The sequence below is a fragment of the Sporomusa rhizae genome (genome assembly GCF_041428845.1).
In the GTDB taxonomy this organism is placed as follows: Bacteria; Bacillota; Negativicutes; order Sporomusales; family Sporomusaceae; genus Sporomusa; species Sporomusa rhizae.
The window spans coordinates 3,197,672-3,255,342 of record NZ_CP156925.1 but is presented as its reverse complement, the minus strand read 5'-3'; the positions used below and the strand labels follow the sequence as shown (position 1 = coordinate 3,255,342).

Genomic DNA, 57,671 nt, shown 5'->3' with positions numbered 1-57,671 from the left:
GCTTGTACCGGACCGTATAACATACCGTACGTTTGCTGTGATTCTTTGTCCGTATATACCAATCGCCCGTATTCTACTGCATTCCGGGGATTTGGCCACGGCGAATTGACTTTCGCTGTCGAGAGAGCTGTTGAGAAATTGGCAGTGACTCTTGGTATAGATCCACTTGAGCTGCGAGCAAGAAATGCAATTGCGCCGGGAGATAGTTCACCGACGCAAGAGGCGCTTAACGCTAGCAATCTCGGAAACGTAACTGAGTGCATTCAGAAGATGAAGGCGCTAATTAAATGGGACGATGGAAAAATCCTTAAAACGGGAACTAGTTTGGTAAAGGCTAAAGGATTAGCATGCTTTTGGAAAACCTCCAGCAGCCCGGTAAATGCGATATCCGGTGCAATATTAACTATGAACCAAGATGGATCTATTAATCTAAACTGCGGTGTGGTTGAATTGGGGCAAGGAACCAAGACGGTACTTGCTCAGATTGCAGCCGAAGCTTTAAAAATGGAAGTAGATAAAATTCATGTCGCCATGGAAGTAAATACTGAGCTTTGTCCGGAACATTGGAAGACTGTTGCCAGTAAAACGACCTATATGGCAGGTAGTGCAGTTTTGGAGGCAGCTAATGAGTTAGAACGGGAGATAAAGAGTATCGGCGCGATAGTTTTGCGTTGCCCACCCGAGGATTTAGAAGTTGGGGGCAGTAGAGTGTATTTGCGTTACGATCCAAACTATTATGTCGAATTTAGAGACCTAGCCCATGGCTACCGATACCAAAATGGAAACTCAGTTGGCGGTCAGATTATGGGACGCGGCAGCTATATTATGACACGATTAAGTACTTTGGACCAAAATACCGGTTATGGCAAGGCTGGTCCCGGCTGGGTTGTCGGGTGCCAGGCCGTTGAGATAGAACTAGACAGCAGGGACTACACTTATAAAATTATTCGCGCGGCTACCGTTATGGATATTGGCAAAGCGCTTAATCCCAAGAATGTGCGATGTGTGTTGAGAAGTGGAATGAGTATGGGCCTCAGTTTAGCAAGCAGGGAGGCCTTTGTATTTGATAATGAGGGAGTCATGCAAAATCCGCAGTTTCGTACTTACAAAATGATGCGGTTTGGCGAGCAGCCCGAATACTTAGTTGAATTGGTAGAAACACCTCAGATCGATGCCCCCTACGGCCAGCGCGGAGTGGGTGAGCATGGTCTAATCGGCATGCCTGCCGCATTAGCTAATGCATTGTCAGCGGCAACCGGGGTGGAACTAAATCAGTTACCTCTCACTCCGGAAAACATTTGGAGAGCTGCGACAGGAGGCAGCATATGATTATTTTTGATTTTGAATATCATAAGCCAGATACGGTGCAAGAAGCCATCGATCTTTTTCAGCAGCTTACATTGCAAAACAAACAGCCGGTTTACTATTCGGGAGGGACTGAGATAATCACCCTTGGACGGCTAGGAAAACTATACGCAGGAGCTGTTATTGACATTAAAGGGATTCCCGAATGTAATGCACTGGAAATTAATCATGATAAATTAATTATGGGAGCAGGAGTATTTCTGACCAAGCTTGCCGAAACAAATCATTTCCCATTATTAACAGAGTCTGCCGGTAGGGTTGCTGACCATACTTCACGGGGAAAAATTACGCTAGGAGGTAATATTTGCGGTAATTTTATTTACCGTGAGGCGGTATTAGCATTGTTGGCTAGTGACAGTAAAGTTACTATCGCGGGCATAAACGGGCTTAGAACCGTTCCCCTTCTGGAAGCATTTCGTGAGCGATTGCAACTGGCAACAGGAGAATTTTTAGTCCAGGTTGCTACTGATGCAGCTTATCTCAGCCTGCCTCACCGCGGCGTTAAAAAGACCAGGATGGATAGGATCGGTTATCCACTGGTTTCGATGGCTATCTTGAAGAAGAATAACCGTTTACAAGTGGCTGTTTCTGGTGTATGTGCGTTTCCATTCCGTTCATTGGAAATGGAAAATGAATTGAATAATAATAGTCCTTACGAAACTAGAATTACCAATGCCCTCCAATATCTGCCGGCTCCGATTTTGGACGATGTGGAGGGGACGGCCGATTATCGTTCCTTTGTTTTGAAAAACACGCTGCAGGATACCTTAACCCACTTTGAGGGGGATTATAATGTTTCAGATGGTAAGTAAGGGAATGATAGATTTAACAGTAAACGGTGAGAAGCGAAGCGCTTTGGCTAAGCCATCAGATACTTTGCTGACAGTACTGCGCACACAGCTTGGTCTTACAGGTGCTAAGCCCGGGTGTGAAAACGGCGATTGCGGCGCTTGTACGGTACTTATTGACGGATGGCCAATAAAATCATGTTTAACCTTGGCTGTTGAGGCAGTCGGCCATGAGGTTACTACCGTGGAAGGCTTAAAAGATGCGCCTATTCAGGCGGCCTTCATCGAGCAGTGGGGATTTCAGTGTGGTTATTGTACTTCCGGATTTCTTATGGTTTGTCATGCGCTAGCAAACATTCATCCTAACGCCACCAACGAGGTACTGGCAGATTGGCTGCAATCCAATTTATGTCGCTGCACAAGCTATGAGGAGATTGAACGGGCAATAAGAATGATTGTTACTACGCCATCATAGAAAAGGATTACTATCGATTTTCCCACTTGTCAGAGGATACTTCTTCCAGTATTCTGTGCAAATCTGTAAGAATTGCTCCTATTTCGCGGGATAGTATAAGCGAATTAAATTGGAGAAGTGCACTGAGACAATCGCTTTGTGCGGTCATCGCCTGGCTGATTCTAGTTTTTAGACGCAACGAAATATCCTTCGAAGGATCAATCAAGTTTATTCCAAAGTCTTCAACACAGTCAGCTGCTGAGTCTATAGCAACTTTGAGTTTATTCAGCTCAAGGCTTTCCGGGAAGTCTTCCGCTAAAGCAAGAAGCCCCCTGCGAATCCCGCGAATTTGAATACTAATATTCGCGAGATGCCGCATTCCTTCCGTAATTTCTGTTAAGCGCCGGCATTTTTTTGTCATTAGCGGATTAAATACTAGACTTTCATGAGCAAGCTGAATGGAGTGAATGCTTTTAACGGTGTTTTTCTCTAAATCCTCAACATCAACCAATGGAGAGTGTACGTTTATATTCTTTTTTTGTAGAGCCCAGCCCAATTTTTTTAATGCAAAAGACGCTTTCTTGCTCAAGATTAAGATATCTTGTTCAGCTTTTGCGACGGAATTAGGTGGAAAAATAAAGGTATTAGCTAGAATGCCAATTACTGAACCAATAATTGTTTCAGTGACACGGTTAAGGGCATAGCCCTGGCTTTGACTGAACGCCAAAACCATGAGTGAACTTACCGCAGCCTGAGAATTGATATAAGCCGGCAGGTGTAGTAACGAACCAATAGTCATCCCTGCTACTATTACTATGAATATCGATAATGCCCCCACACTCATCCACTGACTGATTAGTGCACTGATAACTACTCCGCCTATCGTCCCAAGTAGGCGCTGCCAGGCTTTCTTTACAGATTCCGAAATCGTAGCCTGCACGGTTAAAATCGCTGCAAGCGGCGCAAAGTAGGGATATGGCCAGTTAAGTACGGATGTTACAACCATCCAGGATAGGGCCGCTGCCAGGGAAGTTTTTAATACTTGAAGGTAGATGTCCAATGCAAATTCCCGCCTTATACTAGTTATCAGTTTGTATTCTGGAAAATTCTTTTAAATTTATACGGATATGTATCGGTTTACACAAAGAATAGTGGCATGTGTGGCAAGAATAATAAAAAGATAAAATTTATTGGGGGTAAAAATGGAGTATTCGGTTATCAACGTCATACTACGAACTTTTTTATCTTTAGGGGTTCTAATTGTACTTGCAAGAATTATGGGACGAAGGTCTGTAGCACAATTAACTTTATATGATTATGTACTCGGATTAGTTTTAGGGGACATTGGAGCGTCCTTTGCGGTGGATCGATCGATATCCGTAATTGACGGGATCGCAAGTCTTATAGCTTGCACTGCTTGGATTATTATTGTCAATTTTGTGATGTTAAGAAGTGTACCGGCACGGAAGTTTGTTGATCCTGAACCTCTTATGGTTATTTATAATGGGTGCATTCTGGAAGAAAACTTGCGTAAGAGTTTTTACACAATAAACAGCATATTAGAGTTGCTGAGGGAACGTGAGATCTTCGATCCGGGTAGCATTGCCTTAGCAGTTATAGAATCCAATGGGCAACTCAGTATTATAAAAAAGCAGGATGAGGACAGCGTACAAGAATCAAATAAGAGTAAAAAAGGATATATCGATAAGTTTGCCTTACATATGATGGGACGCGCCTTAGTGATTGACGGTAAGATTACGGACCGGGTCTCTGAACATAGCGGAATAAGTGAAGCGTGGTTGATAGGTATCATTAAAAAGCGGAATCTTGAAATGGAGGACATAATGGTCGCCCTGATAACCCCGGAAGGTCGGCTTTACATTGATAAAAAAGACGATAATATTTCATTTCATGATATTAGACCGCCTATTCACGAGCAATAGAATTATGTCAGGCAAAATTAGAAACCGATAGGCTGCTCAACAGTAGGCTATCGGTTTTTGTTTAGGCTAATATTAGTTTGGCAATAAAGCTGAATGATGTAGATATAGCCAGTCTCTACACATTGTTATCACGCTATTTATGAGAAAACATAAGATATTACATAAACAATTACTAGTGCAAAAGTGGAGGGATAGTTTTGAAAAAAAATTGGGATGTTCCCCAAATAGAAGATTGGCCTGTTGAATATAATTCAAGACAAATTTGTGCACCAAATTGCATGCCGAAATGCCTGCCGAGTTGTTCACCTTTATGCTACCCATCATGCAGACCGAAAAAACCACCAGCATGCCCACCTGCTTTTAATTATTATTGTTACCCATCTTAACAATCTTCCTAAGGGGAATTTTCTGGGGTCTACCATGTCTCATAGTTACATGGTAGACCCTTTCGTTGTCATTCGCGCACTGTCGTTGTGAGCATTAATTCATATCAGAATGTGGCTGCACCTAATCGATTCTGAATCCAATTTAGTATATACTATACTCAGGATTGTACTGAGAGTGATTTCAAGGGAATAGGAGAAGTGTTATGAAGAAATTCGTAGATTTGAAAACTCGTTTTTCCGGAATCCATGACCTGATGAAATTTAGGGTTACTGAGATACTATTAATATCCACAGAGTACGACGCGTATGTCCTGGAAGAAGATGGGCGGTTAACCGAACAGATTTATCATCAGTTCAACGACTTAAGCATTCCTTACATACCTAGGATTCATTGGGTGGACAATGGGGAAGAAGCTTTAGAAGAATTGAAATCGAGAACAATCCATTTAATTATTACTATGTCCCGCGTAAGTGACATGAGTTCATTTGAGTTTGAAACAACAATCCATAATGCCTACCCCGACATCCCAATTGTTATGCTTTCCTATGACCGGTTGACACCGGAAATGATTGTCCGGATTCGAGAATTTTCTTGTATCAACAGGGTGTTCCATTGGTCGGGAGATAGTAAGATATTACTGGCTATTATAAAATATATTGAAGACCAGAAAAATGTAGAGGCAGACAGCAGGCTGGGAGTTCAGGCCATTCTTTTGGTTGACGATTCTCCAGTATATTACTCGCAAATTTTGCCTAACATCTATACAGAAATATTGACCCAGACCCGGTGTCTGGTATTGCATGCCATGAATGTCAGTCACGGTTTGCTCAGAGTCCGTCTGAGACCTAAGATTCTTCTCGCGGAAACCTATGAAGAGGCAATGGAAATTGTTGGTACTTATCGCTACAATTTATTGGGAGTAATTTCAGACGTTAGATTTCCTAAGGATGGAGTGTCATCTCCCGCGGCCGGTTTTGAATTAGCCGAAGGAGTTAAGGAGATGATCCCCGATCTACCGTTTTTGCTGCAGTCGGAGGAGATGGAAAATTATGAGAAATCGATTGCGCGACAGCTACCCTTTCTGAATAAAAATTCGCCTAATCTGCTGCATAATTTGCGGACCTACATTCTGGAAAACTATGGCTTCGGTTCTTTTGTGTTTAAGTACCCGGATGGCACAGTCATTGATGAAGCGAATGACATCACAAGTCTGGAAAGAATAATACGAGACCTGCCGGATGAGAGCTTATATTATCATGCGACCCGAAATCACTTTTCGCGCTGGTTTCGCGCTCGTGCAGAAGTTGAGGTAGCTGATAAACTGAGATTTATGGTAATGGGAGATTTTTACAGTATTTCTGATATTCGAACTTATATTCTGAAAGTATTGAATGATTACTTCCAGAAATACCAATCAGGTTTGATCCTGGATTTTGAAGGGCTTTCCAAAAAAGATATGGAGAATGCTTTCATTAAATTGGGGACAGGTTCTTTGGGAGGGAAAGCCAGAGGGGTGGCATTTATGAATGCCATGATTGCCAAAGCTCACCTGTCGGATAAATACGAGGATATGAAAGTCAAGGTGCCTCGTTCGTTTGTAATTGGCAGTGATGTTTTTGAAAAGTTTATTGAGGAAAATGATCTTTATTCTTTCCTTGCCGGCTCACCAAAAGAAGAGGAGATTGCACAAAAATTTACGGAGAGTGATTTGCCGGCTAACACTCAAGAGAACTTGCGTGTCTTAACACAACATATAAGATGTCCGCTCGCAGTCCGTTCCTCCAGCATACTGGAGGATTCGCGGATATTGCCTTTTGCCGGTATCTACAATACATATATAGTTCCCAACAGTCATATAGACACTGAAATTAGATTCAAACAGCTGTCGGACGCGGTTAAACTTGTTTATGCTTCCGTGTTTTATGCGTCTCCTGTACAATACGCAAAGAATGCGGATATCCGGATTGAAGAGGAGAAAATGGCGGTACTCATTCAGGAACTGGTGGGAGAGTGCTATGGTGATCTTTATTACCCGGTCATTTCCGGCGTGGCGCAATCCTATAATTTTTACCCCTATTATCCGATGAAACCCGAAGAGGGAACGGTAAGTCTGGCGATGGGACTAGGAAAAACAATTGTTGAAGGCGAGCGGGTATACCGGTTTTCCCCGGCTTATCCCAAGCTTAATCCTCTCGTTTCAAGTCCTCAGGATTATATGAAAAAATCACAAAACACATTTTATGCTATAAATCTTAAGGCTTCTGCCGACATAATGCTGCGTGCCGATGAAGACTATGTCTACGAAAAGCTGCTGATTTCCCAAGCCAGTAAAGACGAGTCGCTGGAGTATATAGGCAGTACCTATTCTATTGAAAATGACTGCATATCAGATAACGTGTATCAAGCTGGACCAAAACTAGTGACATTTGCACCCATCCTGAAGTATAACAGGCTGCCATTGACGCAAATTATAAAAGACTTGCTACGGTTAGGAAAGCAATCCTTCGGCACAGATGTTGAAATCGAGTTTGCGATTAATATCCCTAAGGATAAAAATAAGCCGAAGGAGTTCAATTTTCTGCAGATCCGGCCGATGGTGGTGGGAAGAGAAGCGCTCCAGGTGAGTCTGGACGAACCGATAGAATCATGGTGTTTTAGTCAGCGCACAATTGGTAACGGTTTTTACGAAAATATCCACGATATTATTTTTGTTGATCCCGAAAAGTTTCAATTACAAGACAGTATTCAAATTGCAAATGAAATAAGTGAGTTGAACAAAATTCTGTTCAAGGAAGGCCGACGTTGTATTCTCGTTGGATTCGGTCGAATGGGAACATCGGACCGGTGGTTGGGAATTCCTTTGACATGGGAACAAATGTCGCAAGCGCTTATCATCGTGGAGGTTGATCTAAAAGACCTTCACCCGGAGCCTTCTCTGGGCAGCCATTTCTTTCATAATTTAACAGCTTCTAATATGGGTTACTTCCACATTCAATATGATAATGATGATGCGGGAATGTTTGATTGGAATTGGCTGCTCAGTCAGCCTGTCCTCCAACAAACAAAATATGTAAAGCTTGTTAGAAGAGAGGAGGCCTTCAAGGCCAAAATTGATGGGAGAAGTTTTAAAGGGGTTATCTACAAATGATTTGATTTCCTGCGATAAGCTTACAAGTTGGTTAGAGAGAATGGTTATTTATGAGAAAAATTGGTAGTAAAAATGACAAATTTATCTTTTTTAATAAAAAAATTAAAAAAAATAAATTTTTTTGTGTTTAATGTAAAAAGACAATAATACTTTTGGGCAAAACTAAATAGAGGTATCGAATGAATTATTTAAGATAAAAAAAGAATATAGTTGTTGTATCTCCTTTTTTTGGATTGCTTTTGTTTTTCTGAAAAAAACTATCGTGCATTGATAGTGGAACCAAAAGCCGGGATATGAGTGAAAATTCGGTTAAATTTGAGTATACAAGATACAAGACAGGTTGTATAATGTAATTAAAGCGGATGCAATATATTGGAAAATACAAAATGAGGGGGATTTTGACATGACTACAAATGCTAAGAAGTACTGTGACGAACTCTATCGCCGCGTTGTCGAACGGAATGCCAACGAGCCGGAATTCCACCAAACTGTGCAGGAAGTAATTGGTTCTTTGGTGCCTGTTCTTGAGAAAAATCCCGAATATATTGACCTAGGAATTCTTGAACGGATTGTTGAGCCCGAGCGGCAATTTATCTTCCGGGTACCGTGGATGGATGACACCGGCAAGGTAAGAGTAAACCGTGGCTTCCGGGTTCAGTTCAATAGCGCGATTGGACCATACAAAGGCGGCTTGCGTTTCCATCCGTCGGTTAACGTTGGTATCATCAAATTCCTCGGTTTTGAACAAACCTTTAAGAATTCACTTACCAGTTTACCGATGGGCGGTGGCAAAGGCGGTTCCGATTTTGATCCAAAAGGCAAATCCGATGCGGAAGTTATGAGATTCTGCCAAAGTTTCATGACAGAACTGTATAGATACATAAGTCCTGATACAGATGTTCCTGCCGGTGACCTCGGCGTTGGCGGCAGAGAGATTGGCTATATGTTTGGACAATACAAGCGAATCAAAGGCAGTTATGAAAATGGTGTTTTAACCGGTAAAGGTCTTACCTATGGCGGCAGCTTAGCTCGCCCGGAAGCTACAGGCTTCGGTATTGTTTATTTCTGCCAAGAAATGTTAAAAGCTAAAGGAACTTCCTTCGAAGGCAAAACGGTTGCCGTGTCCGGTTTCGGCAATGTTACCTGGGGTACAGTTAAAAAGGCTACTGAATTAGGCGCCAAAGTTGTTACCCTTTCAGGTCCTGATGGATACGTTTATGATCCCGATGGCGTTAGCGGCGAAAAAATTGATTTCTTACTCGAAATGAGAGCGTCCTGCCGTGACAGGGTTGAAGACTACGCTGATAAATATGGTGTTAAATTCTTCCCTGGCGAAAAGCCTTGGGGTGTTAAAGTTGACGTTGTTATTCCTTGTGCTACTCAGAATGAAATACTTATCGAAGATGCTAAGAAAATCGTTGCAAACGGAATTAAATTTGTTTGCGAAGGTGCAAATATGCCTACTACAAACGAGGCAATTGAGTACTTTTTGGAAAATGGCGTATATCTTGGACCATCAAAAGCTGCCAACGCCGGCGGCGTGGCCGTTTCCGGTCTTGAGATGTCCCAGAACAGCATGCGCCTAGCTTGGTCTTTCGAAGAAGTTGATGCTAAATTGAAAACAATCATGCTCAATATTTATAAAAATGCCAGCAAGGCGTCAGAAGAATATGGCTATAAGGACAACTTGGTTGTCGGCGCCAACATTGCTGGCTTTATTAAAGTCGCTGAAGCAATGAAAGCGCAAGGTTTGGTATAAAAAAGTAAGTTAATCGGTAATCAACGGGGTATTCGAAGCCTAATCCGGCTCGAATACCCCATTATTTTTTTTACTTGCGCAGATTTATGGTTGAAACGCCTTATGTATCAGGTCAATTAGGTGTAAAATGAAAAAAATGGCACAAGTAACGAAAGGAAGAGGATATAAATGCCGACATTAGCCGAACAATTAGTAAAATCCCTTCAGGCCTTAGGAGTTAAATATGTTTTCGGTATACCTGGTGGCCCATCTATTCCCTATTTGGAGGCTATGAGAAATACCGGATTAAAATTTGTTTTAGTAGCAAACGAACAGAGTGCAGGTATTATGGCCGATGTTTGTGGCCGTCTTACCGGTGTGCCTGGTGTTTGTCATAGTACATTCGGTCCGGGTGCCGCAAACTTATCGACTGGTGTGGGCGGAGCATTGTTAGATAGGTCTCCATTGATTGCTTTTACAACAGAAGTTAAAGACGCCGACAGAGGACGTAACATTCAGATGAATATTGACCATCAGGCATTCTATAAGCCAATAACGAAATGGACTACAAGGCTGTCAGCGGATAATTTTAAAGAAACGATGGTAAAGGCATTTTCTATTGCTGCTTCCGAAGTGCCGGGTCCTGTTCATATTGGTTTGCCTGCCAATATAGATAACGAGTTATTGGATTCCGATAGTATAATAGACCGCTTTGAAAAAGCGGTGGTTCCGCTTCCTGAACCGCGGTTGCTCCAAGAAGCGGCTGTACTGATCCAAAAGGCCAAGAAACCAATTTTAGCGGTAGGCCTTTCGATAGCTAGGCTGGGTTTGCATCACTTGCTGCGTCAGTTCGTGAATCAAAATAATATCCCGGTTGTATTAACTCCCATGGCTAAAGGAGTCATCTCTGATACTCACTCCTGCTATGCAGGGGTCCTTTTCCACGCTCAGAGTGATTTGGTGGCAACGGTATTTCGTGAAGCGGATCTAGTTATTGGTGTGGGATATGACTCTGTTGAATTTAACTATGAATCCTGGATGCCGAATGTTCCTTTGATTCATATCGACACCCGGCCTGTCGACATCACTACCGAGTACAACGTACCTTGCGAAGTCATCGGGGATTTAGCACAATCCATAACTTATCTTACTTCTTTAAAATTTCTCTCATTCCAGTGGGATATGGGTCAAATAGAAGCAAACAAGCATAATTTATTTCAGGCTCTGAAGCCACGTTGCGACTCTTTTACTGCTGCCGATGCTATTCATGTTCTGCAGGAGGTAATACCTAAAGATGGGATTATAACCGCAGACGTAGGTGCTCACCTTCATCTTCTTGGCCAATTGTGGAAAGTAGATGAACCGCAGCGAATCATAATGACTAATGGGTGGTCGACTATGGGGTTTGGTATACCATCCGCTATTGGTGCTAAATTGTGCAGGCCTTCCCAGACGGTTGTATGTATAACCGGAGATGGCGGTTTCCTAATGAATTGCGGCGAGCTAGTAACTGCACGTAGACTGGGTCTCAACATTGTAATAATTGTTTTGTGCGACAGGAGTCTAAGTCTAATTGAAATGAAGCAGAACTGGAAGGAAGTTCCTTTGTATGGTGTTGACCTTTATGAAGGGAATTACTTCGGGGCCGATATGTTCCTCAGTGTTCCTGTACTGAAGGTTTGTGATGAAAAAGAAATGAAAACCGCCCTTCAAACAGCAGTTTCAGCGGCCGGCCCGATCATAATCGAGGCTGTTATCGACGGGTCCATATATAATAACTTGGTTACTAGAAGTCATAAATAGTTCCAGGAAGTTTTCCTGTGATTAACTTTTAGGTGGGTTAAAAGCTTATCTGAAACTAAGTCTAAAGGTCTATCTCGTTAGTCTCTTTATCTTCAAAAATGGATATGGCAATAAGTGTCATTAGTAGCAAGTTCTAGCTGGGAATATTTTTGTTGTAAAATTTGCAAGATAGTATTGGTTATTAAGTAACAGGAGATGGATATAATGAATGCTCCTTTGCGAATAAGCATCGCTCTATGCACATTGCTAATTATAGCGCAAGGACTTAGCCTAGCGGGGATTGTGTTTCGTGGTAATCATGACTTTGTTTATAATATTATTGGCAATACGGTTTTTTGGGTAGTTTATAGTGTTTTTGCGTATATCTATAGGATTAGAATAAACTATTATATTCAGGTTGCTGTAGTTATAGCTATTATCGGCGATGGTTTTCTAGGATTTTTTCTCAATCTTTATGTTCTATCGCCGACCTATGACCGGGTACAACACATTTTTAGCACATATGCTATTTCCTTATTCCTATACTCAATAGTAACCTTTTTCATGAAAAAAACGATTGAAATACAATGGATACGGTTTGTCATTGTGGCGGCACTTGGTATGGCTGCAGGCAGTCTTTATGAAATTATTGAATTTGCAGCAGATACAATAATGAAGCCTCAGATTTTAAACCAACCAAGTCTTCAAGATACAGATTTGGATTTGATTAGTAATACGATTGGGGCGATTATTGCCGGGATTCATTCTATGCGCCAGAGTTTTAGTTACCAGCGCAAGTAACTACAGAATAGTAATGACCCAAAGAAGTAATTGAAGCGGGTGATGATTAGATGTATACATCAAACAGAACTAGACATCACTCAAAAAGTGATGTCTAGTTCTGTTTAAATTAAAACCAGGGGAAATACTAATGTAAAAAACGCTCACTGAGCAGTCTTTTACGATATTTTATTCCGGGGAATCGTTGCTATCATTTCGATTCGTTAAGGCTTCCAATTACTTCGGCAACCGCCCTGGCAAATGTCCTTGAATCAATAGTTGATTCAATGTGGACGTAGATCAAGTGCGGTTTATCCATAATCCAATGATTGTGTACTGCGGATACAATAATATCTTTAGCAACTAGTTGTGTTAAAACATCAGGTACTTCCTCTTGCAGTAGTACCAATTCTCCTGTTTCTAGACAACGACCGCTATTTTTTTCAAAGACTACTGTATGAGTGGGTGCAGCTTTAGAGGGTATACCTAAAATAGTTACTTTGATACCAGTCCGCGGGATATCAAATTTACATATTCCATTCTTAGATTGTCCTACTCCACCAAGAATATCTGCTAACTCACTGCATAGAGAAGCTGATATAGGCATATTATTACCTCCTTTTCGTATTACATAATATGCAATATACATAAGAAAGTTCAGACTTTGCATTAATTGTTGTCTAAAAGTTTAATAAAAAAAGTCTGCATGTTAGCTAAAGTCTCATGAAACTCAATAATAATCCTTAGATTGCGCTTACACAATAAATAAAAGAACCGGGAGTGTTTTATCACATCACCGGTTCTTATAGATCTGTTTGTAGTCTTTAAAAAATAATTTTGGCAATAAAACCGCTGATTATCCCAATGGTGGCGACGGAAGCGATTACAAATAATAATACTTTGGTTGGAAAAGCACGTTTTATTATCAAAGCGGACGCGGTTGTCGATGATTGAAATAAAAAGGAATGGATATATCGGTTGTCGGTAATCCTACTTTGGGAGGGATTATAATGGCGGAAAAATTTAAGTCAATGAAAGAGTTAGACCAATCGTTACCTGATAAACATGAAGTTGCTGCTGAGCTGGGAATTCCACTTGATCAAGGGCATAATGAAGACTTAACTACCCGGCAAGTTGGAAAAATAGGCGGTAAAATTGGTGGTGCAAAAGTCAAAAAAATGATCGAGATGGCAGAAACGCAAATGGCGAACCAAGAAAGATGATAGTTAAAACACAACAACAAACTCAAAAGGAGGTGTAAGGAATGTCTAAAGGAGATGGTGGAGCAACGCAACAGCATATATTCAATAAAAATGTTTCCGGACAAGTTAGCGTCGAGTACAATAACCCTCCTACAAGCGGAAAAATCCAAGATGAATTACGCAATCGCCGTGACCCTTATGTGCATTCGTAATTTCACAAAAAGTAAATTTTATATTTTATGGAAGATAACAATAGACTAATTGCGAACGTTTTCTGATAAGAACTATAGGGTAAGGCATAAATAAACCAATCCTGTTACGTAAGCGGGTACATTAGATTTTTAAATAGGCCAGCGATATGTCTAAATGGACATTCTCGCTGGCCTACTATTAGTGGTAACTGATTCGTATTTTAGCTTTTCCTGCATCCAAGACAGCATACGGTGATAGGCTTCGATTGCCATTATGTCGTTTGGATTGCGATCAAAATCATGTTCGGCGTTTTTGGCAATATAAAGATGGGCTGATGGGATTGTTTCTGCCATTGTTTTACTCATTTCGAAGGGAACATCATAATCAAAAGGGCTAGCTGCTAAAAAGGCTGGTGGCAGTTCTTTTAAATCGTCGAGGGACAGGCTGTATTTTTTAAGATCTACAGCAGTATTTTTCGGCGCGAGTAAGGAAAGCCAATTGCCTGTTTGCCTGGCGAACAGGTATAGGGCGAATCTTTTTTGAATAGGTCCGTAGGTTAACGGTGTATTGCCGGCAATTGCTGAGGCAACGGCTTCTTCCACTTTCGGTATTTTTAAGTAGTAGGGGGCTGGAGCTGAAAAAGAACTTTCGGCTAGATTATAATAGCCGTAGAACAGAATAAGTCCCGCCGGACGCATAATGTTTTTGCGCTTTGCCGCCAATAATGCAAGGAATGAACCAGCCGATCGGCCAAACAGTAGGTATCTGGGTGTTGTTAAACCAATTTCTTTATAGGTATCGTTTGTAAAGTTATTGATTGTTAATTCTAATGTTGTTATCATTTCTTCCAGGTTGCTTTCAGGTGCCAGTAAATAGTCGAGCATAAGAAGGTCATAGCCATTCTCGAGAATAAGCTCGATATACGCCTTTGGTAAATCATCTTTAGTTCCGAACACCATACCGCCGCCGTGAAGATATAAGATAGATACATTTTTGCGATTTTCGGCAGCTCTGTGAAAAGTGGCTTTGATAGGAAAGGCTGTTTTATTTTCATAAGCCATAACAATTTCCTGCATATATTGACAAGTCTCCTTTAGCAATTTCTAATGAGGTCTTGATTATAAACAGCAGCTTAAATCAAAATCTCTTTGTAATAACAATTCAAAGTCAGTGGAGGGTAATGGGGGAGAATATATGTATCCCTGAACTTGATCACAATTATGCTGCCGTAAAAAATCTAATTGCTCCTGTTTTTCAACACCTTCGGCAACAATCGCCATATTTAGGCTTTTACCCATACGGATAATTGCCTTGGCAATGCTAGAGTCTTTGTCGTAGTGAGCAATTTCGTTAACAAAGGTCTTATCAATTTTTAAACAGTCAATTTCAAAGCGCTTTAAAAAACCAAGAGAAGAATAGCCGGTGCCAAAATCGTCAATTGAGATATGGACACCTAATTTTTTTATTGCTGAAAAAGTCTTCAGTGTTGCTTCAGCTTTATTCATAAATGCCCCTTCTGTAATTTCAAGTTCTAACCAACAGGGGGTGAGGCCTGTTTCTATCAGTGTTTTTTCAATTTGACTTAATAGGTTCTTCTGATTAAATTGATTGGGGGAAAGGTTGACGGAGACTCTGAGTGGCGGATAGCCTGCCAACTGCCATTTTTTATTCTGCTTACAGGCAGTTTCTAAAACCCACTTTCCGATCGGAAAAATAAGTCCGGTTTCTTCGGCAACAGGAATAAATTCGGCTGGCGAAATATAAGTACCCTGATAGGGAAGACGCAGTAAAGCTTCCATGCCTACAATCTTTCTGGAATTAATATCAACACGAGGCTGGTAGTATACTTGAAACCATTCTTTTTCTATCGCTTGATATAGAATATTTTCCAATTCCATATAGCGTAAAACCTTTTGGCGCATTTTGCTTGTATAGTACTGAAAACTATTGGTACTACGCCGCTTAGCATCATACATAGCTGTGTCGGCCGCTCGTAATATAGATGCCATGTCGTGCCCATCTTGGGGATAGAGGCTAATTCCGATACTGCAGGTAATATAAAATGTCTTTCCTTCGATAAGGAACGGCTGCTCAAACACAGCGATAACTTGCTTGGCAACAGTAGAAACTTGCTGTTCGCAGGTAAAGTTCCGATAAAGTAGTACAAACTCATCTCCACCTAACCGGGCCAAGGTATCTAATTCGGGCAAATTGATTTTCATCCGCTCGGCAACCGAGGATAAAATTGAATCGCCAACATTATGGCCTAAGGTATCATTGATAAACTTAAACCGATCTAAATCAATAAACAGTAATGCCATTGGTTGTTTGGCATTTTCTGAGAATAGTTTAGTAAGACGTTCTACGAAGAAATGACGGTTTGGCAGGTGGGTAAGCGCATCCTGATAAGCCATTTCAAGTATTTGGCTGTTTGCGGTAACGATTTCCTGGACGTGGGCGTTTAACGCGTTCGACATGCGATGAAAACCACGTGATAAGCGGCCGATCTCATCTTTGGTATTTAAAGGTACATAGCCGTTTAATCCATTCATGTCTCCGCCTGCAATTTGTTCGACATGATACACAATCTGATTGATGGGGTGGGTAAGCATTTTCGTAAAGCGTATTCCTACAAGAATGGCAATCAGACAGGCAGCCGCTGCCAGAAGTAAAATACCAATTGCAAACTGTTGTACTAATTGTTGACCTTCAACGTTTTGTTTATCCGCTAAAAACTGACTTCTGTCTACCATTTGCCAGAGGATATTATCTATGACTTTAGCTTGTGCCTGGACGTATTTCGTATAATAGATATACGCATTTTCATATTCCTCGACGGAAACGATTTGTAATAAAGTGTGTATTCTATTGTTATAATCGTTGGATTCAGTTACCAATTTAGCTGCCAGCTCTTGCTCCAGTGCATCGGGACAATTTTTTTGGAATTTTTTAAGTAACTGATCAAATTCTTTCATATCACGCGTAACTGAATCTTCAAGATATGTATGCTCAATATTATCAGCTCTACCTGAGATTAGGATTAGTAGATTTGACTCTACGTTTTTACTTAATACCCGGCTTTGTCCGAGTATTTCCATAGGAACGACCCGGTTATTATACATAGTATCCACATTTACAGCGACTTTCTTAATGGCGCTATACCCGGAAAAACCAATTAGTGCTAGAAAACAAGCCATGATTAAAATAATCAAAAATATTTTATAAGACATGCGGATGTCTAAATACTTCATTGACATGATTTGCGGTCCCCTTTGTGTATACATTGAATAAATTAGGCATAAACTTATAAAATTCTTTGATACTTGTGCAAAATCCTTTTAATAAATAGCAAGCCAACTAAAATACCGGTTGTGTCTTCTTTTTGATGGTTTTTTGGAGTTCTTACTATTTTACTTCCACTTTTCAGAGAAAATGCAGAAACATCACTGTTTTGCCGCGAATATGACGAGAATTAAATCAAAAAAAGTGTGTACTTGCCCACTTTTTGATTGCAATATTTAAAAGAATTACGTTATTATTATTTCTGAAGCATCGAAGTTTAACAGGTAAGCAATAAAACGGTAATTATAAAGGTTGGGTTGGATTCACAGGAGGTCTTATATGAAATACGCGCAGAAAAATACGACTGTAATTAAAACAATGGATATATTAAATTTGTTTATGGACCATATTAAAATGAGCTTGCCCGAATTGGGACTCTACACTCAGATTCCCCGAACTTCGTTATTACGCATGTTGACTTCCCTTGTGGAGATGGGTTTCTTACACCGGGATGCTTCAGGAAACTATGAGTTGGGGTTGACTTTCTTACATTTCGGACAACTGGTTGCTGAGCGTATGGATATCAGAAACATCGCACTGCCGGTAATGCACAGGTTGCAGCAAGAAGCCGATGAAGCAGTAAATTTGGCGATTAACGACGGGAATGAAGCCATTTACGTTGAAAAAATTAACACCTCGCATCAGGTAAAGGTGTATACTCGCATTGGACGCCGGGCACCATTGTATGGCGGGGCCTGTCCGAGGATACTGCTGGCCTTTATGCCTCACGATGAGCGTGAGAAGTATATTGAGGAGACGGAACTGATTTCTTATGCGGCGGGAACAATCTTGAACAAAGAAGATTTGCGCCGGGAATTGGTCGAGGTCTGTCGTGTGGGATATTCAGTAAGCCATAGTGAACTCCAAGATTTTACTTCGGCGGTTGCCGCACCTATTTATAATCGACGTGGCCAAGTTATCGCGAGTCTTAGCTTGGCAGGGCTGACGGAGCGATTCAAAGGGGAACGCTTGCAGTTTTTGATTGAATTGGTTATGACTGCCGCGCGTGAAATATCTTCACGCCTGGGATGGCGGGTATAAGTCATTGGGTTAAAATGAGTTTTGCCGCATAAACTTTTGCACGAATAAAAAAGAGGATTATATAAAGTTTTCACCTTATTTTGCGAGGGGTTAGTGACTAATGATAAAAGTTCTGTGAAGATGTCGTCTTTCACAGAACTTTTTTGTAGTTTTTTACGAATATTAATGCTTGATGTTGAAAATAAGGAATGTTATAATTTTTCTGAGAACCGAATTTCGGACACGCTATCCGATATTCGGATAAAATAGGTAAATTTGAAAATATAACCCTTAAAAGGTAAATTTAGGTAAAAAACAGAGCATAAGTGGCTATGGTATTAAAAAAGAACAATTTGAAAGTAAAATAAGAGCACTAAGTCATGCAAGAGTTGATTACGAGCTGACATTCATACATGGATTTTAGACTTAAATTGCATGATAAGGTTCTTAATTTACGATAAGCCACAATTATGATGTGGCTCTATTGCCTCAGTTATTTACTCATAAAAAAAGGAGGGGATAAATGCGATATTTTCAGATAAATCACAATAATTAACAAATTAATTGATCCGCCTTGAAAGAAAGTCGCTTTAATTATGGCGGCTTGAACTGTTCCAAAGCAGATAGTGACTGCTGAATTCGAACTGAATTGATTCTATTCCATACAGAAACATGTACAGAGTAAGAGGCGCAATAATTTAACGCGGAGGGAAAGAGATGTTAACATTAAGTGGTATTGTCATCGTCATCGTTGGTTTTGCCCTACGATTTAATCCCTTGTTGGTGGTAGTTGTCGCAGGAATTGTTACTGGTCTGGCCGGCGGCTTGCCGGTGGAAAAAATTCTTACTACCTTCGGAGAAGCATTTATCAAAAACAGGTATTTATCCTTATTTATTTTGACTCTTCCGGTTATTGGCGTACTAGAACGAAATGGTTTGAAAGAACAGTCACAGGCAGTTATTGGCAAAATAAAAGCGGCCACTACCGGGCGGCTATTAATTTTATATTTGTTTATCCGTGAAGCAGCCGCAGCTCTTGGCTTAGTTGCGCTGGGGGGACATGCCCAGATGGTTAGACCATTGGTAGCCCCGATGGCGGAAGCGGCAGCAGCAAACAGATATGGCAAGCTGCCAGAGGAATTGAGTAACAAAATCAAAGCTTATTCAGCGTCAGCGGATAATGTAGGTGTATTTTTTGGCGAGGATATTTTTATAGCATTCGGTGCTATTCTGCTGATGAAGGGTTTCTTTGAACAATACGGTATTATTATGGAACCACTGACAATTGCGGTATGGGGAATACCGACCGCTATCTCAGCCTTCATCATACATGGGATCCGTCTATATCGTCTTGATGGTAAAATCAAACGGGCGATGGAAGAAGTAAATAATTAAAAATTTGGGTGAAGGAGTTGTAAATATGATTTTCAGCCTTGAATATGTTTATTATATTTGCGGTATTTTGATGGCGATTATCGCTGCCTTGGCGTTGAAAGATCAAAGCAATCCTAAACGTGTGCTTACGGCAGTATTTTGGGGGCTGTTTGCAGTTTCTTTTCTCTTCGGAAAAATCATACCGCCAATGTATATGGGTATCATGGTTATCATTATGGCGTTGATCGCAGGAATTGGCGGGGTTAGGCTGGGATCTTACAGTGAATCCAAAGAGGAAGAACGGACAGCTCGGGCAGGTAAATTTGGTAATTGGCTTTTTATTCCAGCTTTGCTTATCCCACTTGTCACAATCATCGGGACTCTGGGTCTGAAGGATGTAACTATTGCCGGTTTGGCGTTACTTGAAAAAAGCAACCTTACCTTAGTAAGTCTTGGTGTTGCCTGTGTCGTAGCTTTCGGTGCGGCTTTAACTTTAACCAAAGAAACGGGCATGCAATCCGTACGGGAATCGCGGCGCCTGGTGGATGCTATCGGCTGGGCTGCTGTTTTACCACAGATGCTGGCTAGTTTAGGTGCGTTGTTTGCATTGGCAGGAGTTGGACAGGCAGTGTCTACACTGATTGGTTCGGTAATTCCTTTAGATAACCGGTTTATGGTTGTGTTTGCTTACTGCGTTGGTATGGCTTTATTTACAATGATTATGGGTAATGCTTTTGCGGCTTTTCCGGTCATGACCGCGGGGATTGGTTATCCTTTAATAGTGGTGATGCATGGCGGCAATCCCGCTGTTCTCTGTGCAATTGGGATGTTTTCCGGCTATTGCGGGACGCTGATGACTCCGATGGCAGCAAATTATAATATCGTACCGGCGGCGCTTTTAGATTTGCCAGATAAAAACGCCGTTATTAAAGCTCAGATTCCCACAGGCTTAATTTTGCTCACTGTCAATGTATTTCTAATGTATTTCCTTATATTTAAATGATAAATAAAATTGCAATCAGATGAAGAAATGATAGGGTGGGGGGAAACAATGGCTGAAGTAAGATTTTTGCCTGCTGGCGAACAGGGCTTGGTAATTGAATTTGGCAGTACAATCGACCCCGACATCAATGCCCGTGTACACCAAACGGCACATTTGTTGAAAGAGAAGCTGCCGCGGGAGGTGGTCGAGGTTGTTCCAACTTATCGTTCACTTATGGTCTATTTCGATCCGCTGTTTATTCGGCGAACCGAGATGATTCAAAAGGCAGAGGAGCTCCTGCAGAGTGCAATGTCAGTAAAAGAACAGGGGACGGCTAAGGTTGTGAATATTCCTGTTTGTTACGGCGGCGATTTTGGGCCGGATATCGCTTTTGTTGCTCAGCATAACGGGCTTTCCGAAGAGGAAGTTATTCAAATTCATACTTCCAAGCCTTATCTTGTATATATGATTGGGTTTACACCGGGGTTTCCATACCTGGGCGGAATGTCAGAGCGAATTGCAACGCCACGTCTGGAAAAGCCACGTACGCAGATTCCTGCAGGATCTGTGGGAATAGCTGGTGGCCAGACCGGATTATATCCGATCGAAAGCCCGGGAGGGTGGCAATTAATTGGTCGAACTCCGGTCAAAGCATTTAATCCGAATTCAGCAAAGCCATTTTTATTTGAAGCGGGAGACTATCTGCGATTTGTCGCTGTATCTTCGGCGGAATATGCTCAAATATATACAGAAGTTGAAAAGGGAAGCTATGTTCCTGTTACCGGTACGCTGGCAGGAGGTGCAGTTTTACCATGATTACAATTGTCAAACCGGGTTTGCTTACAACAATTCAAGATCAGGGGCGTTGGGGATATCAAGCGAATGGAATGCCCGTAGCTGGTGCGATGGACCGCTATGCCTATCGCGCAGCGAATATATTGGCAGGAAACTCGGCGCAAGCTGCGGCAGTTGAGATGACTATGCTGGGAGCTACTTATCAATTTGCCGCCGATGCCTGGATAGCAATTTGTGGTGCCGATATGCAGGCGACTTTGAATGGGGAAAAAATCGCAAACTGGTCGTCATTATTTGTTCCAGCAGGTAGTGAGTTGGCTTTTGGCTATGCAGTACAAGGATGCAGGACGTATCTTGCTATCCAGGGTGGGATCGATGTACCTGAAGTACTGGGGAGCCGGTCGACTTATACCCGCGGGCGAATTGGCGGGTTGGAAGGCCGGGCGTTAAAGGCGGGCGATGTAATTGCAGTGCTGAACCAGACTGATGGACGGCGTATTCCGAAAACACTGCCGGCAAAATGGATACCCCAATATGGTAACGAAGTACCTGTACGCGTGCTGCTCGGGCCGCAGGACAATTATTTTACTGAGACCGGTATTGCTACGTTTCTTGGTAATCCTTATGTCATTACGGACGAAGCAGACCGTATGGGATATCGCCTGGAAGGAGAAAAAATTGAGCATAGCAGTAAACCGGACATCGTTTCGGATGCCCTGTGCCAAGGGGCGATTCAAGTACCAGGACATGGGATGCCAATTGTGATGATGGCTGACCGACAAACGACCGGCGGCTATGCAAAAATCGGTACAGTTATCGGTCCTGACCTGGGGAAACTGGCTCAAGCCCTTCCCGGAAGCAGCGTGCGGTTTATTTCTTGTACAGATGATGAAGCGGTAGCTGCATTCCGCGAGGAACAGGAAACCTACAAGCAGATGACAGAATGGGTTGCGGTTCGGCCAAGTGTCTCTGCCAAGGCAAGACAATATACCGTTATAGTTAACGGGATTTCTTACGACGTATCGATTGAGGAGGTAAAAAAATGATTAACATTGATTTGAATTGTGATATGGGAGAAAGCTTCGGAGTATATACATTGGGTTGTGATGCTGAAGCTATGCCATATGTAACCTCTATTAATGTAGCGTGCGGCTTTCATGCTTCAGATCCTGCAACTATGCTGAAAACAGTCCGGTTGGCAAAAAAATACGGAGTAGCTATCGGCGCCCATCCTTCATTTCCCGATCTGGTTGGTTTCGGGAGGCGGATGATGGCGGCAACCAAAGAAGAAATTTTTGCCGATGTGGTCTATCAGATTGGGGCATTATGGGCAATGTGCAAGAGTGAAGGCGTAAAGCTTCAGCATGTTAAAGTGCATGGAGCAATGTATAATGCAGCAGAGAAAGATATGGGTATTGCCACCGCTATTGCTGAAGCTATCAAAGCTGTCGATCCGGATTTGTATATGGTTTGTTTGGGGAAATCTGTGATGGTTGAGGCTGCTAAAGCGGTGGGAGTTAAGTTCGTGGAAGAAGCGTTTGCTGATCGCGCCTATACAGCCCAGGGAAATCTTGTATCACGCAAACAGGCAGGAGCGGTGATTCATGATCTCAATATCATAGCTGAGCGCGTTTTGACTATGGTCAAAGATAAACAGGTTACCAGCATCGACGGGGCTGTTGTGCCAATCAGTGCTCAGACGGTTTGCGTGCACGGGGATACACCGGGAGCGGTAGCGATGATAAAGGCGATTAGAACTGCCTTGGAAGAAAACGGGGTCACATTAAAGGCTTTTGGCGCATAATCACAAAAGTTTATAAGTTTCGCCATTACATTCGATACGGTTATCCGATCGGGTGTAATGGCGAATTTTTTTTTGTAGTTGTTTACTATTTAAATAGAGTCCAGAAAGGTTGGCGGAAAGGTATTATAGGTTTGTTCGTACGGTAAGCCGGGGATCGTTTTGCCGGCTTATTTGAGTGTATGGTATAATATAGTAGAATCTAGCTTGAAAGGAGATGATTTGCTGTGGCAAATCCTGTGATTTCAAAAGTAAAGGCCCTTCAAACCTACAGCAGTGAAACTGCTACTTATGCGGGAGTAGCGACAAAAAGTTTTGCATTAGTAGCGATTGTTATTATTTCGGCACTAGTAACTTGGGTAATGGGCTACGCCATCCCAATGACTGCAATAGTCACTTCGATTATGGGCTTTATTGCGGCTCTGACAATAAGCTTCCGTCCTACCTGGGCTGGATTTTTATCGCCGTTGTACGCCATACTGGAAGGGATGTTTTTAGCTGCTGTTTCAGCCTTATTTGCCAAGATGTATCACGGCATTGTCATTAATGCTGTTATGATAACCTTTGGTATTGCGATCAGTGCAGCTCTTATCTATGCAAGAGGATACGTTAAAGTCAATGAAGGCTTTATGCGAGCCGTATTTATTGCTACGCTGGGGATTGCTATCACTTACCTAATTGAGTTTATTTTAAGTTTCTTTGGGATTCGTATTCCCCAGATACACCAGGGGGGAACTATCGGTATTGTATTTAGCCTGGTCGTAATCGGCGTTGCTACCTTAAACTTGTTTGTTGACTATGAGAATATCAATCAAAGTGTACGCCAAGGACTGCCGAAAGAATACGAATGGTTTTGTGCCTTTAGTCTTCTTGTTACACTTATTTGGTTATACATTGAAGTCCTAAACCTTCTTCGTAAACTGAAAGAAGAGTAATCTGTAGATAAAAAACTAAGCCCGGCATGTGCTGGGCTTAGTTTTTTTATGAGTTTCAATTCAAGCAGAGTTTCTTGTTACAGGATTAATCCGCAATTAGTTATAAATTAGCAGGAAGTATATTTTTAAGTTCGGTTATGTAGGTTTTTATATTTTCAATTGACTTGCCCAATGCAGCTTCTTCCAACGGAGTCATAGGTATATCGAGTGCTTGTATTGCACCCTGTCTTCCAATTATCGCCGGAAGGCTCAGCGCTGTTTTGTACTTGTCGCTGAAGACAGATACAGGTAAAAGCTGACGAGTATCATTAATAATAGCTTCCAGTACGGCGCATGCCGCTACGGCAGGCGCGAAAACCGTACCGCCTTTCAGGGCGATGACTTGTCCGGAGGCGGAACAAACGTCATTGGCAATTTGCTTGACTGCTTCTTCGTCATATGATGGTAAGGAACTTAATGGCAGCCCCTTTACATGGATATTGGACGTTAACGGCACCATTGTTTCGCCATGTTCTCCCAACACATATGCGTCAATGTCGCGGGCGTCTACATTGAACTGTTTTGCAAGATAGGAACGGTAGCGCGCAGTATCGAGCGCAGTGCCCATGCCAATAACACGACCGGCCGCAAGCCCGGAGGCGTGATACGCCAGGTACGTCATTATATCAAGAGGATTGGTAACGATAAATAAAATACAATCAGGACTTAGCGCTACGACTTTTTTGGTGATATCCATAATTATACCGGCGTTGCGGGAAAGCAGTTCTATGCGGGGTTCATCCGCCCGCCGGGGTGTACCGGCAGTTATAACAACAATATTTGAATCTGCGGTATCAACAATTTCGCCGCTTGTAATTTTGGCCTGGGGGCAGAAAGCTTGTCCCTGAAGAATATCAAGAGCTTCGCCGTGCGCTTTGTCGCTGGAGTGGTCTGTCAAAACGATTTCTGTTGCCAGTCCTTTTAATGCTACAGAATATGCAATCGCTGCTCCTACTTTGCCGCTTCCGATAAATGATATTTTCATTGCTTTGTGTCTCCTGTCTTAGATAATGAGATTGTAGAAATATTTGCTATGTACTTATTATACCTGATAAGTAAACCTGCTAAACAGAGATGAGATATGGTGAACAGAATGAATATCTTACTTGTCATGAACATGTGTTCGTGATAGTATTTAAAATAATAACCTAAAAAATATAGGTCTAAGGGAAATAATATGTCAAAGCGAATTGTTAAAATATCAGTCCGTAACTTAGTAGAGTTCGTGCTTAGGTCTGGTGATCTGGTAGCAACATTTACTAGTTCTGCCCGGGCGGTGGATGGAAGTAAGATCCATCGAAAAGTTCAACAGTCACAAGGTTCAGAGTATCAGTCTGAAGTAACTTTGTCAATCATAATTGAAAGAGACGATGTTATACTGCAGGTTAGCGGCCGGGCTGATGGCGTTATTGTCACAATAGACGAAACCGGGAATAAACATATAACCATTGATGAGATAAAGTCAACAACTCTTGACCTTGAATTAATTGAAGAAGACCATAGCCCGTTACACTGGGGGCAAGCTATGTGCTATGCCTATATTTATGCGGTAGAACATGCATTAGAAGAAATCAGTGTTCAGATAACGTACTGTCAAGCGACGACATACGAGATAAAAGCATATACAAAAAAATATTTTGTTCAGGAATTAGCTGCTTTCTTTGAGGATTTAGTTACCCAATATGCCCTATGGGCTGAACGGCTGGGGAGTTGGTTGGAACTCCGGGACGAGTCGGCGCGACTTTTGGAATTTCCCTTTTCCTCCTTCCGGCATGGCCAGCGACAAATGGCAGTAGCTGTATATAAAACAATTAGTATGGGATGTAAGCTATACGCTCAGGCACCAACTGGCACCGGGAAAACAATGGCGACAATCTTTCCGGCTGTCAAAGCTCTGGGACTGGGACATGTGGAAAAGATTTTCTTTCTCACAGCTAAAACGGTAACCCGTCAGTTGGCGGAAGAAGCCCTTGACCGTCTTCGACTGGCAGGCTTGAAATTCAAATCATTAACACTGACGGCCAAAGAAAAAATATGTTTTAGGCCAGATGCGGCTTGTACTCCGGAAGAGTGTCCGTTCGCTGCAGGGTATTATGACCGGATAAACCAGGCACTTGGTGACGCCTGGCAATGTGAGTCCTTTACCCGGGAAGTCATCGAGCAATATGCCCGCAAATACAATATTTGCCCGTTTGAGTTGTCACTGGATTTGGCCTTTTGGACGGACGCCGTGATTTGTGATTATAACTATGTCTTTGATCCGAGGGTGTATTTAAAACGCTTCTTTGCCGAAAATGCTGGCCAGTATTGTTTTCTTGTTGATGAGGCTCATAATCTGGTTGATCGCGCCCGGGAGATGTTTTCAGCGGAATTAACCAAGCAGGTATTTCTGCAACTAAGAAAAACTACCAAGGATAAAATACCCAAGCTGGCCAAAACTGCCGGGAAAATAAACTCCTTTTTTATCAAGCTCAGAGAATTGTGTGTGAAATCATCAGCCACCAGCCAAGCTAGTTATTGCGTGCAGGAAGAGCCGCCGGCCGAAATATATTCTTTGCTAAGAAAATTTGCCTCCATGGCTGAAGAATGGCTGGCAACTAATGAACCAGCCGAATTTCGCCAAGAAGTTCTCGATGTTTATTTTGCAGTTCATGCTTTTTTACGAACCTCCGAGATGTATGACATGCGGTATATTACCTATATTGAGAAGGAAGATAAGGATATAAAACTAAAGCTTTTCTGCGTTAATCCCGCAGAGTTGTTGCGGCAGGCGTTATCGCGGGGACGGGCGTCGGTCTTATTCTCGGCTACTTTAACACCACTTAATTACTTTTCTGAAATATTAGGAGGCGAAGAAGAGGACGCGAAAATTGCAGTTGCTTCTCCGTTTTCCCGCGACAACTTGTGCCTGTTGGTTGCCGATAATATTAGTACAACCTATAAGATGCGAAACACCACTTATGACGCCGTTGTTGACAGCATAACAGCAGCCATCAGGGCAAAGGTCGGCAATTATTTGGTGTTTTTGCCTTCTTATCAATATATGGAGGAAGTTTATCTGCGATTTTGTCTCAAAAATCCGGAACTGAATGTGGTTCGACAAGTCGGCCAAATGACCGAAGAGGAGCGCGAAGTATTTTTGCGTCAATTTTCGGCAGACAATGGAGATACACTTATTGGCTTTGCTGTACTTGGCGGGGTCTTCAGCGAAGGAATTGATTTAACGGGTGAGCGGCTTGTGGGGGCAGTAATCGTTGGCGTTGGTCTGCCGCAGGTTTGCCTGGAACGGGAAATTATCAGGGATTGGTTTGACAAAGAGAAATACCAGGGATTTGAGTACGCCTATATTTATCCCGGTATGAACAAAGTAATGCAGGCAGCCGGGCGCGTAATCCGTACCGAAAAGGATAGAGGGGTAGTTCTCTTAATCGATGATAGGTTTTCGCAGCCTAGATATCGAAGGTTATTCCCACAAGAATGGAATGGAGCTTTAAGAACTAAAAGCAGCAGCGGTATTGCTGAAAAAGCCGCAAATTTTTGGGGTCAATTCTAGTTTATATGCTGATAACGACCATCTTCTTGTAGGCAAGATCTACGCTAAGGTGGTCGTTTTTTATTGACATATAGCAGATACTTCCTTGTATTAATCATCTTTCCGCCAAAATAATAATAGTAGGACTAATTAAGCTTATTTAAATACATAGACTATGTTGATTGATTTGATCAAAAAGGAAAAGGAGGATAAGCAATTATGCTAATGGAAAAAGCAGTAGTTGGAACCGGATGGAATTTTAACAACAGTTATGCCCGACTGCCGAAATTATTTTTTAGTCTGCAAAAGCCAACCCCTGTACAGGCCCCTGGGTTGCTTATTTTTAATAATTCTTTGGCGCATTCCCTCGGATTAAATAGTGAGAAGTTACAAAGTGAAGATGGTGTAGCAATACTTGCCGGCAATCGGATTCCTGAAGTAGCATTGCCGCTTGCACAAGCTTATGCCGGGCATCAATTTGGGCATTTTACAATGCTAGGAGATGGGCGGGCAGTGCTGCTTGGTGAGCAAATCACTCCCAGCGGTGAGCGTTTTGATATTCAACTCAAGGGATCTGGCAGAACACCTTATTCCCGCGGTGGCGACGGTCGGGCCGCACTTGGCCCTATGCTGAGGGAGTACATTATCAGTGAAGCTATGCATGCGCTAGGTATCGCTACTACCCGCAGTCTTGCGGTGGTCGGAACCGGTGAGACAATAGTCAGGGAAACCAATCAGCCTGGGGCGATCTTGGTACGCGTAGCCGCTAGTCATTTGCGTGTTGGCACTTTCCAATATGCTGCAAATTGGGGTGGAGAACTTCAGATACTGGCTGATTACGCATTAAAACGTCATTTTCCGTATGTTGAAGATAATGAGAATCGGTACTCTTCATTGCTTACGGAAGTCGTCAAACGCCAAGCTGAACTGATTGCGAAATGGCAGCTTGTAGGCTTCATCCATGGGGTGATGAACACTGACAATATGACCATAAGTGGAGAAACTATCGATTATGGTCCTTGCGCCTTTATGGATGTTTACGATCCGGCAACCGTATTTAGTTCCATAGACATTCAAGGACGTTATGCCTATGGCAATCAACCGCATATTGCTTCGTGGAATCTCTCCCGATTTGCGGAAACCCTATTGCCGCTGCTCAATACTAATGTGGAGCAGGCAGTCGAATTGGCCCGCGATGCTCTTTCTAATTTTATTGCTATATATCGCCATAATTGGCTGGCAGGAATGAGAGCAAAACTAGGAATATTTACCGAAGAGGAGGAAGATGAAGTCCTTATAAAAAACCTTCTCAACATGATGCACAAGTATCATGCGGACTATACTAACATTTTTTTGGCATTGACTTTCGATAAAATAGCGGATACAGTATTACATGGCACTGCTGAATTTACGCAGTGGTATGAGGCATGGCAGACTCGGTTAGGACGGCAGCACGAATCAAAAGCTGCTTCGCAAAAGTTGATGAAAAACAGTAATCCAGCGATAATTCCCCGCAACCATCAGGTGGAAGCCGTACTGGAAGCCGCCGTAAAACATGGTGATCTCAGCAAGATGAACCAATTTCTTAAGGTTCTTTCAACCCCTTATGCACACTCCCCCGAGCAAGTTGAATACGCCAAACCACCGGAGTCGTCAAGCTGTCCTTACCGGACTTTTTGCGGTACTTGATGTTTTTGACGAAATACGGATTACAGCAGCATCGCATCTCGGCGGCTTCGTAAATTATGTCTCGGTTATAGCTACATGAAAAAGTTCAAGAAAAAGTCACAATTTCTTCATAAGTTTTTCATAATTATTGTGTATTATATATTTATTGAAAAATGAGTGCAATACGTGTAGCGGAGTGATAGCGATGATGTGGATTTTGTTTTTTCTAAACTTATTTGTAATTATCTATGTGATTAGCCTAATCGCAAAATTAAAGGCTCAGGAAGAAGCAGAGTAGAAATAACAATACCCGGATGGTTAAAACCATCCGGTTCATATATTTTTTCTCCGTTCTTACAGGCCGATTAGATAGACTAAAGGCCGAAGAATTACTCTATTTGGGTAATTCTTCGGCCTTTTCTTTTCGTAGGTTGGTCAGCGATCAGGGTTTGTATTTTTTTATATAAATGTTCATGGAAGAGGAGTTTGTAATGAGCACAACAAAAACAGATTATAAAAAATACGGATTTATTCCTCAGCGCCAGCAAGGACTGCTGACGATGCGTATTCGTAGCCGGGCTGGAAACATTTCAGCAAAAGATTTATGTAAAATAGCAGACTTGGCTGAACGCTATGGTCATGGTGAAGTGCATGTGACAATAAGGCAAGGGATGGAAATTCCCGGCGTAAAAGAAGAAATGTTTGAAGAAGCCAGCCAGGCTATTTTTGCTGCAGGGTTATTACCGGCCGTTTGCGGGGCGCATATTCGCCCAGTCGTTTCCTGTCCCGGCAATAATTCTTGTCCGTATGGCTTATTAAACACCCGCACGTTAGCTGATAAGCTAGATGCTCAATATGTTGGCAAAGATTTAGCCGCTAAAACTAAAATTGCTGTTAGTGGATGTGCTAACGCTTGTACAAAACCACAAGCACATGATATTGGTTTTCGCGGTGCAGCTGAGCCTTTAATTGACCATAGTCTTTGCGTTACATGCGGCGCCTGCGTACGGAAGTGCCCGGCCAAGGCGATGGCCATTAATAATGAGGCGTTGTCGATAGATTATGATAAGTGTTTGTCGTGTGGTGTTTGTGTTCGGGTCTGCCCGAAACAAGCCTTGAACAATGGCAGGGTTGGTTATCATATTTATATCGGTGGTAAGGGTGGCCGTTACACCAATGAGGGTGAGATTATTGCGACTTTTGTTCCCGAAGAACAAGTCATAGCTTATCTGGAAGCCGTTTTGGCAGTTTATCAGGAAATGGCAGATAAAGGTCAGCGCCTAAGCTCGGTTGTTTTGAAAAATGGGGTAGAGGCAGTAACGTTAAAGATCCAGGAGAAAATAGACTGTTAATGTGCAGTGAAATGCTGCGCTCTATTATACTGTTTAAAAAGAATATTTGATGAATGGAATGAAAAAGTCCGGTTAGGGTTGGAGTAAATCACCTAACCGGACTCTTGTTTTATATTCGTGCAACTAATGATCTGATTTCAGACCGGCGCCGCACATAGGGATTAAACAGTCAGATGTTTTGCCCTTTAAATCGCAATACTTCAAATAGGCGGCATAAGTGGCTGCTGTTGTATGCTCACAGTAGATACCCTTTGCGGCAAGCGCCATGCGGGCTTCGAGAATTCGATTTTCCGGAGCTGTAATCATCTCAATATTGTGCTTGTAGGTATACTCCAAAATTTCGTCGCCGCGCATGGGAACGCCGATTGCAATTCCCTCAGCCATTGTCGGCTTAGGAGTTACCGCAACCGGATGTTTTTCTCCACTGAGTACGGCTTTAGCGAATGGATCGCAATGTTCGCTTTGAACTGCGATAATAGTTGGCATTTTATCAATAACGCCACTTTCCAGTAGTTCTTCCAAGGCTTTTACGATGCCGATGAACAGTGTGCCATTGCCTAACGGAACAAAGATATTTTTTGGTATTCGATGGAGTTGTTCATAAACTTCGTATATATAGGTTTTGGTCCCTTCGTAAAAGAAAGGGTTGTACACATGGTTCGCGTAATATTTCCCTTCCGTATCTACTTTTGCCCGGCAGGCATTTGCACAGTTATCTCTTGTACCGGGGACAATATTGACGCAGGCATTATGAGACTTAATCATATTGATTTTTTGCGGTGACGTTCCTTCCGGAACAAAAATCTCACAATCAATGCCTGCTTTGGCACTATAGGCGGCTACGCTGTTTCCGGCGTTACCGCTGCTGTCCTGCACGACGGAATCTACGCCAATTGCTTTGCAGTGAGCAATAAGTACCGCGGCACCTCTATCCTTGAAAGATAAAGTAGGCATGCAATAATCCATTTTCAGGAGGACGTCTTCATTATATTGAATCACCGGTGTCATACCTTCACCTAAGCTAATTTGACGCCACTCTTCCCCTTTTAAAGGCATGAAAGCACGATACCGGAAAATGCTCCAAGTATTCTGATCGACTAATGATAAATCAAACTTAGGCGGTTTATAATCCAGTTTCCAAAGGCCGCCGCAATCGCACTTTGCTTTTCGGGTAGTTACAGCTATTGTTTCTCCGCATTTCGAACAATAGTATTTCATTTTTTATTAACCTCCGCAATTGCTTCAATTTCGACAAGACATCCGAAGTGGAGTTTGCCAACAGGTACAACAATCCGTGCCGGAGTATGTTCGCCGAAGAACTCTGCATAAACTTGGTTAACAGTATCCCATTGGTCAATATCTGAAACATACACCCGGCATTGGACAACATCATTACGGGAAAGGCCGGCGGCATGCAAAACGCGATCAACATTTGCCAATGCAAGTTTGGCATGCGTTTCTATTCCACCCTCCGGGATCTCACGGGTATCGGGATCAATAGAAAGTTGGCCAGATATATACAGCATTCCGTTTGAAATAATTCCCGGTGTGTAATGCCCTTTGTTTTTGCTGTCATATTTTATGGAGATCTTTTTCATAATTCGTATCCTTTTTGTTTTTACTATTTTTTGCCTCTAACCTCGTCTAAATAACTGTAAATAGTAACTTTAGATAAACCCATACTGGCAGCTACTTTATCAATAGCACCTTTGACCAAAAATACACCCTTTTCATCCATGAAGCGTATGATTTCTATATTTTCTTTTCTTTTTAGATTGCTGACATCCGCATTTTTGAGGATATTATCAATCAGTTCATCGATAATTGTCAGTACATCTTGATCAGGAGCAGCCTCTTCGGCAGGCAGTGGATCTGGGGAGGATTTGGGCAGAAAACCGGCGAGTTCTTCCTGAAGGAGACAAGATACGGTCAAATCGTAGTTTATGCACAGCATACCAACTACTTCCCCATCCAGATTACGGATAAGGGCGGAGGAGGATTTGATTTTTTTACCGCTTTCTGTTTCGAAGACATAGTTTACGGTGCAATCATCTTTGAACTTTTTGTTGAGTAAAACTTGGCGGATAAGATGATCAAATGATTGGCCTTCTTTTCGTCCGGTTACAGTGCCGTTCGCCACATAAACCACGGAGCTTTCCGGCTGTGTCAAGTCATGGAGGGCTACTTCGCAGCTTTTCCCAAAAGTCTGAGTGATCATATTGGCTACCGGAATGTATGCTTGCAGGATAGGACGCATTCAGTTTCTCCTAAAATAATTTTATATAATTTTTTATATAAAATATACCTCTATTCTAGAAAAATGTCAACAAAATATGTCTTTTGTATAAAAATTTATATATTTTACACATCTTCATGTTGACATTGACACTATAGATTAAAAAAACAGCAGTAGTGACCACGTCGACAAGTACAATAGCTACACCGCTTTTGAATTATCATAAAATTTACCCGTTTGCTTAGACTATGTTTGCCGAAAAGTTTTAACTTTGCGCGGGCATTACTTTCAAGGCAATTTTTTTGTCTGGCCAGGTACATTCACATTTGTTAATGAAAGCTAGGCGAAGCGGCAAATAATGAGTATAATAAAATGATGAGCAGCAATAATGAAGAGTTTTTATACGAATGCGAGGTATAACATGAGTAAAGAAAAAATGCTGAATAGAGAGCTGATTGTTCCTGCAATTAAAAAGTTTTGTTCTGAGAACTATAAAAAGTCTACAGTATCAGATTTTATTCATAAAGGCATACACCGGCATCGAGTAGAAATAGAAGCCGATGGGGCATGCTTTTTTGTTGATTTTCATTTTAGGACGAATGGAAGCACCTCAATAGATATATCTAGCGGTCAGCATATTGATAAAAAGAAGCAAATTAAAGCCGCGATAATAGCTGATCCCACTCTGGTAATAAGTAAATGAAAATATGTATGTTACTCGATAATCGCCGGGTGAATAATACCTTCCACGTAGAGCACGGTTTGTCAATTTATATTGAATTTCAGGATAAAAAAATAGTATTTGATACGGGAAAGTCGGGCTTATTCATAGAGAATGCCGCCAAAATGGGTATTAATATTGCGGATATTGATATGGCAATTATATCTCACGCACATAAAGATCATAGTGGCGGGCTGTATAACTTCCTGGCATTGAATAATAAGGCACCTGTTTATATGAGTGCTAACGCTACGCGTGATTATTATTCGGAATTTTTATTTATAAAAAAGGATATCGGTGTCCCCAAAGAAGTTTTCGCACAATTTAACAACAGAATAGTATTTATAAATGAATCTGTCGCAATGAATGATAACATATGTCTTCTTTCAGCGATTACACAAGACTATCCATTGGCCAATAGCAATAAAAATTTAATGACTGTGATTGACGGAAAGGTTATCGCTGATACATTCGACCATGAACTTGTTTTGGTAGTAAATGATAATGGTAAGCTGGTTATTTTTACCGGCTGTTGTCACAATGGAATAGATAATATCATCCAACGTGTTCGGGAGCATTTTCCCGGTACAGCTATTGAATTATTAATTGGTGGCTTTCATTTAATGGATTTTCCGAGAAATATTTATCAAGAGAGTTCGGAACATATTAAGCAACTGGGAGAACGTTTAATCAGCTATGAGATCGATAAGGTGTATACTTGTCATTGCACTGGTAATAGAGCCTTTGGTTTGTTGAAAGAGGTTATGGGAGATAAGCTTGATTATTTTTATACAGGAATGGAATTACAATTATAAAAAGCGAAGAGCGGTTCTGCCTTGTGGCAGCCCGCTCTTCGCTTTTTGGGGTATTATCTATGATTTTGGTGAGGTAGATAGCAGAGTTAATCTTTAGCTTTTACATTCCAAACCATGGCGGCCAGAATAAAGGATAATACTGCGGAGCCAACCCAGAAATCACCGGCCAAGGCAAAATCATAAACTTTCTTACCGTTAACAATGGTCATTTGGGAATTGATCAGATAGCCGCTAATGAATTCTTGAGCGGCAGCACCGCCGTAGCTCAGCAAACCAATCATGCCCATAGCGGCACCGGTGGCGCGTTTGGGGCAGATATCAACGGCCATCAGACCGCCCAGGTAGCAGACCAGGGCGCCCATGGTGAAGCCATATAGCACCATACTGCCCATGTCAACCATCGGGCTGGCAGGTGCCCAGAGGAACAGAGCGATAGAAACGGCGTACAGTACGCCATAGATTAAAGCCGGAACGTTACGCTTATGATTAAAGAACCTGTCAGATACCAGACCGCAGGTTAAAGCACCAAAGATACCGGCAAACTGCATGACACCCAGAACGCCGCTGGCACCAATGGTTGAGTAGCCTTTGGCTTCGGTTAGGTAGATGATACCCCAGCTTTCGATCGCATAACGGGCAATGTAGCAGCACAAGCTGGATAGGCCTAGAATCCAGACTGCGGGACGTTTGACTACTTCCCATTGCAGGGAGGAAATGGACTTGTCTTTTGCTACCGTCTCCACATGATCATTTTTGAAGTCGGAAACATTGGGCAGGCCATAGGTTTCGGGGCGGTCGGACATGAAGAAATAAATCAAAATCGATCCAAAGACGCAGACTACGCCGGGCATAATGAAGCCCATTTTCCAGCTGTAGGCACCAACGATGGTAGCGGTGGCCAGATAGGTGAAGGCCGCACCTAAGTTGTGGCTTGTGAACCATATGCCGTAGAAAGTACCCCGTTCGCGTTGACTGAACCATTGATTTAGCGATACGATGCAGGGACCGGCGCCGAAGGATTGGAACCAGCCGTTGATGCCCCACAGGACTACCAGAGGCAGATATTCATTGGTAAAGCCCATGAGGACGGAAACAATCGAAGATAAGAACAGTCCTAAAGCAAAGAATTTCTTGTTGTTCATGCGGTCAGCCAGGAAGCTATTCACGAATTTACCTATACCATAGGTAGCGAAGAAGACGGAGCCCATTACGCCTAATTGCTGGGCATTTAGAATGCCGGCGGACATAAGCGGCTTCTTGATAACCGAAAAGTTGAGGCGCAGTACGTAAAATAGCGCATAACCCAAAGTAATGGAGGTAAATACCTTCCAACGACGGTTGTTGAATAGTGCGGCTATTTTGTCCTTATCGCCCTCAATCAGCGGTAAAACAGGCCCGGTAAGAAAATATTTTAGCATTACAGATACCTCTTTCCTGCAAATTTTGCTGAGTCATAGAATACAACAGGAGGGATGCTCGGAATTATTCGGCTGAGTCGCCGCCCTTTTTCGTTACTTTGGTTTCACCGCCGACAATATCAGTACCAGTGTGGTAAGGACTGTTAATGTTGACGGTAGGCTCAGCTACTTTGATGCCGCGTTTGATTAAAACTTCCCGCAGCAGCCAAGGCTTGTCGGAAATCATGCCGTCAACACCCATATTCAGCAGCATGTTCATTTTAGTCGGATTGTTGACAGTCCAGGGAACAACTTTCATGCCGTAGTCATGAGCTTCGGCCACTAGTTCGTTGGATAGTTCTTCCCAGTACGGAGAAACAATGTCTGCACCGATTTCATGAGCTGCTTTTACATAGTCGCCTAAAAATTTCTTGTCATTAATATTGATGCCGCCTAGCCAGGGAGAAGGCTTGCTGTCACCTTTTTTTAGATAACAGCCGTCTACCCAGCCCCAGGAAGGTTGTTCACTGCTTAACGCCACCAAAGTGATATTAGGGTTGATTTTCTTCATTTCTTTGAGAGTTCGCCAATCGAAGGATTGCAGTGTTACACGGTCTTCCATGCCATATTTTTTAACGATTTCGTTGACTTTGGCAACAAAGGCAGCAGGATCGACATTATTCTTATAAGCGGGATCTGCGGGATCAGCATAAGACTTAGTTTCGATATTGAAAATTACTTTATCATTGCCATAAACGTTGGCCAGTTCAAATACTTCTTCCAAGGTAGGAACTTTAGTGCCGGGAACTGATAGCTGTGTTTTGCCGTGGCCTTCATAGTAATCGCCGGCAGCAGGGTTCATAGTACCCATGTCAAATTGTTTGACTTGAGCCAGGGTCATGGTGCGGATGTCATATTTACCGGCCTCAACATATTTCCCGTTTAATTGAGCAAGATTGGGGTTCATAACTGGATTGTGACTAATGACGATATGGCCGTCCTTGGTCATTTGCATGTCCATTTCTAGCGTAGTTACGCCCAGTTCCAGTGCATAAGCGAAAGAAACTAAAGTGTTCTCGGGTCGGGCATCGCGACCGCCGCGATGAGCTTGAAAATCAAAGAGATCGGTGGTTACTTTAGCTTCCGCTGTCTGCATGTCCACGACATTGTACCCAGTAGTCAGCAGCAGCGCAGCAGCACCAGTGATTAGGAACCGTTTCCAGGGTTGGTTTTTCATTTTAACACTCTCCTCAATCTAAAAGTGTAACTTCTCTATAATTATCACACTATTTAAAAAATAACGGTATCGGAAGAATGCTGACCTGAATGTAAGAAAAAGACGGGTAATTTGTGTAAGAAAAAAACTGACAAAAAAACGGCCATGATCAGTCATGGCCGGTAGGCGGTGAGTGTAATAATCAGATTTCTGCGGTATAATGGGGGAGTAGATTATGCTTTAATGCATATTCTACTAACTGGTTTTTTTTACTGCAGTGTAATTTTTCCATCAGGCGGGTTTTATATGTATCGACGGTTTTAACACTAAGGCAGAGCATGTCGGCAATTTGGCTCATGGAGTGACCCCGGACAATCAGTTTTAAAACCTCTCGCTCCCGGGTGCTAAGCACAGTGTAAGGATCATCGCTGGCTTCCCTGGGAGAATCGCTAAGCAAGCTGTTAATCAGCACCTGGGCATTTTGCGGACTGAGATAGCGGTGACCTCTGGCCACGGTGCGCAGCGCAACAAACAACTCGGTGTCGACGGCGTTTTTTTCCACATATCCTTTGGCGCCGGCCTGCATTGCTTCCCGTACATATTGCTCGTCGGCGTACATTGTCAAAACGAGAATTTTTGTATCAAGTCCCCGGCTTTTAATTTCCCGGATACATTCTAAACCACCCATGCTGGGCATGGACAAGTCAAGCAGCAGAATGTCAGCCCGCTTGTGTTCCAACAGGCGCAGCGCCTCTTCACCGTTGGACGCTTCACCCACAACAACAAAATCGGGTTCGTTATTGAGGAGCAGTTTTAATCCGGCACGTAAAACCGAATGATCGTCGGCAAGCAAGATTCTAATCTTTGCCATATGCGTCACTTCCTATCGGTAAGATTAAGATGATTGTTGTGCCCTTATTTTCCAAAGAGCGGAAAGCCAGGCTGCCGCCGAGAAGTTCGGCGCGCTCCTGCATGCCATAAATTCCGAGCCGGTTATTTTGCAGGGCATTACAGATAGCGTTAGGGCGGATGCCGCGGCCGTCGTCTTTAATAATCATTTTTACATGATCACCAGTTTTCGTCAACTCGACATCAACCTGACTGGCTTGGGCGTGCTTGGTGATATTTGTTAGGCTTTCCTGTAAAATGCGATATAGCGTTAGCGATACTTCGTTGGATACTATCAATTTTTCGTTTGGCGGCTGAAAATGAACATCAATAGCGTTTTGCCGGCCAAAATTGGTTAAATATTTTTCCATTGCAGCGACGATACCCAAATAGTCAAGAACAGGCGGGCGAAGCTCCACTGCCATTTTACGCAGTCCTTCCAGTACGCTGACAGCCACATCTCTAGCGTCAAGCAGCAGTTGGCGTTGTCTATTGTCAGTCAGTTTGCTTAACAGTACTTTCATGTAAGCAAGCAGCGAGGCCATGGATTGGCCGGTTTCATCGTGTAGTTCACGGGAAATTCGCAGCCGCTCGTCTTCCTGGGCAGTAAATAGCTTATTCATCAGCGATGCCCTCATGCCTTCTTTGGTACGTAGCTCTTCAAGCAACCGTCGATTTTCACGGTCTTTCTCGTGAATACTGACGGCCATTGCATTGAAGGTTTTGGACAAGTGCCCCAATTCGTCGCGGGTTTGCACTGTGGCCTGAACATTGTAGTTGCCTTTTTGAATTTGCCGGGCGGCGGTAGACAAAGCGCGCAGCGGATGAATAATGCGTGAGGTCATATAGGTCGCGCCGCTGGCTGCCAAAAAGCATATTAGCAGTGTAGTTAAAATAATTTCATCGAGTTTATGAGAAAGCAGCATCTGAGTGGTCTTTTCTGACATGCCAATCCGAACATAACCTATGCCGCTTTCAATGGGATACATAATTTCGCGGATGGGCCCTTCGTTGCTGCTGAAGTGCGTTACATAATAGTTGTTGATACTCTGACTTGCCTGTTGGGGATGGACGGGAACAGGTTCATTCAGCATGGACTGCGGTGGCAGCAATACTTCCGGCAGACCTTGCGGCAGCAGGCCGGAAAAGGTATGAGCCAAAATACGTCCGGCGGAGTCGCTGATTATGATATAACGAACATCTTCATTATTAGATTTGGTTTTGTTAATGAGGTCGAATAGGGAAAAACGGTCATCCAACAGTATATCGTTGCTGCCAAGGGCAGCTACATAGCTGGCGATTTCAGTACCGCGTTTTTCCATCTGACTGTCTAACAGGCGAGAGGTGCTTTTTAGCATGATGGCGCCGATTATGCAGCTGGAAAGGAGTAGTAAGCCGATGATCAGGATATTGATCTTATAATAAAGACTTAATTCTTGAAAGCGCTGCAATGACTTCATAATATGACACTCGTCCGATCATAGATTTTTTTCAGTGGCTCATACAGCTCCGGCTGCGGCATAACAAAACGGTCGATGATCAATTCTTGCAAAGCTTCGGCAGTTTCCTGGTTTTCGGACATTTCCAGGAAGATGCGCCGCAAAGCTTCCTTCTGTTCAACCGGTATCGCTTTGTTAATAGCAACCGGACCGGTAGGGGAAGGAGCCATGGAGGCGATGATGCGAACTTTGTCTGCCAAACTGGGATCACGTAGTCTTGCATATTCATAAATCTGGCTGTCAATGCTGGCAGCATCGGCTAATTTGTTGGCTACGGCCCAGATGGACTTGTCATGATTATATGTATAAAAATAGCGGTTAAAGTATTTTTCCGGTACGGCTCCCTGTTTGCTCAGATAATCTTCGATGACCATGTGGCCGGAAAAACTAAGCGGATCGGTGAAAGCGAAAATCTTACCTTTCAGTTGATCCAGGGATTTGATGCCGCTGTCTCGATGGACAATGACGTTGGCGGTATACAGGGAATTGCCGTGGTGTTCGGCCATGACTAAGAGTTCGATTTCATTCATGCCGCGATAGGAGCTATAGGCACCGGTTGACATGAAGGCAATGTCAACCTCGCCGTTAGCCATAAGCATATTAACTTCGGCATAAGTCTTCCGTTGCACTAATAATGTGGGGCGACCGGTTGCCTTGGCTACGTGTTGGGCAATTGTTCGATAGCAGCCAATGGTTTCTTTGGGGGAAATTACAGAGGCTATGGCAATCAAAAGCGGGCGTTGTTCAGTGCCGTTTTTGTTGTAGGCCGCCGGAGCGGTTTGCTCTTGCCTGAAATCAATGTTGGAAAGGGCTTTGTTGCCGCAGCCACTCGTGGCAGATAACGCCAGCAACAATAATAGAAACGGCAGAATCAAACGTTTACTCTTTGACATAAGCATAATTCCTTCCAAGATAAATAGACAAAATTGATTGACATATTATTGCTTCCCATTATATCATAGCCCTTAGTAATCAGGAATCCGGCATTTTTTTAAGGAACGGCACTGGCTAGAATTAAATAAATAAGTTTTTTCGAAATGGGGGAACAGTATTTATGCGTATTACAAAGGAAGAATCGTTGGTATTGCTGGTCGATGTTCAGGAGAAGCTGCATCCGCATATGGAAAACAAAGAAGAGTTAACTCAAAAAATAATTACTTTGCTGAAAGGAATAGCAACTTTGGAAATTCCATTAATGGCGGCTAGGCAGTACCCACAGGGGTTGGGGGATACTATTGGCTTGCTTCGGCCTCACATTACGGAATGCTATGATAAAATTACGTTTAGCTGCTGCGGTAATGATAAATTAGTTGACAAACTTCGAGAGTCAGGCCGTAAGTATGTCATTATCGCAGGTATTGAAGCACATGTTTGTGTTTTGCAGACAGTTATTGATTTAAAGTTGTTAGGTTTTCTTCCCATAGTTGTGACAGATGCCATTAGTTCCCGTAACCATTATGATTATGAGGTTGCCTTGCGGCGTATGGAATATGAAGGTGCTATTCTCACGACAGTAGAGTCAATTCTATTTGAATTATGTCGTGAGGCAGGAACGGAAGTATTTAAAACAATTTCGCGGTTAGTAAAGTAAAGGCTCTTAAATACAAAACAAGGTCGAATTTTCGACCTTGTTTTACCATTTGCAGAGTACAATTATACTCTTTTATCAATTTTTCCTTTGCGGGCTCGTTTATGGGCAGCATACACACTAATAATAGGTTCAGGATAATCTTTTGGCTGACGGATATGTGTAGCTTCTTCTTTTTCTATTTTCCGCATAATCTCACGTTTATGCATACGGGACGCTTCGGCTTCTTCAATACCGATTTTTCTTGCCTGGGTAACATCATCGTTGATTTCGTCGGGGCCCCAAGGCTGGGGCTTGCTTGAAGAGGTTGATATTGCGGCGTCTTGTTCCCATATTGGCGGTTGCGGCTTTACCAAGAATCCGGATCCTTGTTTTCCTGAGGAGCAGGACATTTTTGTATTTGCTGAAAGCAATTTCCCTATGCTGGCATTAAAAACGAAATCCTCTTCGTGCTTTCCGTATAAAACTCTGTCGCGCCACCGTTTTTCTTTTGAAGATTCTTCGTCAAGAAGCCGTTGGTTGGCTTCTAGTCTGGCTGTCTCTTCTGAAAACTCGGTTGAAAGAACCTGCTGATTGACTTCACTTAAATCTTTGATAATATCTTTTCTTTTCTTGCTATCATTAAAATTATCTTGCAATTCCTGGCATAGAGAATCTCTTTTTTTATGCAATATTTCTGACGATGTCGGCGGTTTAAAAGTGGCAAATAAGGAAGTCATCAGGGAAGAACCAATGGTATTCATCTTTGTTTACTCCTGTTTTGGTATAATCTAGTAATTATATCGTGGATTTTATTAATTAGCTTAAGGTATTAAAACCACCAAAATCCTATTTATTTAATGGGGTTTTGGTGGTTTTTTATGAATGAAACATTCGCTTCACTGTGCCAAATATCCGGCAAGATGTTACATTCGGCGAAAAGACAATATTTAATTACACAGTTTGATATTTTGCCGAAAAATCGGCAGGCCTCTGCCAAAAAATCAGCAGGCATCATCAAGGGCTTTTTTTGAGGAATGAAGTTCAAAGTGCTGAATTTTGGGCGGAATAATTGTTTGAAAAAATCATTAGAAGCCCAAAAAGCAATGGTTACTAACAAGTTTTAAAGTTGGAACGGAATTTGCATTATAACTTTATTGATTGATACGCAGTATGTATGAGAGGAGAAATGATATAGGGATGGACCGGAACGAAAGTGAAAATTAGAAAGGTGCCAGAGATAATTAAACCAAGTAGAACACGGAGGTTATAAATTATGGGAAAAGTTGGTTGTGTATTTGGAACGCATCGGGTTTTGGAACCGAAGGGAGTTTTACCTCAGCCGGCCTGGAAAATTGACAATACTATGGAGATATATGATAACGAGTTATTAATTGATGTCGATACATTGAATATTGATGCAGCCAGCTTTACGCAAATCAAGAAAGAAGCTCAGGGCGATACTTCGGTAATGGAAAAGATTATGCTGGACATTGTAGCTAAACGGGGTAAGCATCATAACCCGGTTACCGGATCTGGTGGGATGCTTATGGGTACTGTCAGCAGAATAGGTCCGGCCTGGGCCGGGAAAACGCCGGTAAAGGTTGGCGATAGAATTGCCACATTGGTATCTTTGTCGCTTACTCCTTTGAAGATAAACAAAATCAAAAAATATCATCTGGAAAAAGAACAAGTGGAGGTAGATGCTCAGGCTATTCTGTTTAGCAGCGGTATTTATGCCGTATTACCGGAAGACTTGTCACCTTCACTGGCGTTAGCTGTTTTGGATGTGGCTGGAGCTCCGGCACAGACAGCTCAATTGGTACGCCCAGGGCAAAATGTGCTGATTATTGGCGGTGGTGGTAAATCCGGTATGCTTTGCATGTACGAGGCCAAAAAGAGAGCAGGCATTACAGGCAAGGTTATTGGCTTAGGATCAAGCGAAGGCAGCTGCAACAGAATGCGTAAAATGGGACACGCCGATAGTGTTATTCAAGTAGATGCGACTGATCCGTTAGCAGTTATGAAAGCTGTTTCAGAAATTACCAATGGCGAAATGGTCGATGTTGTGATTAACTGCGTAAACATTCCTGGTACGGAATTGGGTTCAGTGATGGCGACCAAAGATAAGGGAACAGTATATTTCTTTAGTATGGCTACCAGCTTTACCAGCGCTGCTCTTGGGGCTGAGGGGATAGGCAAAGATGTAACCATGCTTATTGGCAACGGCTATTGCCGGGATCATGCGGTAATTGCGTTGCAAACTGTTCGTGAAGACCCCATCCTTACGAAAACATTTCAAGAACTTTACGCATAACCATGTTGGCTTGGCATGATATTTTCGGAGTGCCCCCTGCTGTTGTAACTATTGTTGGCATGGCCAAAAATGTCGGCAAGACAGTAACTCTGAATTATGTGCAAAAAATGCTTCATAATGAAGGCTTGGTATTTGGATTGACTTCTATCGGACGGGACGGCGAATCGTTTGATGCTTTGACAAATATAGCGAAACCATTGATTACGGTGCAGCCGGGGACGATATTGGCCACGGCTAAAAAAGTCATTACAAATCCGAATCAATGGGAGCACTTGCAGGATACTGACTATAAAACACCTCTGGGTGAAGTAGTTATACTACGGGCAAAATCATTGAATCAAGTGGTTTTGGCCGGTCCTAGTAAGAACCGGGACGTACAAGGAGTGTTGCGGTTACTGGCAGCATGGGGTGTCCGGAGTATTCTTATCGATGGTGCTTTTGACCGTCAGAGTTCAGCTGACCCTTTGGTTAGCAGCCAGGTAATATTGGCATGCGGAGCGACAGTGAGTCGTGATTTGCAGGAGTTAGTTCAGGCGGCAAAAAGCCGGGTTGAGCAATTAACATTACCGGTATGTAGTGAACAATACCAGGAGCTGTCGAACACATCTCAGGCTAAAGTAATTACAGTAAATGCGGGAGTTCCCCGCGAAGTCTCCTTTACTACATCTCTACTGCGCCCGGCGGAATGGGCCGAATTGTTTGGTTTGGATTGTGACGCTGTGATCCTTAAAGGGGCTGTGGGGGATGGCTTGGCTCAGGTTTTACTGCAGCAGAGCCGCCCACCCCAAATAATTGTTCAAGACGGCAGTAAAATTTTTGTCAACTCGAACCTGTGGCGGCAGCTTAAAGTACACCAAGTGAATTTTTCAGCAGTGCAGTCTATCTGTTTATTAGGGGTGACGATAAATCCAACTTACCCAGGAGGAAAAGGCCTGGATGCCGAAGTATTATTACAGAAAATGGGAGAAGCGCTAGCGCCTTTGCCAGTAATTGATATAATGCGTGAGGCAAAGTTCTAAACAAGGAAGCCGCCGCGATAAGAGGTGAAAGATTTGCTAAACCGGCTCGATAGCTGCGATTATTGTCTTGATTTGGTATTAAATCAGGTGAACCAAGGCGTACATATTGTGGACTGTAAAGGAATCACCATTTTTTATAACCAGACAGCAGCAGAAGTCGAAGGGTTACAGCCTGCAGACGTCATTGGCAAACATGTTCTTCAGGCATATCCTTCATTAACATTGGAAACAAGTAGTTTAATGGCAGTCTTGGTCAGTGGCAAACCTATATTGAATCAACAGCAGACAATTGTAAGCAAAACCGGACGAATTATAACAATTCATTACTCTACCCTTCCGTTATACCGGGACGGCAAGTTGGTTGGTGCTTGTGACCTGTCCCAGGACATTACGAAAATTAAAGAACTTTCGGAAAAAGTAATGGATTTACAGGGAGAATTGTTGGGGGCAAAAGGGGTTAACAGCGAAAAAACTGCAACAAAAGATCGAACGTTCGCGAAATACACGTTTAATGATATTGTAGGCAGTCATGATTCGATGGTGAAGTTAAAAGTATTAGGACAGCGGGTAGCCACACATTCTTCACCTATTTTTGTGGTAGGCGAAACTGGTGTTGGGAAAGAATTGGTGGTACAGTCTATTCACAATGCATCTATTCGGAAGAACGGGCCGTTTATAGCTCAAAATTGCGCGGCTTTTCCTGCTACATTATTGGAAAGCATATTGTTCGGTACAGTAAAAGGAAGTTTCACTGGTGCGGAAAATCGGCCAGGGCTATTTGAACTGGCCGATGGCGGGACTTTGTTTTTAGACGAAATCAACTCAATGCCGATGGAACTGCAGAGTAAATTACTCCGGGTATTGCAGGAGGGAAGTTTGCGCCGTGTTGGTGATACCAACGTAAGAAAAGTAGACACCCGGATCATTGCCTGTACTAATGTAGCTCCCGAAGAGGCAGTACAGAGCAAGGCACTGCGAATTGATTTGTATTACAGATTAAATGTTGTTTCTTTGCGAGTGCCGCCTCTAAGGGAGCGCAAAAGTGATATACCCTCTCTTACCGATCATTTTATTGCGATGTATAATTCTAAGCTAGGTTGTCAGGTAAAAGGTGCTAGCGAGGAAGTCAAGATGATTTTTATGGAGTACAGTTGGCCCGGCAATGTCAGGGAACTACAGCATGCTATTGAGCATGCGATGAATGTTGTTTCCGGGCCGTGTATTGAATTAGAACATCTGCCGGAGCATTTGTGTCAGTATGCTGGTGAAACCGCCAATCATCTAAACGGTTTTGATGCGGAGAAAAAAAGTTTACCGGCCATACTCCGACAGGTAGAAAAAAACACCTTGATCCAAGCTCTAGAAATATATGGGGGGAACATATCCCAGGCTGCGCGGCATTTAGGTATACCCCGTCAGACCATACAATATAAACTGAAAATTCATGGATTGCATTGATAGCATCAGAAATAATGGTACTAGATTTAGTTCTTAAAATGCGGACGGTTATTAGTAGATGAATTGAGTTCTTAATGAGGGGGGAGAGGGTTGAAAAAGTTTAATTTAGATGAGGCCAAGATTGTACAGGGGCGGGAATTAGCCGGACAGATTGCGGATCAGGTACAAACTTATATTAATGCTCACTCTACGGTAACAGTGGAAAGAGCTGTTTTAAGGCTGTTAGGTATTGATGGCGTTGACGAAGCCGGCGTACCGCTTGTAAATGGTGTGGTGGAACAACTTCAAAAGACAGGGGCTTTGGGGAAAGGCGCCATGTATTGGGTTGTTAACGCGATGCTCACTGTGCAGCAAACACCACAACAGATCGCAGAACTGGCTGTTCGCGGACAGCTTGTTTTAGAACAACTGCCAGAGAAAGCGGTCGAGGAAATAGCCAAATTGGCGGATAGTTTGGCTGGATCAGCATTAAGTAAAATCCGTAGCCGCCGTGAGGAACGGAAAAATCTGATTTCCCGTCTGGGTAAAGGACCAGAGCCGATGCTCTATGTCATAGTTGCTACCGGAAATGTTTACGAAGATGCGGTTCAGGCTCAGGCTGCAGCAAGACAAGGCGCGGATATTATTGCCGTAATCCGTACAACTGGTCAGAGTTTATTGGATTATGTGCCGTATGGGCCGACAACTACCGGCTTTGGCGGTACTTACGCCACTCAGGAGAATTTTAGGATAATTCGGCAGGCGTTGGATGAAGTTGGTCAAGAAGTAAACCGATATATCTATTTAACTAACTATTGTTCCGGGCTATGCATGCCGGAAATTGCCGTAATGGGTGCATTTGAACGTTTGGATGTTATGCTCAACGACTCAATGTATGGTATTATCTTCCGGGACATTAATATGAAGCGTACCTTTGTTGATCAGTTTTTCTCCCGTTTGGTTAACGGCTATGCTGGGATTATCATTAATACCGGCGAGGACAATTATTTAACAACAGCGGACGCTATTGAAGCTGCACACACCGTTTTGGCTTCGGAACTGATTAATGAACAGTTTGCTTTTAGGTGTGGTATGGTTTCTGAACAGCTTGGCCTGGGGCATGCTTTTGAAATTGACCCGCAGACACCCAATGGCTTTCTTTATGAACTGGCTCATGCCCAATTAATCAGGGAAGTATTCCCCAATAGTCCTATCAAGTATATGCCGCCGACCAAGTATATGACGGGCAATATTTTTAAAGGTCATGTACAGGATGCCTTATTTAATGTTTGTTCTATCATGACAGGGCAGGGGCTTCATCTCCTGGGAATGCTAACAGAAGCCATTCATACGCCGCATATTCAGGACCGGTTTCTCAGTATTCAATCGGCGAAATATATTTTTAACAACATGCGCGATCTGTCGAATGAAATTTACTACCGGCCAGATGGCTTTATTGAGCAGCGAGCCAGAAAAGTATTGGATAATACCGTTGGATTATTGGAACAGATAGCGGATATCGGCTTAATGCAGGCTCTGTCTAAAGGATATTTTGCGGATATTGCCCGTACTCCCGAAGGCGGTAAAGGGTTGGAAGGGGTATTTGACAAGGCGGCCGGATATCTGAATCCTTTTATTGGGCTGATGCTCAAAGGAGGAAGACAAAATGACTGATTTAACAAATGTCAGGCCTTACGGCGATACTTTGGATGACGGTATGATTCAGTTAGCGTTCACGCTGCCGGCACCTTTAACTAATGCTGCTAAAGAAGGAGCACGACAATTGGTCGCTAAGATGGGACTGGCAGAACCGGCAATTGCCCATGCTGAGGCGATCGGTGAAACCTTCAGTTTCTTTGTGGTTTATGCCAAGTGCCAGTATGGGGTGGATATTACCAGGATTGTGGCGCCGGAAGTAGAACTCCAGGTGATGAGCAAGAAAGAAATTGATGATTTTATTAAGAACAACTTGAAGCGGAAACTGAATATTATTGGCGCTTGTATTGAAAGTGATGCTCATACCGTTGGGATTGATGCTATTGTTAACATGAAAGGCTTTAACGGGCATAAAGGCTTGGAAAGCTATCATGAAATAAAAGCTGTTAATATGGGCGCACAGGTTGCCTGTGAGGAAGTCATTCGCAAAGCTCATGATATGCAGGCCGATGCCATCTTAATATCTCAAGTTGTGACTCAGAAAAATATTCATATTACTAATCTTACTAAACTCGTGGATATGCTAGAAGCTGAAGGGCTTAGGGATAAACTGACCTTGGTGGTGGGCGGACCGCGAATTACCCATGAATTGGCAAAGGAATTGGGGTATGATGCTGGTTTTGGTCCCAATACTTATGCGGAGCATGTGGCGTCATTTCTTGTACAGGATTGGAAAGCCAAGAATTAATAGTGGTGTAGAGAAAAGGAGTGATTAGTAATGGAAGAGGTATTGATTCGGTTGCGGATGAGTGAGCATGATGCTCATTATGCCGGCGGGCTGGTTAATGGATCTCATATGCTGGATCTGTTCGGTGATGTGGCAACAGAATTGTTAATTCGTAGCGATGGTGATGAGGGATTGTTTGTAGCCTACGACAATGTTGAATTTAAAGCACCTGTTTATGCCGGCGATTTTATTGAAGCGCGTGGTAAAATTGTGAAATTTGGCAATACCTCACGCCGTATGGAGTTTGTAGCAACTAAAGTAATTGCTTTAGACCCAAATGGCGGACATGATTCATCCGCATCTGTCCTGCCGGAACCAATCGTGGTTTGTATCGCCAGCGGAACTTGTATGGTTCCTAAGGAAAAACAAAGAGGTGGAAAGATTGAATAAGCTAATAATAACAGTTGCGCCTGTTGGGGCTGAAACAACCCGTAGGGACAACCCCAATCTTCCGCTTTCGCCTGAAGAAATTGCTGAGGAAGTGTTTCGCTGCGAGAAAAAGGGCGCGTCTATTGTCCATCTGCATGTAAGGGATGCTGATGGAAACGCTACTCAGTCCAAGGATGTCTTTGAAGAAACAATCAACCTGATCAAGAAGCAGAGCAATATAATTATTCAAACTTCAACCGGTGGTGCGTCATGGATGAAGGCAGAGGAACGCTTGCAGCCGGTAATGCTTAACCCGGAAATGGCAACACTGACTGCCGGAACAGTTAATTTTGGCGAGGAAGTATTTTCAAATCCGATGCCTATGATGACTGAGTTTGCCAAACAAATGGTGGAACGGGGTGTCAAACCGGAAATAGAGGTATTTGAAGTTGGTATGATTCACAATGCGCTAGCGCTTATTAAAAAGGAAATTTTGAAGCTGCCGCTTCATTTTGATTTTGTTATGGGCGTGCCAGGCGGTATTGGGGGAGAGCCCAGGCATTTAGTTCATATGATAGAATCATTGCCGCCGGGAAGCACCTGGAGTGTAGCGGGAATTGGCCGTAGTGAACTGCCTCTGGCAACCATGGCCATTGTCATGGGAGGACACGTTCGTGTCGGGTTTGAAGATAACGTATATTATGCCAAGGGTGTTTTGGCGGACAGCAATGCACAATTAGTGGAACGAATCGCGAGAATCGCAGGAGAATTAGGACGACAAGTCGCAACACCGGATGAAGCAAGAGGAATTCTGGGATTAATCAGGTAGAATCTTTTTTGAGTGTGATAATATCCGGCAGTAAAACCTGCCGGATATTATTTTTATTCGGAAATTAGACTTAAAGAGCCGCCCAGTTTCTGGCATCAGGCCGAAATTTGGGCGGCTCTATAAGTTTAGGTATATTCGGCGTGTATAGCATAAAAATGCTGTTACAGGATGCCGAATTTTAGTCATGAATGCCGGTTAACTGATTTGTGAAGGTAGGAAACTAGCTCTGCATATAAGGTGAGCAATTTGGCATGGTATTTGCAACTATTTGCTAGTGTTAGAAATAGAGAAATATAGAAGGTGATGTATATAGGTTCCTGGTCGAAGCAAATATCTGAATTTACAAAAAATAATAATCCCAAACTCGAAAATTGAGTTACCGGCTGATGTGTTAAGAAAAAGGAGTGAATTAAGTGAGTGGCGACTTGAAAATCGAAAAAAGCCAAAGTACCGGTAGTGGCGATGTCAATTACTCGGAACCAGGAGAACTGAAGCGAAGTTTAAAGACTCGGCACATGAATATGATTGCAATTGGCGGAGCTATAGGTACCGGCTTATTTGTAGCCAGTGGTGCATCAATAAGTAGTGCGGGTCCTGGCGGTGCTTTAATAGCTTACGGGGCAATCGGGATAATGGTTTATTTTTTGATGACAAGTTTGGGAGAAATGGCGACATATTTACCGACTTCCGGTTCTTTTGGAACTTATGCGACAAGGTTTGTTGACCCTGCCTTAGGGTTTGCCATAGGGTGGAATTACTGGTTAAACTGGGCTACCTGTCTAGCGGCGGAGCTAGTGGCAGGTGCAATTATTATGAGGTTTTGGTTTCCAGATATTCCTGGGTATTATTGGAGCGGGTTGTTTCTGGCACTTTTAACTGCTCTTAATTTGCTGTCAACAAGGGCATATGGAGAAAGTGAATTTTGGTTTGCTGGAATTAAGGTTGTCACTATATCAGTATTCTTGTTTACAGGAATTCTAATTATACTGGGCGTAGGCGGCAATGCCCCCGGATTTACTAACTGGACTATTGGGGAAGCGCCTTTCGTTGGTGGCTTTGGTACAATTTTGAGTATATTTATGATTGCTGGTTTTTCTTTCCAAGGTACGGAATTGTTAGGGATTGCCGCCGGTGAGAGCGAGAATCCGGAGAAAAATGTTCCGAAAGCAATTAATACTGTATTTTGGCGGATTATGCTGTTTTATATAGGCGCGTTGATTATTATTGGATTTATCCTTCCGTATACCGATGAAAATTTACTTAGCGCTGATGTAGAAAACATCTCAGTCAGTCCGTTCACTCTTATCTTTAGCCGGGCTGGCCTTGGTATCGCCGCATCACTGATGAACGCAGTTATTCTCACATCAGTATTGTCGTGTGCCAATTCAGGGATTTATGCTTCAACGCGCATGTTGTACGCTTTGGCGAAAGAAGGAAAAGCGCCACAGTTGTTTGGGAACCTCAACCAACGTGGTGTACCGGCTAATGCATTGTACATCACAGTCGCTTTTGGTTTGCTGGCATTTATTACATCGCTGCTTGGCGAAGGTAAGGCATATATTTGGTTGCTCAATATTACCGGTATGATCGGATTTATTGTCTGGTTGGGAATTGCTATCAGTCACTACCGGTTTCGGCGGGCTTTCGTCAAACAAGGACGTGATATAAATGAACTTAAGTACAGAGCTAAATGGTTCCCGTTTGGACCGCTGTTCGCTCTGGTTCTTTGTTTTATTGTAATTCTCGGGCAAAATTACAGCGCATTTTTGGGCGAGACCATCGATTGGTATGGCATGGCTGCATCCTATATCGGTATTCCGATATTTTTGGCAATCTACTTATGGTATAAGTATTCACACAAAACCAAGCTGATTCCTTTGGATCAAGTAGATTTACGCCAGCATTGATGTTGGTACCGATTGATTAATTAACTGAGTAATCGCTAAATTTATTTAGGGGGCATGTAAAAGAATGAGAGATTATCGTGATATACCGTTGTGGGCCAATGTGAAAGAAGAAGAATGGCAAGACTGGCGGTGGCAGGTAGCAAACCGGATTACTTCCCCGGAGCAGTTGAAACAGGTTCTTCCGCTGACAATGGAAGAAGAAGAAGGAATCCACAATTGTTTACAAACTTTAAGAATGGCGATCACTCCTTATTACGCAACTTTGATTGATCCCCAAGATGTTAATTGTCCTATTCGCAAACAAGCTGTGCCGACGGCAGCGGAGTTGGATTTTAGCGATTTTGATATGGCAGATCCACTGCATGAGGATGAGGATTCACCGGTTTTTGGATTAACTCACCGTTATCCCGATAGGGTACTGCTGCTATTAACAGACCAATGTTCCATGTATTGTCGGCATTGTACCAGACGGCGTATAGCCGGAGCTTGTGACCAGGCGCGCACAAAAGAACAAATTGACCGCTGCATTCAATATATCAGGGAAACGCCGGTAGTACGGGATGTAGTGTTGTCTGGCGGTGATTCCTTCTTAATCAACGATTCTTTGATTGAATATGTCCTAAAAGAACTGCGTCAAATTAAACATGTGGAAATTATCCGTTTTGGCACACGTACACCGGTCGTTCTGCCGCAGCGGATCACGCCGGCTCTTTGCGATATTCTGAAACGTTATCATCCGGTTTATGTTAATGTACACTTTAACCATCCAAACGAAATCACACCGGCGTCCCGGGAAGCCTGCGCTCGTTTGGCGGATGCCGGGATACCCCTGGGCAACCAAGCTGTGCTACTAAAGGGAGTTAACGATTGTCCAGAATTACTCAAAAAGTTAATGCAACAGTTGCTGACCATTAGGGTAAGACCTTACTATATCTATCAGTGTGATATGTCAAAAGGTATACAACATTTTAGAACACCGATTAGCTCGGGAATTCAGGCAATTGAATATATGCGGGGACATACCTCCGGGTTGGCAGTACCTACTTATGTAGTTGACGCTCCTGGCGGTGGAGGAAAAATTCCGGTTATGCCACAATATCTAGTCTCGGAAAGTCCTGGCAAAGTTATCTTAAGAAACTACGAAGGCGTTTTTACGACTTATACCGAGCCGCGTCATATTGTTGATCCGGAAAAGCCTTGTGAAATATGCAATAGCCATCACCGTGACAGCAAAATCGGTTTGACGGCGCTGCTTAGTGGTGAAACTTGCTCACTGGAACGACCTGTACGGCCGGCGAATGAGAAACAACAGGAAAAAGTAATTTTACAAGTAGCTAAGTAATTCAAGCTATCATGTAAAAATAAACAACCAAAACCTACTTACATGGTTTTGGTTGTTTATTTTACAAATAATCTATTAATCTATTAATCTATTAATCTAGGCTGTAGCAATTTCCTGGATAAATTAGCTATTTATACTCTGCGTGAATTCTTTTTTGATTTCCGCCAGTAAACTTGTATTGGTAATTAAATCATAACCTGTCAGCGCCATGGCTTTAGCTCCGCGCAACAGCGCCTGATGAGCGGCCGGTGTGAAAGTGGCTGCCGCCATTTCCACCGTGTGACCTACCAAGGTTTCATTGCCGATGCCGATATACGGATGGATAGCGGGGACTACATAACTTATATTACCCATATCAATAGAGCCGTAGCTTTCCGGTGCAGGATTAATATTGGTTTCGCCTATCGCCTGCAAATTAATGTTAAAGGTTTCGGACAATTTATGATTGGTATTCATATCATCGTAAGAAAGCTCGTAATTGCTTATGGATAATTCAGCGCCGGTGGCTAGTGCAGATGCACGGGCGCAGTTTTTTACTTTTTCAACTACTTTATCTAACGCATTGCGCTTTCTGGCCCGGACATAAAATTGGGCGACTGCATGATCTGGCACAATATTGGCTGCTACGCCGCCTTTGGTAATAATACCATGAATTCGTACATCTGATGTGACGTGTTGACGCAGGGCGTTTATTCCATTAAAGGTTTGGATAACGGCATCTAACGCGTTGATGCCTTTTTCCGGGGCCGCAGCAGCGTGGCTGGTTTGTCCTTTAAACTTAAATTGGAGAGCGTCCATGGCTAGTGAGACGCCGCTAGTATGTGTTTTACCATGTGGATGGACGATAAGTGCCGCGTCAACATCAGCCAAAATTCCATCACGAGCCATGGCTACTTTAGCACCCATTGTTTCCTCGGCCGGTGTTCCCAAGACAACAACCCGACCGCCAATGTCGCTGAGAAGTTTACTAAGACTAATTCCGGCGCCAACGGCCATAACACCAATCATATTATGACCACAGCCGTGTCCAATCTCCGGCAAAGCATCATATTCGCCAAGAAAGGCAATCGTCGCCCCGGATTTGCCCGAATCATAAACAGCCTTAAACGCCGTTTCATAACCGCAAATATTCATCTCAACGTTAAACCCATGTTCCTTCAACAGTCCGGTAAGCTTGGCGGCAGATTGAAATTCCTGCATGCCCAGCTCAGGATTGTGACCAATGGAATCACTAAGATTAAATAAAACTTCTTGCAATTTGTCAACTTCTTGCGAAATTCTACTTTTCATAATGTCAGCTCCTTATATCCTTAGAACGGACCCCAGTTCATTATGATTGCCGGGGTGATTGCTAGTATACACATAATAAAGAAAACAACTTGAAGTGGCAGAACCCATTTGGCCCATTTTGACCAAGGAATGCCTGCCATCCCCAAACAGCCGATAAGCACGCTGGATGTAGGGAAAATCATGTCGGTAAAACCATTGCCAAACTGATAAATAAGGACAGTGGTTTGCCGGGTTATCCCGACTAAGTCTCCCAACGAGGACATAATCGGAATAGTGAGCGCAGCCTGGCCGGTACCGGAACTAACGAAGAAATTAATGATTATTTGAACCACAAGCATAGCATACCCGGAAACTAAAGCGGGCAGACCAGCTAGGGGAGCTGCCATGGAGTATAAAATGGTGTCAATAATTTTGCCGTCAGTAGCTAAAACAACAATCGCACGCGCCAGGCCACAAATAATTGCTGTACCAACCATATCTTTGGCACCAATGGTAAAGGCTTCGGCAACATCATTAACGCTCATCTTGGCAACTACGCCGGACAAAATTCCACAACCCAGAAAGACGGCGGCAATTTCGTCTATGTACCATTCCCATTGTAATACACCGAAAACGATAAGTACCATACTGGCCGTAAGTAATGCTAAAACTCCCTGCTGACCTGTTGTCATAACTGCATCGCTTTCGTTTAAATGCTGTAATTTTTCCCGGGTAATTTTATCTTCCTCGTAAGTAGGACTAAGTTCAGGGTTGGCTTTAACCCGTTTGGCATACCACATGACAAACGCAATGGCGATTACTGTGCTTACTAGCCAAACTCCGGTGCGATATTCGATTCCGGAGAAAGCCGGCAATTCGGAAATACTTTGTGCGATACCGACTGTGAACGGATTAAGCATAGCTCCGGAAAAACCGGTAGTTGCAGCAAGAAAAGGGATACACATGCCGGTTATCCGGTCATAGCCCATTAGCAAAGCCATTGGCACAAATATACCGACAAACGGGATGGTTTCCTCTGACATTCCGAATACGGCGCCGCCAATGGAGAAGAGTGTCATAGTTATTGGAATTAGTAAAATTTCTTTACCTTTCAGCTTTCGAATCATTCTCATGATGCCGGCGTCAATAGCGCCCGTCTTTTGAATAACGGCAAAGGTACCACCAACAATTAAAATAAAGCCAGAAATATTAGCGGCTTTTTCCATACCCTTTAACGGGGACATAAACACTTCTTTAACACCTTGTGGTTTACTTTCTACCTGGTGGTAAGTATTAGCCACAACAACGGTTTTGCCAGCTTTATTTTTGGCACGATCATATTCACCGCCTGGTACAAACCAGGTTGCGGCTGCTACCAATAGTATAATGGCAAATATAATGGCAAATGTATGGGGCATTCTAATGGATTCTGCTTTTTTTTGCAATTTGGATCCTCCTGTTATGTAATTTAAAGTGAAATGCTATATATTTTAGCAAGGTGCTTACCTTGGTGTTTTTGGGAATAAGCTGCGGGCAATAGTATGTCGTTTATTAATAAACAGGAAAATAAAAACGGTTGTGAGCGCATTCCACAACCGTTTAAGGAAACAAAGTCAACTTTCCAACTGGTATATAGCGCTCCGCCTCAAGAAATCATTTTGGGCGACAGTCAAGTATTTATTCAATAACAAGACCAGCAAAAGTTTTTAGCATAACTTTTACTTCGGCGGATATTCCTTTCAGCACAGCTCATTACCTGCTGGCTCACTGTGTCTACTGATAATACTCCGCTCCTCTATATGAAAATAGTATTATTCATTTTATCATACAATCTATGCTTTTACTTATATACTATATTGAACTGTATATTTCCTGCCCTAATTTTAAAAAAAAAGAGGAAATATGTAAGATTTCGGTTTGAAAAGTGGAAAAATCCGCTATTTTGCCTTACGGCTTGAAAAGCGGATTTTATCTTAAGACTCTGATATTTAGTTTTTTAAATTATATATATTCATGTATATAGGAGGCATAAGCCAACCCTTATGAATATTAATACACCATTATTTACCTTTAGTTTTTTTGCCGTTAGATATTTCCGGCTATTTGAATATCACTATATATACCAGCCATTCCGGGGTGCCAGTTAGCAGGTTCAAGCTGATTGGTCTGGTCGTACAACTGTAACCCCTGAAGTATTCGCAATACTTCTTTTATTTCCCGGCCAATTTCGTCCGGATAGACCGCGTAGTGTCGAATTATATTGTTTGGATCAATTAGGAATGTTGCCCGATACGATGTACCTTTGGAAGGAGAATAAACATTATATGACCTACACACGTCACCGTTACGGTCAGATAAGAGAGGAAAAGTGGCTTGGGCCGCATGAGGCGAGACTTCGGCGAAGACCTTATGAGCCAGAACACTGTCGGTACTAATTGCCAGAACTTCTGCTCCGCAATTTTGAAATTCATGATATAAGTCAGCAACTGCTGACAACTCTGTTGGTCAAACAAAACTGAAGTCTGACGAGTAAAATAATAGAAAAGTCCACTTCCCTTTATAATCGTAAAGGCAGATATCTTGCTGACTTTTTTGATAATACGCTGGAAGACAAAAGTTTGGTGCAGATGAGTTGAGCATAGCGAATCCCCTTTCTACCTAAAAGTGTAAGCTTATTATTTCCAAGACAAGCAAATCTAAACAATAATCGCAATAACGCAAACAATGATTTAACGTAAGACTAACTCCAAAACAACATAATGTAAATTTATGTTATATATTGGAGGAATTAACAAGTTGTATGGCGAAGAATAGCTAAAAATTTAACTGATTGTAACATTTATTTGGGAGCATTTGTTAATGAATGATTTCTTTATTCTACGTTGTTTTCGTTGGCGAATTAACTTGGTTTTGTTAGCTGTTATTGTAGTTATTTTTATTTTAGGAACTAACACTGTTTGGAGCGAACAGGCTATAGGGACAAGGACAAAAAGGGTACTGATTATTTCTTCCTATAGCTCAGATTTTCCCGCCTATGCTTTATTTGCGGATGGCATAAGGCAACGGTTGGCGGAAGACCCGAACACTGCGTTTCAGATATTTCATGAGTCATTAGATCTTTTGCGATTTTCAAACAATGATAGCTTTATTGAAAACCTTGAAACTGTACTTTGGCAGAAATATAGAAACAGTCGCCCGGATATAATTATTGTTCACGGGGAGCCGGCTACGCATTTTGTTAAGCAATATGGGACTAAAATATTTGGGGATACACCAACTATTTTGGTAGCTTATGCGTACTTTCAGGAAATGAATAGATACCGGGAATTACCAACAAACTATACCGTTATAGCTCCTTTGCTTGAAAATACGGATAAAGCATTGCAGCTAATTCTTGATCTAAAACCGGATACTAATAAAATTTATATTGTGCTTGGTGCGAGTGCTATGGAGAAAAATACACTGCAAAATATAACGCAGCAATTTTCACTTATACCAGAATGCACTGAGCTTATCTATCTTGATGATTTAGCCTACCAAGATATGATTGAGTATATACAAGAGATAAGAGGAAATGCTGCAATTCTTTTTCTGACCTTTCAGCAGGATGTAAATGGAGTAGGCTATGTTCCTACTGATGTAATCAAAGAGATTTCTAAAGTAGCGCAAGTACCGGTGTTTGGGCTATTGCAACCTTATATAGGGAGCGGTTGCATCGGTGGTTATATGATAAATACCAAGTCTTTATCGCGCCAAGCCGCAGATAGTGCGGTGGATATTT

Annotated in this window: 51 protein-coding genes and 1 riboswitch (2 of these 52 running past the window's edge); of the genes, 34 read left to right on the top strand and 17 right to left on the bottom strand. The window is 42.7% G+C overall.

Annotation, left to right across the window (positions count from 1 at the left end; genetic code table 11):
* The 3 genes in view from SRRS_RS15415 to SRRS_RS15405 are tightly spaced (each overlapping or abutting the next) and all read left to right on the top strand, a layout consistent with a single transcriptional unit that may run on beyond the window.
* On the top strand, positions 1 to 1,329 hold the 3' portion of the coding sequence (locus SRRS_RS15415; protein ID WP_371361745.1) for a xanthine dehydrogenase family protein molybdopterin-binding subunit. Its footprint begins 999 nt before the window's first position; 1,329 of the gene's 2,328 nt are visible here — the last part of the coding sequence; the start codon falls outside the window, past its left edge; it ends in the stop codon at positions 1,327 to 1,329.
* Positions 1,326 to 2,177, top strand: coding sequence for a xanthine dehydrogenase family protein subunit M (locus SRRS_RS15410; RefSeq protein ID WP_371361744.1), 852 nt, complete (start codon positions 1,326 to 1,328; stop codon positions 2,175 to 2,177). The genes SRRS_RS15415 and SRRS_RS15410 overlap by 4 nt, the downstream gene beginning before the upstream one ends.
* Positions 2,158 to 2,628 (top strand): (2Fe-2S)-binding protein, encoded by a 471-nt coding sequence (locus SRRS_RS15405; protein WP_371361743.1) that lies wholly within the window; start codon positions 2,158 to 2,160, stop codon positions 2,626 to 2,628. The genes SRRS_RS15410 and SRRS_RS15405 overlap by 20 nt, the downstream gene beginning before the upstream one ends.
* A gap of 10 nt (positions 2,629 to 2,638) precedes the next feature.
* Here SRRS_RS15405 and SRRS_RS15400 read toward each other — a convergent pair whose 3' ends face one another.
* Positions 2,639 to 3,667 carry an aromatic acid exporter family protein gene (locus SRRS_RS15400; RefSeq protein ID WP_371361742.1) on the bottom strand — a complete coding sequence of 343 codons (1,029 nt, stop codon included), beginning with the start codon at positions 3,665 to 3,667 and terminating at the stop codon, positions 2,639 to 2,641.
* A gap of 142 nt (positions 3,668 to 3,809) precedes the next feature.
* Here SRRS_RS15400 and SRRS_RS15395 point away from each other — a divergent pair, with 142 nt between their 5' ends.
* The 5 genes from SRRS_RS15395 to SRRS_RS15375 all read left to right on the top strand — a co-directional run bounded on the left by SRRS_RS15395 (position 3,810) and on the right by SRRS_RS15375 (position 12,406).
* The gene (locus SRRS_RS15395) at positions 3,810 to 4,550 is read left to right on the top strand and encodes a DUF421 domain-containing protein (protein ID WP_371361740.1); all 741 of its coding nucleotides are present in this window, start codon (positions 3,810 to 3,812) and stop codon (positions 4,548 to 4,550) included.
* Positions 4,551 to 5,139: 589 nt separating this feature from the next.
* Positions 5,140 to 8,085 carry a PEP/pyruvate-binding domain-containing protein gene (locus tag SRRS_RS15390; RefSeq protein WP_371361739.1) on the top strand — a complete coding sequence of 982 codons (2,946 nt, stop codon included), beginning with the start codon at positions 5,140 to 5,142 and terminating at the stop codon, positions 8,083 to 8,085.
* Between the two features lie 403 nt (positions 8,086 to 8,488).
* A complete protein-coding gene (gdhA, locus tag SRRS_RS15385) occupies positions 8,489 to 9,844 on the top strand; it encodes an NADP-specific glutamate dehydrogenase (RefSeq protein WP_371361737.1) in 1,356 nt (451 codons plus the stop codon).
* Between the two features lie 168 nt (positions 9,845 to 10,012).
* Positions 10,013 to 11,626: a thiamine pyrophosphate-binding protein gene (locus SRRS_RS15380; RefSeq protein WP_371361735.1), complete on the top strand. Its 1,614-nt coding sequence runs from the start codon at positions 10,013 to 10,015 to the stop codon at positions 11,624 to 11,626.
* Positions 11,627 to 11,830: 204 nt separating this feature from the next.
* Complete coding sequence (locus SRRS_RS15375) at positions 11,831 to 12,406, top strand: hypothetical protein (protein ID WP_371361734.1); 576 nt, start codon at positions 11,831 to 11,833, stop codon at positions 12,404 to 12,406.
* Between the two features lie 190 nt (positions 12,407 to 12,596).
* On the opposite strand, the gene SRRS_RS15370 is transcribed toward SRRS_RS15375, so the two are convergent.
* Complete coding sequence (locus SRRS_RS15370; protein WP_371361732.1) at positions 12,597 to 12,992, bottom strand: DUF1259 domain-containing protein; 396 nt, start codon at positions 12,990 to 12,992, stop codon at positions 12,597 to 12,599.
* 403 nt (positions 12,993 to 13,395) lie between these two features.
* Here SRRS_RS15370 and SRRS_RS15365 point away from each other — a divergent pair, with 403 nt between their 5' ends.
* Both SRRS_RS15365 and SRRS_RS15360 read left to right on the top strand, forming a co-directional pair.
* On the top strand, positions 13,396 to 13,608 hold the full coding sequence (locus SRRS_RS15365) for a small, acid-soluble spore protein, alpha/beta type (RefSeq protein WP_371361731.1): 213 nt from the start codon (positions 13,396 to 13,398) through the stop codon (positions 13,606 to 13,608).
* Between the two features lie 41 nt (positions 13,609 to 13,649).
* A complete protein-coding gene (locus tag SRRS_RS15360; RefSeq protein ID WP_371361730.1) occupies positions 13,650 to 13,799 on the top strand; it encodes a hypothetical protein in 150 nt (49 codons plus the stop codon).
* Positions 13,800 to 13,949: 150 nt separating this feature from the next.
* Here SRRS_RS15360 and SRRS_RS15355 read toward each other — a convergent pair whose 3' ends face one another.
* Both SRRS_RS15355 and SRRS_RS15350 read right to left on the bottom strand, forming a co-directional pair.
* On the bottom strand, positions 13,950 to 14,855 hold the full coding sequence (locus tag SRRS_RS15355; RefSeq protein WP_371361729.1) for an alpha/beta hydrolase: 906 nt from the start codon (positions 14,853 to 14,855) through the stop codon (positions 13,950 to 13,952).
* Between the two features lie 42 nt (positions 14,856 to 14,897).
* The gene (locus tag SRRS_RS15350) at positions 14,898 to 17,036 is read right to left on the bottom strand and encodes an EAL domain-containing protein (protein ID WP_371361728.1); all 2,139 of its coding nucleotides are present in this window, start codon (positions 17,034 to 17,036) and stop codon (positions 14,898 to 14,900) included.
* Positions 17,037 to 17,400: 364 nt separating this feature from the next.
* Here SRRS_RS15350 and SRRS_RS15345 point away from each other — a divergent pair, with 364 nt between their 5' ends.
* The 7 genes from SRRS_RS15345 to SRRS_RS15315 all read left to right on the top strand — a co-directional run bounded on the left by SRRS_RS15345 (position 17,401) and on the right by SRRS_RS15315 (position 24,028).
* Positions 17,401 to 18,162, top strand: coding sequence for an IclR family transcriptional regulator (locus tag SRRS_RS15345; protein WP_371361726.1), 762 nt, complete (start codon positions 17,401 to 17,403; stop codon positions 18,160 to 18,162).
* A 696-nt stretch (positions 18,163 to 18,858) separates the two neighbouring features.
* Complete coding sequence (locus SRRS_RS15340) at positions 18,859 to 19,536, top strand: DUF969 domain-containing protein (RefSeq protein WP_371361725.1); 678 nt, start codon at positions 18,859 to 18,861, stop codon at positions 19,534 to 19,536.
* A gap of 25 nt (positions 19,537 to 19,561) precedes the next feature.
* A complete protein-coding gene (locus SRRS_RS15335; protein WP_371361723.1) occupies positions 19,562 to 20,518 on the top strand; it encodes a DUF979 domain-containing protein in 957 nt (318 codons plus the stop codon).
* Positions 20,519 to 20,566: 48 nt separating this feature from the next.
* Positions 20,567 to 21,313, top strand: a complete 747-nt coding sequence (gene pxpB, locus SRRS_RS15330; RefSeq protein WP_371361722.1) for a 5-oxoprolinase subunit PxpB — start codon at positions 20,567 to 20,569, stop codon at positions 21,311 to 21,313.
* Positions 21,310 to 22,338 (top strand): biotin-dependent carboxyltransferase family protein, encoded by a 1,029-nt coding sequence (locus tag SRRS_RS15325; protein WP_371361720.1) that lies wholly within the window; start codon positions 21,310 to 21,312, stop codon positions 22,336 to 22,338. Before pxpB ends, SRRS_RS15325 begins: the two co-directional genes overlap by 4 nt.
* Entirely contained in the window at positions 22,335 to 23,096 is a 762-nt protein-coding gene (locus tag SRRS_RS15320) for a LamB/YcsF family protein (RefSeq protein ID WP_371361718.1), read from the top strand. The genes SRRS_RS15325 and SRRS_RS15320 overlap by 4 nt, the downstream gene beginning before the upstream one ends.
* Before the next feature lie 224 nt (positions 23,097 to 23,320).
* On the top strand, positions 23,321 to 24,028 hold the full coding sequence (locus tag SRRS_RS15315; RefSeq protein ID WP_371361717.1) for a Bax inhibitor-1/YccA family protein: 708 nt from the start codon (positions 23,321 to 23,323) through the stop codon (positions 24,026 to 24,028).
* 100 nt (positions 24,029 to 24,128) lie between these two features.
* On the opposite strand, the gene SRRS_RS15310 is transcribed toward SRRS_RS15315, so the two are convergent.
* Positions 24,129 to 25,052 carry a malate dehydrogenase gene (locus tag SRRS_RS15310; protein WP_371361716.1) on the bottom strand — a complete coding sequence of 308 codons (924 nt, stop codon included), beginning with the start codon at positions 25,050 to 25,052 and terminating at the stop codon, positions 24,129 to 24,131.
* Between the two features lie 192 nt (positions 25,053 to 25,244).
* On the opposite strand from SRRS_RS15310, the gene SRRS_RS15305 reads away from it, so the two are divergent.
* The 3 genes from SRRS_RS15305 to SRRS_RS15295 all read left to right on the top strand — a co-directional run bounded on the left by SRRS_RS15305 (position 25,245) and on the right by SRRS_RS15295 (position 30,619).
* Positions 25,245 to 27,620 (top strand): ATP-dependent DNA helicase, encoded by a 2,376-nt coding sequence (locus SRRS_RS15305; protein ID WP_371361714.1) that lies wholly within the window; start codon positions 25,245 to 25,247, stop codon positions 27,618 to 27,620.
* 198 nt (positions 27,621 to 27,818) lie between these two features.
* A complete protein-coding gene (locus SRRS_RS15300; RefSeq protein ID WP_371361713.1) occupies positions 27,819 to 29,288 on the top strand; it encodes a YdiU family protein in 1,470 nt (489 codons plus the stop codon).
* A gap of 470 nt (positions 29,289 to 29,758) precedes the next feature.
* A complete protein-coding gene (locus SRRS_RS15295) occupies positions 29,759 to 30,619 on the top strand; it encodes a 4Fe-4S binding protein (RefSeq protein ID WP_371361711.1) in 861 nt (286 codons plus the stop codon).
* A gap of 123 nt (positions 30,620 to 30,742) precedes the next feature.
* Here SRRS_RS15295 and SRRS_RS15290 read toward each other — a convergent pair whose 3' ends face one another.
* Genes SRRS_RS15290 through SRRS_RS15280 form a run of 3 tightly spaced genes read right to left on the bottom strand, consistent with a single transcriptional unit; the run spans position 30,743 to position 32,876 of the window.
* The gene (locus SRRS_RS15290; RefSeq protein ID WP_371361710.1) at positions 30,743 to 31,837 is read right to left on the bottom strand and encodes a threonine synthase; all 1,095 of its coding nucleotides are present in this window, start codon (positions 31,835 to 31,837) and stop codon (positions 30,743 to 30,745) included.
* A complete protein-coding gene (locus SRRS_RS15285; protein ID WP_371361708.1) occupies positions 31,834 to 32,217 on the bottom strand; it encodes a RidA family protein in 384 nt (127 codons plus the stop codon). Before SRRS_RS15285 ends, SRRS_RS15290 begins: the two co-directional genes overlap by 4 nt.
* A gap of 23 nt (positions 32,218 to 32,240) precedes the next feature.
* The gene (locus tag SRRS_RS15280; RefSeq protein ID WP_371361707.1) at positions 32,241 to 32,876 is read right to left on the bottom strand and encodes a transcriptional regulator; all 636 of its coding nucleotides are present in this window, start codon (positions 32,874 to 32,876) and stop codon (positions 32,241 to 32,243) included.
* Between the two features lie 400 nt (positions 32,877 to 33,276).
* Between SRRS_RS15280 and SRRS_RS15275 the strand changes: the two genes are divergently transcribed.
* Both SRRS_RS15275 and SRRS_RS15270 read left to right on the top strand, forming a co-directional pair.
* Complete coding sequence (locus tag SRRS_RS15275; RefSeq protein ID WP_371361705.1) at positions 33,277 to 33,558, top strand: hypothetical protein; 282 nt, start codon at positions 33,277 to 33,279, stop codon at positions 33,556 to 33,558.
* A gap of 8 nt (positions 33,559 to 33,566) precedes the next feature.
* Positions 33,567 to 34,391 (top strand): MBL fold metallo-hydrolase, encoded by an 825-nt coding sequence (locus SRRS_RS15270; protein WP_371361703.1) that lies wholly within the window; start codon positions 33,567 to 33,569, stop codon positions 34,389 to 34,391.
* A gap of 86 nt (positions 34,392 to 34,477) precedes the next feature.
* On the opposite strand, the gene SRRS_RS15265 is transcribed toward SRRS_RS15270, so the two are convergent.
* The 5 genes from SRRS_RS15265 to phnD all read right to left on the bottom strand — a co-directional run bounded on the left by SRRS_RS15265 (position 34,478) and on the right by phnD (position 40,284).
* Positions 34,478 to 35,809 carry an MFS transporter gene (locus tag SRRS_RS15265; RefSeq protein WP_371361702.1) on the bottom strand — a complete coding sequence of 444 codons (1,332 nt, stop codon included), beginning with the start codon at positions 35,807 to 35,809 and terminating at the stop codon, positions 34,478 to 34,480.
* Between the two features lie 64 nt (positions 35,810 to 35,873).
* Positions 35,874 to 37,025 (bottom strand): glycerophosphodiester phosphodiesterase, encoded by a 1,152-nt coding sequence (locus tag SRRS_RS15260; RefSeq protein WP_371361701.1) that lies wholly within the window; start codon positions 37,023 to 37,025, stop codon positions 35,874 to 35,876.
* Positions 37,026 to 37,206: 181 nt separating this feature from the next.
* On the bottom strand, positions 37,207 to 37,875 hold the full coding sequence (locus SRRS_RS15255) for a response regulator (protein WP_371361700.1): 669 nt from the start codon (positions 37,873 to 37,875) through the stop codon (positions 37,207 to 37,209).
* Positions 37,862 to 39,352, bottom strand: coding sequence for an ATP-binding protein (locus tag SRRS_RS15250; RefSeq protein ID WP_371361699.1), 1,491 nt, complete (start codon positions 39,350 to 39,352; stop codon positions 37,862 to 37,864). The genes SRRS_RS15255 and SRRS_RS15250 overlap by 14 nt, the downstream gene beginning before the upstream one ends.
* Positions 39,349 to 40,284, bottom strand: coding sequence for a phosphate/phosphite/phosphonate ABC transporter substrate-binding protein (phnD, locus tag SRRS_RS15245; RefSeq protein ID WP_371361698.1), 936 nt, complete (start codon positions 40,282 to 40,284; stop codon positions 39,349 to 39,351). The genes SRRS_RS15250 and phnD overlap by 4 nt, the downstream gene beginning before the upstream one ends.
* A 161-nt stretch (positions 40,285 to 40,445) precedes the next feature.
* Here phnD and SRRS_RS15240 point away from each other — a divergent pair, with 161 nt between their 5' ends.
* Positions 40,446 to 40,982, top strand: coding sequence for an isochorismatase family protein (locus SRRS_RS15240; protein WP_371361697.1), 537 nt, complete (start codon positions 40,446 to 40,448; stop codon positions 40,980 to 40,982).
* A gap of 62 nt (positions 40,983 to 41,044) precedes the next feature.
* Here SRRS_RS15240 and SRRS_RS15235 read toward each other — a convergent pair whose 3' ends face one another.
* Positions 41,045 to 41,722 (bottom strand): hypothetical protein, encoded by a 678-nt coding sequence (locus SRRS_RS15235; RefSeq protein ID WP_371361696.1) that lies wholly within the window; start codon positions 41,720 to 41,722, stop codon positions 41,045 to 41,047.
* Between the two features lie 117 nt (positions 41,723 to 41,839).
* Here SRRS_RS15235 and SRRS_RS15230 point away from each other — a divergent pair, with 117 nt between their 5' ends.
* The 10 genes from SRRS_RS15230 to ablA all read left to right on the top strand — a co-directional run bounded on the left by SRRS_RS15230 (position 41,840) and on the right by ablA (position 52,621).
* On the top strand, positions 41,840 to 41,992 hold the full coding sequence (locus tag SRRS_RS15230) for a hypothetical protein (protein WP_371361694.1): 153 nt from the start codon (positions 41,840 to 41,842) through the stop codon (positions 41,990 to 41,992).
* A gap of 242 nt (positions 41,993 to 42,234) precedes the next feature.
* Entirely contained in the window at positions 42,235 to 43,275 is a 1,041-nt protein-coding gene (locus SRRS_RS15225; RefSeq protein WP_371361692.1) for a zinc-binding dehydrogenase, read from the top strand.
* A gap of 2 nt (positions 43,276 to 43,277) precedes the next feature.
* Entirely contained in the window at positions 43,278 to 44,294 is a 1,017-nt protein-coding gene (locus tag SRRS_RS15220; protein ID WP_371361690.1) for a hypothetical protein, read from the top strand.
* 33 nt (positions 44,295 to 44,327) lie between these two features.
* Entirely contained in the window at positions 44,328 to 45,752 is a 1,425-nt protein-coding gene (locus SRRS_RS15215) for a sigma-54 interaction domain-containing protein (RefSeq protein ID WP_371361689.1), read from the top strand.
* A 90-nt stretch (positions 45,753 to 45,842) separates the two neighbouring features.
* Positions 45,843 to 47,405, top strand: a complete 1,563-nt coding sequence (locus SRRS_RS15210) for a lysine 5,6-aminomutase subunit alpha (protein ID WP_371361687.1) — start codon at positions 45,843 to 45,845, stop codon at positions 47,403 to 47,405.
* A complete protein-coding gene (locus SRRS_RS15205) occupies positions 47,398 to 48,135 on the top strand; it encodes an OAM dimerization domain-containing protein (RefSeq protein WP_371361686.1) in 738 nt (245 codons plus the stop codon). The genes SRRS_RS15210 and SRRS_RS15205 overlap by 8 nt, the downstream gene beginning before the upstream one ends.
* A 30-nt stretch (positions 48,136 to 48,165) precedes the next feature.
* Complete coding sequence (locus SRRS_RS15200) at positions 48,166 to 48,564, top strand: hotdog domain-containing protein (RefSeq protein ID WP_371361685.1); 399 nt, start codon at positions 48,166 to 48,168, stop codon at positions 48,562 to 48,564.
* Positions 48,557 to 49,372, top strand: coding sequence for a 3-keto-5-aminohexanoate cleavage protein (locus tag SRRS_RS15195; RefSeq protein WP_371361683.1), 816 nt, complete (start codon positions 48,557 to 48,559; stop codon positions 49,370 to 49,372). Before SRRS_RS15200 ends, SRRS_RS15195 begins: the two co-directional genes overlap by 8 nt.
* A 515-nt stretch (positions 49,373 to 49,887) precedes the next feature.
* Complete coding sequence (locus SRRS_RS15190) at positions 49,888 to 51,279, top strand: amino acid permease (protein WP_371369842.1); 1,392 nt, start codon at positions 49,888 to 49,890, stop codon at positions 51,277 to 51,279.
* Positions 51,280 to 51,343: 64 nt separating this feature from the next.
* The gene (ablA, locus tag SRRS_RS15185; protein WP_371361682.1) at positions 51,344 to 52,621 is read left to right on the top strand and encodes a lysine 2,3-aminomutase; all 1,278 of its coding nucleotides are present in this window, start codon (positions 51,344 to 51,346) and stop codon (positions 52,619 to 52,621) included.
* Between the two features lie 123 nt (positions 52,622 to 52,744).
* Here the strand turns inward: ablA and SRRS_RS15180 are convergent, their stop codons facing one another.
* From SRRS_RS15180 to SRRS_RS15170, 3 genes are all read right to left on the bottom strand, one after another.
* Complete coding sequence (locus SRRS_RS15180) at positions 52,745 to 53,911, bottom strand: M20 family metallopeptidase (protein WP_371361681.1); 1,167 nt, start codon at positions 53,909 to 53,911, stop codon at positions 52,745 to 52,747.
* A gap of 20 nt (positions 53,912 to 53,931) precedes the next feature.
* Positions 53,932 to 55,335, bottom strand: coding sequence for a YfcC family protein (locus tag SRRS_RS15175; RefSeq protein ID WP_371361680.1), 1,404 nt, complete (start codon positions 55,333 to 55,335; stop codon positions 53,932 to 53,934).
* Positions 55,336 to 55,515: 180 nt separating this feature from the next.
* Positions 55,516 to 55,696: riboswitch (Lysine riboswitch) on the bottom strand.
* 279 nt (positions 55,697 to 55,975) lie between these two features.
* A complete protein-coding gene (locus SRRS_RS15170; RefSeq protein WP_371361679.1) occupies positions 55,976 to 56,530 on the bottom strand; it encodes a peroxiredoxin in 555 nt (184 codons plus the stop codon).
* A 219-nt stretch (positions 56,531 to 56,749) separates the two neighbouring features.
* Between SRRS_RS15170 and SRRS_RS15165 the strand changes: the two genes are divergently transcribed.
* On the top strand, positions 56,750 to 57,671 hold the beginning of the coding sequence (locus SRRS_RS15165; RefSeq protein ID WP_371361677.1) for an ABC transporter substrate binding protein. It continues 929 nt past the right edge of the window; only the first 922 of its 1,851 coding nucleotides appear in the window; it begins with the start codon at positions 56,750 to 56,752; the stop codon falls past the right edge of the window.

Bases quoted from the DNA above. Each gene is read 5' to 3' on its own strand.
- SRRS_RS15410 (WP_371361744.1), top strand. From the start codon at position 1,326: ATGATTATTTTTGATTTTGAATATCATAAGCCAGATACGGTGCAAGAA.
- SRRS_RS15405 (WP_371361743.1), top strand. From the start codon at position 2,158: ATGTTTCAGATGGTAAGTAAGGGAATGATAGATTTAACAGTAAACGGT.
- SRRS_RS15395 (WP_371361740.1), top strand. From the start codon at position 3,810: ATGGAGTATTCGGTTATCAACGTCATACTACGAACTTTTTTATCTTTA.
- SRRS_RS15390 (WP_371361739.1), top strand. From the start codon at position 5,140: ATGAAGAAATTCGTAGATTTGAAAACTCGTTTTTCCGGAATCCATGAC.
- gdhA (WP_371361737.1), top strand. From the start codon at position 8,489: ATGACTACAAATGCTAAGAAGTACTGTGACGAACTCTATCGCCGCGTT.
- SRRS_RS15380 (WP_371361735.1), top strand. From the start codon at position 10,013: ATGCCGACATTAGCCGAACAATTAGTAAAATCCCTTCAGGCCTTAGGA.
- SRRS_RS15375 (WP_371361734.1), top strand. From the start codon at position 11,831: ATGAATGCTCCTTTGCGAATAAGCATCGCTCTATGCACATTGCTAATT.
- SRRS_RS15370 (WP_371361732.1), bottom strand. From the start codon at position 12,992: ATGCCTATATCAGCTTCTCTATGCAGTGAGTTAGCAGATATTCTTGGT.
- SRRS_RS15365 (WP_371361731.1), top strand. From the start codon at position 13,396: ATGGCGGAAAAATTTAAGTCAATGAAAGAGTTAGACCAATCGTTACCT.
- SRRS_RS15360 (WP_371361730.1), top strand. From the start codon at position 13,650: ATGTCTAAAGGAGATGGTGGAGCAACGCAACAGCATATATTCAATAAA.
- SRRS_RS15355 (WP_371361729.1), bottom strand. From the start codon at position 14,855: ATGCAGGAAATTGTTATGGCTTATGAAAATAAAACAGCCTTTCCTATC.
- SRRS_RS15350 (WP_371361728.1), bottom strand. From the start codon at position 17,036: ATGTCAATGAAGTATTTAGACATCCGCATGTCTTATAAAATATTTTTG.
- SRRS_RS15345 (WP_371361726.1), top strand. From the start codon at position 17,401: ATGAAATACGCGCAGAAAAATACGACTGTAATTAAAACAATGGATATA.
- SRRS_RS15340 (WP_371361725.1), top strand. From the start codon at position 18,859: ATGTTAACATTAAGTGGTATTGTCATCGTCATCGTTGGTTTTGCCCTA.
- SRRS_RS15335 (WP_371361723.1), top strand. From the start codon at position 19,562: ATGATTTTCAGCCTTGAATATGTTTATTATATTTGCGGTATTTTGATG.
- pxpB (WP_371361722.1), top strand. From the start codon at position 20,567: ATGGCTGAAGTAAGATTTTTGCCTGCTGGCGAACAGGGCTTGGTAATT.
- SRRS_RS15325 (WP_371361720.1), top strand. From the start codon at position 21,310: ATGATTACAATTGTCAAACCGGGTTTGCTTACAACAATTCAAGATCAG.
- SRRS_RS15320 (WP_371361718.1), top strand. From the start codon at position 22,335: ATGATTAACATTGATTTGAATTGTGATATGGGAGAAAGCTTCGGAGTA.
- SRRS_RS15310 (WP_371361716.1), bottom strand. From the start codon at position 25,052: ATGAAAATATCATTTATCGGAAGCGGCAAAGTAGGAGCAGCGATTGCA.
- SRRS_RS15305 (WP_371361714.1), top strand. From the start codon at position 25,245: ATGTCAAAGCGAATTGTTAAAATATCAGTCCGTAACTTAGTAGAGTTC.
- SRRS_RS15300 (WP_371361713.1), top strand. From the start codon at position 27,819: ATGCTAATGGAAAAAGCAGTAGTTGGAACCGGATGGAATTTTAACAAC.
- SRRS_RS15295 (WP_371361711.1), top strand. From the start codon at position 29,759: ATGAGCACAACAAAAACAGATTATAAAAAATACGGATTTATTCCTCAG.
- SRRS_RS15290 (WP_371361710.1), bottom strand. From the start codon at position 31,837: ATGAAATACTATTGTTCGAAATGCGGAGAAACAATAGCTGTAACTACC.
- SRRS_RS15285 (WP_371361708.1), bottom strand. From the start codon at position 32,217: ATGAAAAAGATCTCCATAAAATATGACAGCAAAAACAAAGGGCATTAC.
- SRRS_RS15280 (WP_371361707.1), bottom strand. From the start codon at position 32,876: ATGCGTCCTATCCTGCAAGCATACATTCCGGTAGCCAATATGATCACT.
- SRRS_RS15275 (WP_371361705.1), top strand. From the start codon at position 33,277: ATGAGTAAAGAAAAAATGCTGAATAGAGAGCTGATTGTTCCTGCAATT.
- SRRS_RS15270 (WP_371361703.1), top strand. From the start codon at position 33,567: ATGTTACTCGATAATCGCCGGGTGAATAATACCTTCCACGTAGAGCAC.
- SRRS_RS15265 (WP_371361702.1), bottom strand. From the start codon at position 35,809: ATGCTAAAATATTTTCTTACCGGGCCTGTTTTACCGCTGATTGAGGGC.
- SRRS_RS15260 (WP_371361701.1), bottom strand. From the start codon at position 37,025: ATGAAAAACCAACCCTGGAAACGGTTCCTAATCACTGGTGCTGCTGCG.
- SRRS_RS15255 (WP_371361700.1), bottom strand. From the start codon at position 37,875: ATGGCAAAGATTAGAATCTTGCTTGCCGACGATCATTCGGTTTTACGT.
- SRRS_RS15250 (WP_371361699.1), bottom strand. From the start codon at position 39,352: ATGAAGTCATTGCAGCGCTTTCAAGAATTAAGTCTTTATTATAAGATC.
- phnD (WP_371361698.1), bottom strand. From the start codon at position 40,284: ATGTCAAAGAGTAAACGTTTGATTCTGCCGTTTCTATTATTGTTGCTG.
- SRRS_RS15240 (WP_371361697.1), top strand. From the start codon at position 40,446: ATGCGTATTACAAAGGAAGAATCGTTGGTATTGCTGGTCGATGTTCAG.
- SRRS_RS15235 (WP_371361696.1), bottom strand. From the start codon at position 41,722: ATGAATACCATTGGTTCTTCCCTGATGACTTCCTTATTTGCCACTTTT.
- SRRS_RS15230 (WP_371361694.1), top strand. From the start codon at position 41,840: ATGAATGAAACATTCGCTTCACTGTGCCAAATATCCGGCAAGATGTTA.
- SRRS_RS15225 (WP_371361692.1), top strand. From the start codon at position 42,235: ATGGGAAAAGTTGGTTGTGTATTTGGAACGCATCGGGTTTTGGAACCG.
- SRRS_RS15220 (WP_371361690.1), top strand. From the start codon at position 43,278: ATGTTGGCTTGGCATGATATTTTCGGAGTGCCCCCTGCTGTTGTAACT.
- SRRS_RS15205 (WP_371361686.1), top strand. From the start codon at position 47,398: ATGACTGATTTAACAAATGTCAGGCCTTACGGCGATACTTTGGATGAC.
- SRRS_RS15200 (WP_371361685.1), top strand. From the start codon at position 48,166: ATGGAAGAGGTATTGATTCGGTTGCGGATGAGTGAGCATGATGCTCAT.
- SRRS_RS15190 (WP_371369842.1), top strand. From the start codon at position 49,888: ATGAATATGATTGCAATTGGCGGAGCTATAGGTACCGGCTTATTTGTA.
- ablA (WP_371361682.1), top strand. From the start codon at position 51,344: ATGAGAGATTATCGTGATATACCGTTGTGGGCCAATGTGAAAGAAGAA.
- SRRS_RS15180 (WP_371361681.1), bottom strand. From the start codon at position 53,911: ATGAAAAGTAGAATTTCGCAAGAAGTTGACAAATTGCAAGAAGTTTTA.